This window comes from Burkholderia sp. AcTa6-5, assembly GCF_017815075.1.
Lineage (GTDB): Bacteria > Pseudomonadota > Gammaproteobacteria > Burkholderiales > Burkholderiaceae > Burkholderia > Burkholderia sola.
In genome coordinates, this window is sequence record NZ_JAGIQE010000033.1 from 1 (window position 1) to 56,181 (window position 56,181).

A 56,181-nucleotide genomic window follows, 5' to 3' on the forward strand; every position below is an offset into this window, starting at 1 on the left:
TGTCGGACCATGCAACAAGCGCACGCCGGGCCGGTCTGCAAGCGCGCAGAATAGCGACGTCGCGTCGGAAAAACCGATGATCGTCTTCGGCGTCGCGATCTCGTCGGGCAGGTGCTCGAGCAGATGCGCGCAACCGAATCCCCCTCGCGCGAACCAGATGATATCGATTGATGCATACCAAGCGTTGGCGTCGCCCAGCACGGACGCAATGATCCGGCTTGATCAATACTCTGCATCCCTCAAAGAATGACCCGCGTGAGTAGAGCCAGCACACCCAATCCCGTTATGACACTGAGCAAGGCGTTGCGCCAGCGGAGGTAGCTGAGGGCTACGGCTGCAAGCGCAATGACTTCTGCGCCGAGCGGTGCCGTCGAATGGCTTCCCGCGAGGGAATGCGTGACGAGAATTATCATCACGCACAGCGGAAGCTCTCGATTCAGCGTTGTCATCCATGAGCTGCGAAGCACTGAACGGTGCAACAAGAGCGGCAGCGCCCGCAGTGCGATGGTCAGCACGCTCATGATGCCAACCGCCATCCAGTTTTCACTCGTTCCAATCATTATTTCAGCCCCCGGTTGCCGTCCATCGCCAGCGGGAATGCAATCGCTCGCATCAACAACAGGACCAAGCCGATTCCCAATGAAACAATCAATGCGTAGTTCGGGAACATCGCCTTCGCGACAAAGTACGCTCCAACACCGATGGCTGCCGGTACCCAGCTGCGTCGAGCCAGGTACTGCTCGATGGCGAGAATGGCGAAGAGCGCCGGCAGCGCAAAATCCAGGTTGGGAATCCACCGTGAAACGTGATTGCCGAGTAGCACACCCAGCACCGTGCCGCCGATCCAGTAGCCATGATTGACCAAACTAATCGCCGTCGACAAGGACCGTCGTTCCGCCTCGGGTACGGTCGACAGCACGGAATAATTTTCATCGGTGAGCGCCGCGATGACATAGAACCGACCGGCAAGCGACTTCGGGAGATGATCCAGCAGTGGAATGGCGTAGAGTATGTGCCTCAAATTGATCAGCAGCGTGCTAAGGGCAACCGTGCTCAATCCGCTTGCGGCGGTAAGCATCGGAACCGCAGCGAATTGCAGCGCGCCGGCGAAGATGAACACGCTCATTGCAATCACGAGCACGGGCGCAAGTCCCGCTTGACACGCAAGTACGCCGAACGCAAAACCGGTTGGAATGTAGCCCATCCCGACCGGCGTCGTGAGGCGCACGATCAATTTTCGCCTGCTTGTCATCGTGTCATTGTCCAATCTCGACGGATGACGCATCGTGCACCAGCGCATCCGATGTCTTGTAAAGCGAAAACGATTTGATCAACGGACGAATCGTTTCCTCTGGGCCAAAGAGGCCGACACACACAATGCGGTTCTCCCCCGGTGAGGCCGTCCATGTCGCCGATTGCTGCTCGGACGCGCTCGCGCCAAGCATCGAGTCAATAAAGGCATTGTGTGCGACATCCGCTTGCCTCAGCTGCACCACCAGCTTTTCCAGCTGGCTCGAGCGCTTCGAGCGAAGCACTATGACGGGAAACTCGCTAATACGACTTTCTACGCCAAATGCCGGGCTTGGATAAGGCAGCAGATTCCAGAATGCAGCACCATTCGCTCCCGTCAGACCAAGCACGGTATGAGCGACGGCATTGAGTATGGTGGGCGCCGGAAACTCCGTATTGACGACCAGCACCGTTTTGCTGGAGTTATCGAGATACTTTATTTTAGCTCTCCTGAGTTAATCGCAGCGTTCTCCGCGTTATCAAGTCCGCGCACATTCGGGATCGAATACGTACAGGTAATGCTTTCGAGCCACGAAAACTGATGTTCGATCATCCCGTGCATGCCCCATAGTTCGCGCAGCGCAAAGCCGGCTCTATCTCCGCTGTCGATCGCCGCCTGTCGCAGGTACAGACTATATGACCAGTCTCGCGAGTTCTGGCCCGCCATATGTGCCAGATGATGCCAATCATGTGCGGGGAGATCCGCGACCAAGCAAGCGACCCGCACCGGCAGATGAAACACTAGCATCCTTGCCACCCATCCGGCCACGCGAAGGACGTGAACGAACCGACTGTAATTGCTCCCGGATGCGAGTAACGGAAACCGCTCTCCACAAAATCGACCCCAGCACCGGCTTGCGTATTCATGCCAGTCAGCGACCGACTCTCCCGCGATGTTCCAAGCGTGTTCAGTCAGGAACTGCAGCAGGGCGCTGACATGATAGATGAAAAACATGGGTACGAGCACAGCGATGATATAGGCTTTCCATCCCGCCAATACGATCAGCGCGGCATGGCCTGCCAGCATTGCCAATGCTACAAGCGTCTCAGCCAGCCTGTTGCGCAGAAACACCGATTCGAGGCGTGCACGCGCAAACATGATGTGGAACACCGGGCTCGCGACCGTCATCCAGAGATTTACCCAAAGCTCGCCTCTTTCCCGCCCGGGGATGAAGCCGAGCTTTGCCAGAAAGGCGGCATCGGCATCGCGTTCGGTCGTAAAAATATCCGAATTGTGATGTTCGAGGTGCTCCCTACGATACTCCACCCCGTTCTGTACGAAGATCAATGACGGTATCACCCGTGCATAGAGCTTGTTCAGCGACGGGCGCTCGAACAGCCGATTATGGATCGCGTGATGTAGATGGGTGACTTGCATCTTCCGGAGCAATCCAACCAGAACAAGCCAAAACACGACGATAATGGCCCATGCTCCCAAGGTGTCACGATGGGCAAGCTCGACGAGGGCCCCCAAAATGGCCATGCTCGATGCGAAAGTCACGACGACGTCCAGAGTCCGAGGGACACCAAACGGCCGCTCGGCCGCATCGAGGGGTTTGCCCGTCATCCAGGTCAGGACAGGTTGCGCGATACCCGGCAAACCGCGCATCGACTCTCTCGTACCACTTTCAAACATGCTATTCACTCTAGGATCAGCCTAATGAAACCGGTACACGCCGATGACTTCGTGCACAGGTGGCGCCGAGACGTTTTAGGGCTTCTCTGCGCGAAAACGCAGACGCGTGTAATCGATCGTCCAACGCCCGTCGTTGCCCAGCAAACGCGGCGCCAGTTGGCGGGTCACGTCGTCAAGCATGAGCTCGCGCTCGTCTTCAGCCAATACGGTGAGATATGGACTACCGAATGTTTTGATCCAGTCGCGCACCGGGTAGTTGATCACCACCGGCCGATCAAACAGTTCGATATGCGAGACGACGAGCCCGCCCGCTTCGAGCACCTCCCGGTACTCCTGTTCTTCGGGTAGATACCAAGGATCGATCTCTTCCGAATCATAGCCTCGCGCCGTCAACGCTTCATGCACGGCCTGTCGGATGTAGTACGCGTTCCTCGCGCCAGCAAATTCGCCGACGAAACGCCCTCCGGGTACCAGCGCTCTCGCCACGCCGCGCACGACGGCATCGGCACGACGCATCCAGTGCATCGCGGCATTGCTGAATGCGCCATCGAATTGCTCGATAAAGTCCAGTTCTTCGCCGTTACCGATGTATACGTCAAGACCGCGCGCCTTCGCGGCCGCTACCAGTTCCGGGCTGTAGTCGACCCCCGTCAGCCGTGCGCCCGTCGCGGCAATCTTTTCGGTCAGATATCCGTCTCCACAGCCGATATCGAGAATGCGTTCGCCCGGAAGCGGATTCAACAAGTCGATCGCCCGGCCAGCGAGATCGCCGACGAAGCGAGCGTTGTTTTCATAGAGCTGCGGACTCCACTTCTGGCGTTGCGACGTGCCGCGTTCAAAAATCTTCCCAGTCATGATTGAACCTCGAGTCGTGTATGAATATCGGTCATCGTCTTTGCTGTCGCGCCGTCGACGTATGTTCTATTGAGCATGGTGTGATCCGTGTGCGTGGGCCCGGAGTCCGAGTCCGGGTGATAGATCACGATACGCATGCTCTCGTCCTGGCTCTGGAAGCTGTGCGCGACGCCGGGCGGGATCACAAAAGCCGTACCTGCACGAAACTCCATCAACCCGTGATGGGTGTCACAGCGCCCGTCGCCGGACAAAATGAGGCCCACCCGTATGGTCGGATGGGTGTGCATCGTTTGCGACGTATTGCGCGGCAAATGCAGAAAATTGAGGCAGGGCTCGCCGCGCACCGGCGGAGCGAGCAGCACACTGCTTGTACATCCGTCGATATATCTCAGCCGGCCGAGCGCTTCAACGGGACCACCTACCAGCGTTGAACCTTCATAGCCGAGGCTCGTGACAAGGATTGCCTGGGCGTTGCCTGCCAGCGACACACCGCCGGGAAAACAGCCAAACTGGCCGCTTCGCAGTTGATAGATATTGCCCTTGTGTGACACATCGAGCTCACCAGACTGGACAATGACAAAGTGTGTGGAATCCGAGTCGAATTGCTGCATGCCGCCGGGCGATACGGCAACCTTCGTCGGCGTTTCCAACTGGGAGTAATCCAGCATGGCGGCCCTGTCCACCGGAAACACCAACATCTTGTCATTCACGGGAAAGTGTGTGCCAGTGTCCATGATATCGCCCTCAGGTTCGTGTTGATTCCAACAACGGCTTTCAACCAGTCGCCAATGCTTGCGCCTCGATATTGCTTTGCCAACATCAACACTGATCTGTATTGATGACGGAGAAAAACATTAATCGATACAGGAATGCACTTCCTAGTCAAAAACTGCTACTGCCGTTGTTTATTGTCACCATCGATGATCCGCTCCGCACGGTTGCGTGCCGTACCGCATCATGCTCGCGCAGCGTCATCTTCTGGAACTTGCCGGTCGGGGTCTTGGGAATCTCGTCGATGAACTCGATCGCATCCGGCAGCCACCAACGGGTAAAGCGTACGGCGAGGTGATCGAACAGCACCTGCTCAGTCGCGCTTGCGCCGTCCCGCAAGGTGACGTATGCGACCGGCCGCTCCTGCCATTTCGGATGCGCGCGTGCGACGACCGCAGCCTCCTTCACCGCCGGGTGTCCCATCAACGCGTTTTCGAGTTCGATCGAGCTGATCCATTCTCCGCCGGACTTGATGAGATCCTTCATGCGATCGACGATCTGAACATAGCCTTCGTTGTCGATATGAGCCGCATCGCCAGTGCAAAGCCAGCCATCCTCGGTCCACGATTCGCTCGCCGGCAGATCGTGATAGCGCGCGGCCACCCACGGGCCCCGAACCTGCAACTCGCCGACTGTGCTGCCGTCCCAGGCGGCCTCGCCATCGGCCGTCATGATGCGCGCATCAACAAATGGCAGCGGCATCCCCTGCTTGAGCCGACGCGAGAACACCTGCTCGCTCGCGCCTTCGGAAAGACGCGGCTTGAGTGTGCCGAACGCCCCCACCGGGGAGATCTCGGTCATCCCCCACGCATGTGTCGCCGCGATATTCAAACGATCGAGCGCCGCCAACATCGCCGCCGGACACGCGGCCCCCGCCACGACGAGACGCAGGTCCGGCGCAAGGCGCGCCCGCGCGCGATCGTCGCCTTGCAGCCGCTCGATCAATCCATGCCATAGCGACGGCACGCCAGCCGACAGCGTGACCTGCTCGGCGGCCAGCAATTCGAAAAGGCTCTCGGCATCGAGCCGAGGCCCGGGCAACACCAGCCTGGCTCCCGTCAGGAGCGCGGCAAACGGCAGGCACCAGCCGTTGACGTGAAACATCGGAACGACGGGCGCAAGCGTCTGCCGCATCGACAGGTTGAACACGTCTGGCAATGCGATGCAAAACGCATGCAGCACCAGCGCCCGATGGCTGTACACGACACCTTTCGGCTGCCCGGACGTACCGGACGTATAGCAAATGCTCACCGGCCGATTCTCGTCGGCGGTCACGCCGCGAAATTCCGGCCGGCCGGCCTCGATCAGTGCTTCATAGTCCAGCCACGCACCGGGCCGCTCATCCGTCGGCACGCGTGTGCCGAACGGCACGACGATCACTTGCTCGAAATGCGTCCGCGCACGAATGGATTCGTAAACCGGTAGCAGGATCTCGTCGACGATCAAAAGGCGCGCGCCGCCATGATTCGCGACAAACACAAGGTTGTCGACCGGCATGCGCGGGTTGAGCGTGTGTGTGACGCCGCCCGCGGCCGGAATCGCGAAATAGGATTCAAGATGCGCATAGTGATTCCACATCAGGGTCGCGACGCGATCGCCGACCCGCAATCCGCGACCGCACAGCATCGACGCGAGCCGCCCGACGCGCTCGGCAAACACGCCCACGGTATATCGGTGCCATCCGCGGTCAGGCATGCGCGACACGATCTCCACATTCGTGTGCACGCGGCGCGCATGCTCGAGGATACCGCCGATCGTCAGCGGAACATTCATCATCGTATGCAGCATCATGCTTGCTCCGCGGCGCCCATCGCGCAGTCCGGCACCATGCCGACCGGCGCGAGCCAGTTCGTCGATTCACCGCCGTCGCTAAGCGCGTTCTGCGCGGCGCCGACGATTCCAGTCGCCAGCACATCGTAACGACCATGGCGGCCGACAAGACAGGCCTCGACAAAGACGAGCGACGGCGTGCGACGGACCGCGCGGCACTCGATCACCGGGCGTGGATCGCGCACGGCTTTCATGAACTGGATCGACAAGTGCATCGTTCCGCATGTCCTTCCGCGGAAATGCAGGATGCCCGCGACCGACATCGCACAATCGATCATTCCTGCGATCATCGCGCCGTTCAGCGCCGCGGTGCCGAGCCCGCCATCGTGGGCGCGCGTGCGGCGCACGAGCGCGAGACGCACTGCGTGTTCGTCGTCGAGATCAAGCTCCGCGCCCAGATGCTCAAGGATCGCCATCTTCGACAATCGATCGCGCCATATGCGACGCTCATCGAGCGTCAACGGAATAGCCAGCACGCTACGCGATTCGGCAACAGCGTTCACGCGGGCACCCCTTCGGCAACAGGCGCGACAGCGGCCTGCGTCGCGGCGGAAGTCGAGGTCTGCCGATAGGGCGACCAGATGAACTGACGCCAATAGCTCTCGGCCGCCTCCACCCACGTACGCAACGTATCGACACTGTCGAGCGATCGGGCAAGGCTCACCATAAGCCAGCTATAAACGGCCTGGCTGTCCCGGCAGTCCCCGCAGTGGCCGGACGTGCAGCATCGCTCGAGCGTCTGCAGGTCCGCTTTCCAGGTATTGAAGAACGGCAGCGTCGGATTGCCGTTCTGCATGCGCTCGACATTGTCAGGATGATCCTGGCTGATGCTCGGACAGGTCTCATAGCCGAACTCACCGCACCATGCGCGCCCGGTGACCATCGCCTCGATATGCGCCGGATGGTTGAGAACCGTGTCCGGGTACATGCTTTTCACGCGAAGCATCTCGGCAAGCAAGCGTCGCTCGTTCTCCATGCGTAGCGGGTGACCGGTGTTGTATTTGCTGTAGAAATTGAAGCTCACGAAATTGCCGTTGGCACGGATGCGTTCCACCGTCGGCTCGATGTGCGCGAGGCCGTCCTCGGTCACCGCGAACACGAACGTCGCGCGCGGATCGTCGCGGTAATTCTTCAGCGCCGTATCGAACAGCCCGGCGAACCTCCGTCCGCCTGGCTTGATCGCGCGCAACGCATCGTCGAGCGGTCCGCCGCCGAACAATGAAATGAAAACCGTCACGTTGCGAAACGGATCCGTATTCGGAAACGGCTCCAGACCATTTGTTGAAATCGATACGAAGCGCATCGCGTCAACAAACGCCTCGACGCGTTCAGGGAACAGCGTCGGCTCGCCGCCGATCAGCAACGCGCAATTGATACGCCGCTTGCGTTGATTCTTCGCGAACGCTCGCCACGACTCGATGTCCTTGCTCTCCTTCGACACCTTGTCATGACCGAATTCGAAAAACCAGCAGCCCTCGCACCGAATATTGCAGGCGTTGGTCAGGTGATATTCGCATGCGCGCACGAGCGCCGAGAATCCGCGCACGTCGGCAAACCGGCGCGAAAGGTCTGCATCCGAGCCGAGCAAGGCGGGCAGGCGTTCGGCGATGACGGCCTTGCGCTCTGCGTGAACGCTTCTTGATTCGTTCATGTCAGTGTCAGTTGATCGAGTTCGTGATATCGGCAGGCACCGCCTGCATTTCCGGCACGACCAGCCCGAGCGACTGAAGCCGCGGCACCGTCTTGCGAACGAAGCTTTTCCGCAATTCTCCGTTCATCGTCTTGCGCAGCCCCCACTTCACATAGAGCCGCGAGCGGCGCGATTCATCACGGCCGAACAGCGCCAGCACGTGCGGCCACAGGCGATCGACAGCGGCCTGCGCTTCGTTGCGCCCCGCATCGGTCGCACATGCGTCGCGCACGATGCGGTAGCCGTGCGCGACATGGACGTGTTCGTCCTTGATGATCTGCTTGACGAAGATCTCGCTGAACGGCTGATAGCTGCAATCCTGGAACTCGAGCAGGTGTTCGAGCACGACGGCCTCGCCCAGAAACGAGAAAATGCCGCGCTCCATCCAGGTCCTGACACCGCGCACCAGCTCGTTCGCATAGTACGGACGCGCCTGGAAATGCTGTTCGAGCATGCCGTTCGTATCGACACCGATATCGCTCAGTACGGCAGCGCTGAGCTGATAGTGCTGAACCTCCTCCGAGGCGCGCTCACAGCAGACGAACTTCTCGAATGCGTTCGGCGCGAGGTTGTAGAAAACTTGCGTGTAGTCGTCGGCCCCTGTCAGTTCACCTTCCGTATGAACCAGCATCAAGTGCGTTGCCAGTTGCCGATACTCGTCCGGCATATTGCGAAAATCTTCAGGAGTCTTAACCTCATGCTTGCCGAGCACTGATTTGATCGTTTGCGCTGTATCCATGGATGATAGGTATCGACGTTGGAACGAGGAACGGGAGCATCAACCGACAAACGTTTGAATCGTGTGCCGGACCGAATCATCGTACTCGTCGCCTATACGGCTACCACGGCGAAAATTGCACAGCTGGTTGATTCCTGCGTTAGATTTTTCCAATCGCGATTCGCATTACCCGACGCTGACGATGCTGCGTGCGGATGCGGCGTGACGTGCGCGATAGACACTCGGCTGAATGCCCTGCAGGCGCCTGAACTGTTTCGAGAACTGGACCGGATCGCCAAAGCCGCTGGCAAATGCAATGTCCTGAATCGACATGTCGTCCCGGCTCAAGCACGTGCACGCGAACTCGACGCGCTTTTTCAGCACGTACTGATAGGGCGATATGCCTGTCGCTTCCTTGAACTTGCGGCAGAAATAGTATTCGCTGAGCCCCAGTTGCGCAGACAGTTCGGCCAGGCCTATCGGTTTCGACAAATTGGCGTCGATATAGGCGTCGAGCCGCTTCAGTTTGGTCTGCCCGAGCGCCGACGACGCTTGCCTCGTCACAGTCTCGGGCCGGCGAAAACGGCTGACGACGTGAGCCGCGATCATGCGGGCGTAGATATCGGCAAACAGACTGCCGTGCGGATTGCCATCGATGATCTCGGCTTGGAGCATCTCCGATGCTTCGAGGATCAGGCGCTGCTCCGTCTCGGCGAACTGCGGGAAGGCCTCGAAACCCGTCACCCCGAGTTCATAGGCAACGTCCGCGACGAACGCCGGCCGCAACGCCATCAGATTGAGACTGCCCAACGAGCTCGTGTAGCGCACGCGATGTGGGGAGCCGTTCGGAACGTAGACGGTCGAGCCTCGTCGCTGGGTTTCCTGATGCAATTTCCCGCCGATCCATCGCTCGGCTTTCGACAATGGATTGAGCTTCACCATCAGATAGTGATCGTCGATGACGTGTTCGGTGGTCTCGAACGCGTCCGCGCACCGATGCTCGAAGTAAATCGAGTCCCAACCGAGACCGTCGCTCGTCAGCACCGAACCGTCCCCGAGCATCGATCGTCGGCTTTCCGGATTTCTGAAATCGAGGCGTGCGTGCTTCATGGTGCCACTCTCCTTACCGACTGTCCGCATTCGCAATTACCAGGGATTAATCAGCCTGACATAAGCCCGGTTGCATACCCGCCTACTCCGAACGCGTCACGCCGGCACGGGACTGACCAGTGATATTATCAATTCATATATCCATTCCACGATTATTCAATTATTTTTCCCAGACGTGAATGGCGCTAACGGGGGCATGCGATGTTCGATCGAAATCAACTGGAGGCTTTTGCGGCCGTTGTAGAGCATCGGAGCTTCGAGCAGGCGGCCAGTGCGCTTCATCTCACCCGCGGCGCCGTATCGCAGCGCATCAAGGCACTCGAGGAGACCCTGTCCACGGTCCTGCTGATCCGCAACCGTCCGGTCCTGCCGACGCCTGCCGGAGAAGTCATGCTGCGTCACGTGAAGGCGCTGCGCCTGCTCGAGCACGACGTTCACGCGCGGCTGAGCGGGGGGCTTTCGGTGCAGGAGCGCACGCCCGTAACAGTCGGTATCAATGCCGACTCGCTGGCCACCTGGTTCGCCGACTGTGCCAACACGCTTCTCGCCGAACTGCCGATCGCGCTCGAAATCGTCGTGGACGACCAGGATCACACGCGGCCCATGCTGCTGCGCGGGGAAGTCACGGGCTGTGTGTGTACGGAGCCGACCCCGGCGCAGGGCTTCCAGGCAGCTCCGCTCGGCATGATGGAATATCGCTGTGTCGCCACGCGAGCGTTCGCCAGCCGGCATTTCCCGAACGGTTTGACACCACACGAGGTCCCGACTGCGCCGGCGGTGCTGTTCAACCGCAAGGACTCGCTGCACGACGACTTCCTCGGCATGCTGTTCGGCGTGCAGCTGAAGCAGTATGTCCGCCATTACTTTCCGTCGCCCGTCGCATTGCTGGGTGCGATCGCGCAAGGAAGCGGCTACGGTCTCGTCCCGCTCGTCCAGATTCAGTCGCACCCCATCCACGAACAACTAGTAGACCTCGCCCCCCACCGCGGCCTGTCCGTCCCACTCTACTGGCATCACTGGGATCAGGAGCCGATGCTCGCCCGGCAGCTCACGGAGCGTGTCGTCGCCTTCGCGCGCACCGCGCTCGCGAGCACACCGCAGCCGCCCGCTTCGCCGCCCATCGCAAGCGCTGTGCCGCGCGAATCGGCATAGCAGACCGGGCGACAACGAAACCACCTAGGTCGTGCGCGGAACCCTGCACCAGTGCGCGATGAGTACGGCAACCGACGCGAGTACGCCTATCGCGAGAAATGCGAGCTCGACTTGCCCCTCAACGAGGTCCGACCATTTGGTCAGGTAAAGCGCGCCCGAGGTCAGGGAACCGGCGAGCGTCGCACGCTGCGCAACGGCGGCCGGCACGTCGATTCGCAGGAGCAACAGGCCGAACAGAGGCACGATGCTCGCGATGTAAACGATATTGAGGTCGATCATGGTGCTAACGATGCCTTGCCCACGGTCCGCGACGAGCGCACCCAGCGCGACGATGGCAAGGGTCGCCGTCACACCCGCCTGTCGCTCGGGAGCGCGAGTGAATGCCAACGCCGCGCCCGTCATGGCCCGCACGACAGCGGCACCGGAACCGAGCGCCGCCGCCAGCAGCGCGACCAACATCGCCGCGCCGGCTCCATGGCCGGCTTTGCCCGATACGTGCGACAGCACGAAAGGAATCGCCTCCCGTGCGGCAGTCTGATGCGTCAACACGCCCGCATCGCGTGCAGCGATCACGGCCGCCGCCGGTAACGCACCGACGACGATCAAGACGAACGCGGCAAGCGCGCAGCCGGCCACGGCGTCACTGCGCCGTTTCGCGGAGATCACGAACTGCTGGTAGTCGGCGCCCGTGACGACGAGAAAGACGATCGCGATGGCCATCGTCACGAACTCGGGTCCGCTGACGATTTGAACATCGCTGACGAAGCGGGGAACTGCATGCAGATAGACTTCCGTGCCGCCAAGACTGACGACGGCACAAACGAGCACGATGCTGCTCGCGAACAGGCATATCGAAAATACTTTCGAGGCAAGCCCGAGACGCAGATGCGCGGCGATGCCGATCGCCACCATGACGATCGGCATCGCCAGGTGTCGGGGAATACCGGCAAGCGTCAGTGACGTACTGGCACCCCGAATCTGTGCCGCGAGTACGCCCGTCATCCAGATCACCGACAGACCCGCGACGCAACGCTTCACGGCCGGGCCGTACCGGCGCCCGAACAGTTCCCAGATCGGCACACCGAGTTGCCAGACACGACCCGCGACCATGGCGAGCAGAAGCATGCCGATACCCGTTAACCATGGATACAACGCCCCCGCCATGCCGCGCGACATCGCGAGCTCGCCCGAGCCGAACAGGAAGCCGATGCCATAGCTCGCCGACACGAGGAGCGCGGCCACCTCCAGCATCCCGATGCGCTCGTCGCCCATTACGCCGCCTCGACCGACCGGTGACATTTGAGCACGACGGCGTCGCGCCCAAAAAAGTACGCGGTACATGTCATGCCGCGCGCGCGATAGCTAGGCAAGCTCGACAGCACATTCTGCGCGGCGGGTAGCCGATAGTATGGAACCGACGGCAGCAAATGATGCGTCAGGTGAAAGCCGTTGTTGTGCGGATGAATGATCCACCGCCGATACCGCGCAACGGTCGTGTCGCGCGTAAACGAATAGATTCCGCCACGCGCCAGCCCATAGTGATCGCACATTTCGCGCAGCGTCGTGATCGCATGGAAGGTCGTCGCTTTTGCCAGATGCCACAGCACCAGAACGAAGATGGCAAATTCGTGGCCCGCGACAGCCGTCAACAGCGCGCTCAATGCGATCCACCACGCGACGAGTCGCATACGCCGCATCACGCCAACCTGCGGATCGACACAATGCCCCGCCACGGCACCGATCCAGGCATCCCGCGAGAACAGCAAGCCGCGATAGGTTGCCCACCAGCCAGTTCGCGCGGATCGGGGCGCAATGTAGTCCGGATCGTTTTCCTGCGAACCGAGCATCGCGTGATGACGCGCATGGGTTGCACGATAGCGCTCGAGGTCCATCAGAAGCGCGGGTGCAATGAACAGCTTTGCGAAGGTGTCGCCAAGCCTACGGTCGCGGTACAGATTCCGATGTCCAGCTTCATGCAGCAAGTTGCCGAGCGCGCGCTGCCGATTACCGATGACGAACAGTGCAGCTATCGCCGCGATCGTGCCGTAACGATACCCGCACGCGGCAGCGACGACGATCACCGCCCAGTCGAATGCGACATCGAGCACCGGGCGCACCGGATCGATATTCCGCAGCCCGCCCCCGCGACGGCTCGTGCCGTCCAGCTCTCGGTGGACAATGGATGCATCGGTTGCTACGGCATCCGCGTTATTCATTATGGAGTTCATAGGACCACCGCAGATCAGAAACCGAATCGCAAGTCGAATTGTGTCTCGGTCGCCTGGGCAACGACGAGACACTCGATTTTATGGACTGCTTTTCGAACGCCGATACGATTTAGAATTTTTCGTCGGGCGATAGCCGCTCTAACGGAGGCTGCGATCCCGAGGCGGGCGCCGCTGCTACACGGGTCTCACGCGCTCGTTTCGCGTCTCCATGGCCTGAATGTCAGCCACAGCAGCAAGCCCGGGCATTGGAGCGCGAGATTGATGCCGAATGCCCACTGGTAGGCAACCGCAGGATACGCACCCGCTTGCCGCAGCCAATGGGCAATAATCGCTCCGAGGCCGGCCTGTACCGCGAAGGCGAGCAGGAACACGACCAGGTTGAACGACGTGCTCACGCGGCCCGTCAGGTGCGGCGGCACACTTTGAGCGATGATCGCGTAGTTCATCGTGGTCGCGGTGCCGAAGAACGTGAACGCGCAGGCGACGAGCAGCGGCGCGGCACCGCCGCCAAATATCATCAGTGCCTGTGATGCAATGAACAGGACGATGCCGCCGCCGCATATCGACAGTGGCCTGACGCCGAAACGTTTCAGATAATCGGTCAGCCACCCGAAGACGAGCGAACCCGCGACCATCATCGCGGTGCCCGCCATCAGTACCGCGGCCGACTCGCGGCCGTCCAGGCGACCGACGTCGGTCAACCACGCGCCCATCCAGAGGCCCTGCATCGCCATATACGTGGCATGCGCCCACACGGAATAGAGCGACAACCTCCAGAACGGCCAACTCCGGAACAACTGTCCGACGTCGCGCCACATGTCGCTCATGCGTACCATGGATGACGTCGACGGACGCTCCGGCACAACGACGAGAATCAGCATGCTCGCGGCGACGGTACCGAATGCCAACACGACGAATGCCGTCCGCCAGTCGACGAAATGCAGCACGGCGTGCATCGGCGTCGTCGACGCCATCGCGCCAAGACCGCCGACGGCGAGCAGCATTGCGGTCGCCAGCGACAGTCGCTCAGGCGGCAGCCATTGCGAGCTTGCCTTGATCGCCGCCATCAGCGAACCAGCCACGCCGAAACCGATCAGCGCCCTGCCCACCGCCAGTTCCATCAGCGAATGCGCGTGTGCGAAAAGCAGCGCGCCGGCTGCCGCGACAAGCAGCAGCGGCGCCTGTCCGCGACGGCATCCATAGCGATCGAGCATTACACCGATCGGCAGTTGCGCGATCGCGAACGCAAGCAGATAGGCACTCGTCAGCCAGCCGAGCGCGCTGGCATCGAAGCCCAGGTCACGAGCGAGAACCGGATAGACGATCGCGTTGACGTTACGGTACAGATACGAGAGAAAATGCGCGAATGCAAACGGCAACAGTACGCCGACGACGATCGAACCGACCGACCTGTCCGGTTTCGACGCAACGCCGGACGACGTTCCCCGCATGTTTCCCATGATGCTGTCTCTCTAGTCAAACTCACAACGACGTCGGTGCATCGGCAAGCGGATGCACATGCTCGCCCGTTTCGCCGAACGTCTCGCCAGCTTCGCGGCCGGTCGTGTCGATGCACGACGTGCGGAATTCGCTGCAATAGCGGCCGCGCTCGTCGGCAAACCAAAGCTCGTCGCCTGCGGGGCGCATCTCCGAAAATGCGAGCAGCTCGCCCTTGCGCGCCCATCGCGCAAGCAGATCGATCGCGAACGGATTGCGAAAATCGACGAAAACGGGCTTCGGCTCGCTCGCGCACTTCATGAACACGTATCTCGGCAGACCGATTGCCCGTGCCCAACCGCGCCACGCCAGGTAGTCGCCGGCCTTCTCGAACGGATTGTCCGATCCGACCGGAAAGCCGCCGTCGATCTCCCAGGTACGGCGCTTGATCAGAACGCGACCGCACGTGATGCGTCGCGATTCGCGTTGCCCGATCGCTTCGCCCGCCAGCGCGAAACCAAGGCGCTGAAGACTGGTCGGCATCACCGTCAGCAAATTCGCCTCGATACCGCTCGCGCGATCGCGGCAAACGAGCACACCGTCGCGCACGGCGACCGACACCGCGCCAGCGCGCACACGCCTGTCGCGGTCGACGCGCGCGCCTCCACCGGGCAACTCGAGCTGGTGCAAGGCAGGCACATCCAGCCAGTCGATGTGCGAACGCTGATAAGTGCGCGGCGAGTCGGCCGTGACCAGCGTCGCCGGCGCGAGAAGCGCCTGGACCTCGTCCCGAACCGCGTCCGCAAACGGGCAGAACGGTTGCGCGACGGGTTGGGATACCGTATGAACACCCGGATGAACTTCGCCGACGACGATCAGGTATTCGCCGCGAGCCACCGCGTCGACACTCGCCGCCGCAATCATGAAGTCGGGCGAATGGACTCGGCTTGTCGAGTTCGCGACAACGCCTGCGCGCGGCTCTGCCGCGTCGAGCACCTTGAACAGCCAGGACCAGTCGGCGTCGCTCAGGCAGATCTCGTCTGCCCCTGCGTGTCTCACGCTTAGTCCGGCCCAGGCGTCGCGCAGAATCGCGCGGATCGATTCGCATACTGCTTCGCCTGCATCGCCCCCCGTCGCCAACGAGATAAACTCGAGGAAATCGACCGGCTCGCCATTCGAAGACAGCGCGTGCCAGTACTTCAGATACCGGTCATGCAGACGAACGGCCAGTGCATCGACAAGCCACGTGTAAAGGCGCAGCGGCGCGTCGAGTTCGCGTTGTACGTCGCGCGCGAGCGTGCCGCCGATTTCGATCTGAAGGTTTCGCGCGCAGTCTTCGTACACAGGAAATCGCCCGACGTACATGCGCCCATGTTCCCGTGAACGATCGACTCCGGCATCGGCCAGTTGCACATCGATCTGCTCGAGTGCGGCCTGACGCGCAGGGAGGTCGGCCGTTTCGAACCGGGTACGCAATACTTCGAGGCGCACACAGACATCGAGCCACTTCTCTTTCGCGGCAGCTGGCGCATCGAGTGCCGCGACAGCTTCGTGAAGGCGCGGAATCGGCGACGTGCAACCGGGTCCGATATCGAATCGCCTGGCGATGACGCGCTTCGTCAACATGGCATCGATGCAAGCGCGCGCTTCGTCGTGCGGGAATCCCGCTTCGGCCAATTGCGCGAGCAGCCGGCGTGCCGAAAGCGGCGCCTGCGCATCGGCGACGGCACCGACCAGTTTCCGGGCCAGCGCGCCCAGCTCGACCGACTTGCTCACCGGCACATGCAACCGGGCACCGCGCAGATCGCATCCCGGATTCAGCAGCAGCGGCAAGCCGTCGGCAAGGTCCGTATCTGCGGCGATCGCTTCCGACAACCGCTCGACGACCCAATGCTCGAACATCGTCTTGCGTGACGCGAGCCATGAACCCGCGGCGCGGTGGACGACAAGATTCGGTGTCGACGTATCCGCGAAACGACCCCATGCAATCGGCCCGAAAAAGCTCGCCGTGTCGTTCTTCGCGCACAACCGCTGAATGTAATTCCATGCCAGCCGAAGGCGCTGCCGCGTGCGACTGTCGATGCAGCTGGCGTCCTGCTCGGCAAGCGCGTCGACGCGCAGCAGTGCTTCCGGATTCGACAGATACAGCGCTTCACGCGCACTGTCGTCCCGAAAGAACTCGACGAGACTCCGTCGAATGTCGGGAAGCGCTCCGGCATACGTTTGGTGAAGACCGAGCGTACATTCGTCACGTCGGGCGATGCACGCGTTGCGGCCGTCCGTCAATGGCCCCGCGGCGACACGCATCGCGGCGGGCAACACTGATATGTCGAACGCCGCCGCCGTCGCGAGCCTCCGCTCGAGACGGTCGACGGATTCCGTCGAAACGGCGCGCGCGAGTGCCATCAGCTCGGCGTCGTATTCCTCGATTTCACGCTCGAGATGTCGGTACGCATCGATCTCGTCATCGAGACCCGCGTCGATAGCAAGCGTGTCGAGCGCATCGAACGGAAACCCGGCCGATCTCATCCAGAAGAACGACGACCATTTCATGACGGTACCGCCCCGGATCCGCGGATTGCGTGACAGGCTTCCAGCATCGCGAGGCATTGCAGGTCCTGCTCCGTAAGAGGCCCCGCTCCGCGCTGCTCAAGCACGCTCGACAGTTCCGCATGCGTGCGTGGCAGCTCGAGCGCATCATAGAGCGTCACCGCGCGGGCAGGCACGCGAGCAAACCGCACCGCGCTACGCGCATCCTTCAGATAAATGAAATAGTGCTCTACGCCAGCGACGAGCGACGTCACGCCGAGCTGCGTCTTGTCGCGCAGCCACGCCGACAGTTGCATCTCGCTGCGGTGATGACACGCTCGACGTGTCCGCTCGATCAGTCCGGCGCGCGCATCGCGGGCGGCATCGGGAACGTCCTGCAACGGCCACCGGCTCTGCTCGATCAGCCACTCCACCGTGCTTTCCTCGAATGCGATCAGCGGTGCGACACGGCGCATCTGATCGCTGCCAAGCGTTTCCCGAAGGAATGCCAGCGCGTCTTTGCAGTACCCGTGAACGTACGGGCCGTAATCCTTCCAGCCGCAACGCTCGAGAAACGCGTTGCCGCACGCATGAACGTCGCACCCGAGTGCGAGCAGCGCGCGCAGCGTGAGGGGCGCCCCGGTTTCCAGTGCGTTCAGGAACGAGTTCGCTAGCCGGAACCGATAGTTCGTCACGAACCAGCGGGTGCGGTCCGCCCGCATCGCGTATGCGAGCGCCGCTTCGCGTGCCTCGCCGTACAGGCCGAATGAATCGTCGAGCGTCGCGGCAGGATCGGCGGAAAACACGGCGTGCTGCAACGCGGGTTCGCGCAGAATCCTGCGCCATACCCGCCATACCACCTGTGCGTCCAGTGCCGTCACGATGCGACCTCCCGAGCGGCCGGCACGCGAACCGGCGACGCGGCCGGGCCATGGCGATTCCAGATAGCCCGCGCACGCTCGAGATCGGCGACGATCATGTCGCGGTCGCTGTTGCCGCCCAGCACGCGCGTATCGGGATGATGCGCCTGCCCCTGATATTCAAGGACGATCGCAGATGGCGACGCGCGCCCGAGGAGCGCCTCGTAAAGCTCCCACACCGGCTCGGGGATCGGAGAGTCGTGCCAGTCATGGTAGAGGCCGCCGTGCCAGCTGCCGCCGGCAAGATGAACGGAAATCACGCGATCGAGCGGAATCGTATTGAGATAGTCGTTCACGTCGAAACCCGGCAGGTTCAGTGAATTCGTATAAATGTTGTGCAAATCGAGATGCAGAAACGTGCCCGCCTCCTCGACGAGCTCGGCAAGAAATTCGGCTTCGCGCATTTCAGAGCCCGGACAGGCGAGATAGTAGGCCGCGTTCTCGTGAGCCAGCGGCATGCCGTACAACGCCTGCAGCTCGGCAGCGCGCGCGGCGCAACGCCGCCGCTCGCGTCTCGAGAACTGCAGCGGGCTGCTCCAGATGTCGAGCCACGAGTCGTCGCCGTAAAAGCAATGATCGGCAACCCACGGGCTGCCGAGCTCGCGGGCGATCGGTACATGGCGCCGCACCGCCGACGTTCGGTCGAGCGGGCCGAAACCGAACTCGCATCCGTAGTTCGAGTGGGCGAGCAACGGCCATCGCGAGGCAAGTCGCTCGAGTGTCTTGCGTGCTCCCGGCCGGATCAGATGCGGGCCGTCGAGCGGCCCCATCACGTTGTCGAGCAGAATTTCGAACAAGTCGACCTGCAACGACTCGAACGGAAACCAGTCGAGAATCTCGGGGTTGTACTGGATGCCCACGCCGATCGGGTCAGGCTTGCTCAACTTCGCCGCGAGAGGAGTCATATTCGTCGATGGCTTGCCGAACGTTACGCGAACACTTTGCTTTCGATCACCTCGATATCGTCGAGATCGAAATCCTCAAGCGCGAATCCCGCGCAGTCAGGCTTCGACGCGTCGTCGAGCCGTTCGTAGCCCGAGCATGTCGTGCGATCGCCGTCGGCCTCGATTTCACTGTCGGCCTTGCTCGCTTGTCCAGTCAGATCGTTCATGAATGTGTCCTTCATCGATTGATTGCATCAATTCACCCTGGCCCCGGGCCAGCGCGCTCCAGGTTCTCTTTCGGGCGCATCGTAGGCGTCCGTTTATTGCCACACTTCCTCGTTGCTCCGTTTGCGGCACGGCCGCCGTGTCAGCCTGCGCGCATCAATCGCACGATGCCGGAAGCGACCCATGCCCACGCCGCGATCCAGCCGGCCGCAGTGCCGAATGCCGTCGCCCAGTACAGTCGCCTGCGCTCTGGCACGGGGGCATCGTCAGGCTCGCGACGCAATAGCCGATCACGGACGTATCGAAATGCTCGCTGCCGCAGTCTCGGCACACCGAACCATTCGGTCAGCGCCAGATAGGTATCGCCGTTGAAGAACGGCAGCAACGTCGGCACAAGTGCCGCCGCCGCACTCACGGACATCACGATGGCTAGCGTATTCCACGGACTTTCGCGTGGCACCGCCGCCCACATCGCGAGGCCGGCCGCGACGAAAAGAAGGCTCGCAAACGGCCCCATCGCGATGGTCACCAGCCGGTCGCGCAACGGCAATGCGGACCAGTCCCGTTGCAACGGGCGCGCCCAGCCCGTTGCCAGGAGCAGATAGACCGCAATACCGAAGTCGGTCACGCGCACACGGTAGAGACGGCATGCGAGCGCATGTCCGAGTTCGTGCACCGCGATCGAAGCGACGACGACGGGGTAGTGCCAAAAAACCCAGTGCCAGTCATGCGAGTAGACATCGACGACATTAACCGCGAACCGCGACGCGTGCCGGATCGGCAACATGCCCGTCACGGCGATAGCGATGCAGCCGATCGCGACGAATCCTCGCGAGCACAGCCACTGCGCGCGGGCGAAGACAGCGTCGAGCAAGCGTTCCGGCGCAAAGCGCATGACCTGGATCGACAATGCCCGCTTCAACGGCCCATAGTCGATACCGGCGGCCGGATCTCTCCGGTTCACGCCCGATTCGCTGGCGCGCACGAGCAATCCCAACCGGTGCAGGCGCTGCTCGAATGCGACGAGTTTCCCGACCGGCAGGCGCCGCCCGTCGCCAGCCAGGATCGCGCAGACGTCTGCGGCCGAGCGTGCGCCGTTGAACAGTCGCGCAACGCACAGTTCATTCGCGCCAAGGTAGTACGACAGATCGGTCACCGGATCGTAGACCGTATAGCGACGGTCCGCGTCGTCGGGCTGCGGCGCATAGACGCGCAAATCGGAGCGAAACGCTGCGTGGCTGCCGACATGCGCCGTCGCGCATGTGCTCGTTTCCTCCCTCATCGCGCGCTCACGGAAAGCAGTGAATCGGCCGCGCCTTGCCGGATGTAACCCTTCAGCGACGTCATCTGCGCGATGGGTGCATGACGCTCCGGCCACCGTTCGTCCAGCAGGGAAAGCAGCGAGTCACCGTCGATGGGCGCCGATGCCCTGCCGAGCACGTGCACGGCACCGGGACGCGTCGGACCGCAGATCGGCTCATCTGTCGACAGAACCGGTACCCAGCCGTGTCGCAGCATCAGCATTTCGATCGAGGCGATGGTCAGATAACGGCGGTGATTGTGGGAGAAGTGTCCCTTGATCACGCCATACCCCAAGGCGCGTCCCTCGATCAAAAGCAGACCGCCCGGAACACACGCCTTCCGGCATGCAGCGAGCACGCTGTTCACGTCGTACACGTGTTCCAGCGAACCGATGATGACGATCAGGTCGAACTGCGCGTCGGGCAGACGCATGTCCTCGGCCGCGACGGTCTCGATGTCGAGCCGTAGCCGCTCTCGACCGAATGCCGAATAGGCCGCGTCCGGATCGTTCCCGGCGACGCGCCAGCCTCGCTTCGCAAATGGAATCATCATCCCCCCCCGCCGAACATCCGACATCGAGCATGCGGCCGCCCGGCGGCAGATGGGCTTCGAGGTTGCGAAACAGGTGCTCACCGCGGCGCATCTGATCCAGCACGAAATCGCGCGCGGGACCGACGTTGCCAAATAGAGCATTCCGGTAGTGCTGCTCGTAGTAGCGCTGATAGAACGATCGATCGAAGCGTGGATTCTGATAGAGAAACCCGCAACGCCGGCACACCACGACGGGCAGCCTGTGGTAGCGACCGTCAACCGTTTCCACTTCGTCGACGACGACATCGCATGCGTCGCCGCCACATATTTCACATGCGACATGGTGCGCACCGATACCGTCGGACATGCCGACGGCGCGCAGATACGCGTCGAGATCCGTATCCAGCAAGTCCATGCCTGATCCTGATTGCCCCATTTTGCAGAACCCCGGCGCCCTATTTGATCGCGAAGAAACCTTCGAAGCACACGTGCTTGAAGATCGACATCACGTCCACGAAACCGGCACGCTTGAGCATGTCGACGTTTCCCTGGGTCGAGAACGGTTCGAGCACGCCCTTGAGGCTTCTCGACTTGCCGATGATTTCGTTGGGCTCGTAGCCGCGCTCGAGCTTGTAATCTATATAAACGCTGCTCGCGATGTCCTGGAAACGGGCATCCGGCGCACGGACTTTCTCGAACATCACGAACGCCCCTCCCCAGTTGAGCGATTCGTAGATGCGGCGTATCAACTCCTGCCGCACGCGGGGCGCAATGAACTGGACCGTATAGTAGGCAACGATGAAATCGCTCGCTTCGTAAGGAAATGAAAGCGCGTTGTCGACGCAATACGTAACGTTTGTCGGCGTCGGCGAAGTCTGCGTCAGGTAGGCATTTGCCTGCTCGATCATGTCCGGTTCGACATCGATCCCGACCCAGCGCACGGATGCACCATGCCGCTGCGCGAGTTGCCGCGTCAACGCGCCGGTCGAGCAGCCGATTTCGTAGCAGAGGGAATCGTTCTTGACAAAGAAATCGCTCAGCGCCAGCACGATGTCATGGCCGCTCGCATAGCCCGGCACCGATTTCGACACGTGCGCCTCGAATTGACGCGCGGTTTCGCCTGCGAAGCTCCAGGCGGCATTTCCCGTGACGATGCCGTCGCCGGCGGAAAGCGCACGATGCCCATCCGCGATAGTGAAGGTCTCTTCGATCATCTGCGAAACTCCATGTGACTCGGCGATGGCACTACGTTATTCGAATGCGCGTTGGCGCACCTAGTCATTAACTGCTGCGACCGCGTTTTCTTGACGCGTACTTGCGTATCCGGCGCGCATCACGCGAATCGGGACAGCGCCCGCGCGAGCTGTGCGACACCCTCTTCGATTCGCGCCGGCGGCACCGTCACGAACGACAGACGCAACGTAGCGACGTCCGGTACACCTGCAAAGAACGGTGCACCCGGCACGAACGCGACTTTCGCGCCGGAGGCCGGCGCAAGCATCGCCTCGAGCAACTCCGTCGTGTCGATGCCATGCCGCGTGCGCGCCCAGAAGAACATCCCGCCTTCCGGGACGTTCCAGTCGAGGTCGGATCGGCAGTGCCGCTCGAGCGCATCAAGCATCACGTTTCGCTGGGTGAGATAGAGCGCGCGAATCCTGTCGACATGGGCTGCAAGAAAACCCGTTTGCACGACGTCATGGATGATCCGCTGCGTGAAGCTCGACGTGTGCAGGTCGCTGGCCTGCTTGGCCTGCACCAGCTTCATCATCAAGGGCCGCGGTGCAATCGCATATCCGACACGCAGCCCGGGCGAAACGATTTTGGAAAACGAGCCGAGATGGACGACGTGTTCCGGTGCGATGGACAGCAGGCTCGGCAACCGCTTGCCGTCGTAGCTGAGCTCGCCGTACGGATCGTCTTCCACCACCACGACGTTTTCCGCCGCCATCGCCCGCATCAGATCGCGCCGCCGCGCTTCAGGCATGCGCCGCCCGGTCGGGTTCTGGAAATTCGGCATCGTATAGAGGAAGCGCGCCCCGGCAATGCCAGACCTTTGCAATGCATCGGTCACGATGCCGTTCGCATCGCACTCGACCGGCACGAACTCGGGTTCGAACAGCGAAAACGCCTGCAACGCGCCGAGATAAGAGGGATTCTCGACCAGCACGCGCTTGCCGGGATCGATCAGGACTTTTGCCAGCAGATCGAGCCCTTGCTGCGAGCCTGTCGTGATCAACACGCAGTCCGGGTGCACGCCGTGGCGTTCGGCGATCCACTCCCGCAGCGGACGATAGCCTTCCGTCGGCGCGTACTGCAAGGCCGCATGAGGCGCCTCGGCAAGAATCCTCGCCGCCGCCTCCTGCATGAGTGTGACTGGAAATGTCTGCGGCGCCGGGATGCCGCCGGCAAAGGAGATGACCGACGGATCTTCCGTCACCTTGAGGATTTCCCGAATGGCTGACGATGTCAGCCGCTTGGCGCGCTCCGAAATATCGAAATCCATGGCTCGATCGAGAATGAAAAAAGCTCAGGCTACGACCGGCGCCATGAGGACAGGTAGTCGAATCCTGTTTTAACAGGACAATATTGCGCCTTCTTGTCGTGCATGCCCGTCCGCGCCGCGCACGTCGGCGGTCATGATCGCCCGCCGGCCCCGGCTCGCGCATCGACATTCGCCCGGTCATGTCAAGAAAGCACGGTCGCGGCAGCTAATGACTAACCGCTTCGCGCGCGCGTCGATTACGGTAACGCCACCGGGGGCGAGAGCGGCTTCCCGACCGGGTGCACCGGCGAATCGGCGCGCCCGCCTGCCGTCGGAACGCGCACACCATCGACCCGTTATCCCAGTCAGGAACATTGATGAAGTTCACCACTCAGTCGGAACGCCGGACGCCCTTCAGCGGTTTGCGCACTTACTACATCGACCTGATCGAGCAATGGCCGGAGGCTTACAAGCGGCTCCTCCATGGGAAGGCGTTCTTCGACGATGTCCTGCTGCGCGGGTCGTATGCGCTGCCGTCCGAACGGATCGGCATTCAGGTCGACCAGGCCCGTCCTGGCAATTTCAACGCGAGATTCGAGGACATGTGCGGGCGCAATCCCTTCTACAGGATCAGTCAGTTCGAGGTGAACAAGCGCGGGGAGGAGTCGGCACAAGCAGCACGCGGTATCGCGTTGACGCTCGCGCACGCCGACGTCGCGTTGACGTCGGCCAACGAGATCGGCATCCCCGATTTCGGTACGTTCGAATTCACGGATGCGGGTCTTGTCTCGAGCTGCGATCAGTTCCCCGAGGCCGTTGGCCATGACGCTCTGCACTTCGTCGGTTGCTTCATCGAGCAGGATTTCGGTGTCCTGACGCGACGCAACGACGACCTGTACTACACGTACATCTGCACCAACTACGAGAAGACCCCCAAGAACGTCGATACCGGCGTCGATGGCTTCGTCGGCGAGAATTTTCTCGAATGGCATCGACGCATATTCAACGCAGAGCCGCTGCACGATTTTCTGTCGGCCGTACATCGAGCATCCGGGAAGAACCTGCTCGACATGCTGATGATCGACCTGCGCCGCCGCCATCTCTATACGGATGGCAAATCCGTGGTGCAGCGCTACGAACGCGATTTCGTCATGCCGCTGAAAGAGCTGAACGGAAACTACGTCGGACACCACCCGCAAGGGATGCGACGCGACACGACCACGGCCGCGGCCACGGTCAGCTGACAGGATCGGGATACGCATGCACACAGTGCTCGACCGAGGCACGGATTCGTCGGTGCTCGGGTTGATGCGAAAAATATCGTCTCATTGGTCCGCTCGCGCCCAGACGCGCAAGTGCGATCTACCGGACGACTTTTCGTTTCTGCCTGAAAGAGACGACTTCGTCCCGAACCTGGTTCCGTTCTGGACGCATCCTGCACTCCAGCCGCTGGTGGAAAACGCCGCGACCCGATCGCGACTTCTGTCGATCGGATGGCTCGTCTACAACCTCAAGACAGTCACGATAGAAAGCCGCATCGTGACGCCCGTTTGCGTGGAACTCTTGGACAACGGCGTCAGCGATTTCGCGAACGACATGAAGCGAATCGTCGCGGAGACACTGACGGACGAATCGTTCCACACGCTGCTCGCGATACATACCTGCCAGATCGCCTGCCGGGAGAGGAACCTGCGCATCGGCTATACCGCATACACGCTCGTCGATCAACTGGATCGGTACCTGGCGACACTCGACGACGAAAACGATCGTTTTCTCGCCAGGCTTGCGACCTGCACCGTCTCGGAGTTGTTCATCGGCGGCTATCTCGCCTGCATCAACGACGCAAGCCGCATGCAGCCACTGTTCGTCGACGCCGTGAATGCGCACCGGATGGACGAGTTGATGCATGGCAGCATCTTCGGCCTCGTCGTCGACTATGTGCACGATCGCATGAGTGCGGCCGACAGACGGCTTTTCGCCGAGGTCTGCGCGCTGGCGATCCGCTGGTTCGAGGATGACGAGCGGGAATGCTGGGGCACGTTGGCCTCGCTGAACGGCGTGCACATTCCTCGGGCCGTGCTGGACGCCCCTCCGGATTCGACGGTGCGGCCGAGCAGGTCCAACTACACCAACCTCCTGAAGCTGCTGAACCGGCTCGAAATGGGCGATGCATTTCAGGAATCGCTGAACCACCACGGAATAGTGCTTTCATGAATGCTCAACGAACGGTCGCTGCGATCCGCCACGTCGCATTCGAAGGGCTCGGCTCGTTCGAATGGGCATTGAAGGCCCGTGGCTACGCGATTCACTATTACGACGCAGCCGCACATCCACTCGACGCCCTGCTCAAGGCTGACCCTGATCTCGTCGTCGTACTGGTTGCCCGTTGGGCGCACATGATGACGCGCGTCTTCCGTTCCTGACGACGGAGCTTCGCATCATCGATGCATCGGTTACGACGCCACCGCCCTGTTCTTGGCATTTGCCTTGGCGCGCAACTGCTGGCGCGAGCGCTCGGAGCGCGCGTCTACGCCGGGCACGCGAAGGAAATTGGCTGGGGCACGCTAGCCTGTCGGCCTCACGAATCCGATCCGGTCGCCAGCGCGCTGGCGCTATGCGAACGAAATGTCTTTCATTGGCATGGCGATACGTTCGATTTGCCGGAAGGTGCGACGCGTCTGGCATCGTCGGCGCTGTATGAGAATCAGTCGTTCTCGTTCGGCTCCACGGCATTGGCGCTTCAGTTTCACCTCGAGTTCTGCCATGCGGACCTCGAGCACTGGCTGATCGGACACTTTCACGAACTGGATTCGTCCGGTACATCCCTGGACGACCTAAGACGGGCAACCGCCGCATACGGCGCGCCTCTGATTCGCGCGGCGCGCTGCCTTGTCGATACCTATTGCGCTGCCTGGGAGCCCGCATCGACCGAAGCGCGCTGAGCCTTTCCCGCGTCCGGCGTCGCGAACCGTCACGCGAACGCCGGACACCACCCTTCCCGTCGCCAGCACCGAATACCATGAACACAAGAGCATCCTTTGCCGACAATACAATCCGGATTCGCGGCAGCGCGCTGACCACTTCCGACGTAGCCGCCGCGGCGCGCCGGAACGACACGCGACTGGAGATCGATCCTGGCTGCCTCGACATGGTGCGAGCGTCCAGGCTGACACTCGAGCAATTGATCGCCGAAGGACGCGTTGTCTACGGTGTGAATACCAGCATGGGCGGCTTCGTCCGCTAGCTATCTCGTCCCGGAACAGTACGCCGCCGAGATGCAGGCGAACCTGATTGCGGCCGTCGCGACCAATGTCGGGCCATGCTTCGACGACGACATGGTGCGCGCAACGATGATCGCCCGCGTCAATTCGCTGGCCCGGGGGGCGTTCCGCCATCACGGAAGGCAATCTTCAGCGATATGTCGATGTGTTCAATGCGGGCATCTGCCCGTGCGTACCCAGCAAGGGCTCGCTCGGAACGAGTGGCGATCTCGGTCCGCTCGCCGCCATTGCGCGCTCGCCTGCGGCGGCAAATGGAAGTCGCGGCTGAACGGCGAGGTCATACCGAGCGCGGAGGCGTTGGAAAAAGCAGGGCTGAAACCGATGGAACTCGGGTTCAAGGAAGGGCTGGCATTGATCAACGGCACGTCGGCAATGACGGGCCTCGCCAATCACCAACATCTGACAAGCTCTCGCAGGCACTAAGCGATCGCCCCGTACTGGCATTCGTCAACCCAACTGTACCGGTACTGTACAGAAAACCGTCGCTACACTGACTCCATCCCAGCCTCGAACACAAATGGAGAATCCGCGATGGAATTCCTCACCCTCAGCGCGCTGCCAGCCGGCATGCTGTTCGCACTCGTCACGTCGATCACACCCGGCCCGAACAACACGATGCTGCTGGCATCCGGCGTCAACTTCGGTTTCCGCCGCACGATGCCGCACCTGTTCGGCATCAGCATCGGCGTCGCGATCCTGATGCTCTGCGTCGGCTTCGGCCTCGGCGAGGCGTTCAAGCGCCTGCCGCTGCTGTACACGATCCTCGAAGCCGCGAGCGTCGCCTATTTGCTGTACCTCGCGTGGCGCATCGGCACGTCGGGCGAAGTGAAGGCGCACGGCGCCAAGCCGCGGCCGATGACGTTCATCGAAGCCGCCGCGTTCCAGTGGGTCAACCCGAAAGCGTGGATGATGGTGCTGACCGCCGCGACGACGGTCCAGCTGTCCGCCGACTACGGGATGAACGCCGCATGGATGTCCGTCGTGTTCATCCTGATCGGCTTCCCGTGCATCTGCCTGTGGGCCGCATTCGGCCTCGGCCTGCGGCGCTTCCTGTCGAATCCCCGCGCGCTGCGCATCTTCAACGTGACGATGGCCGTGCTGCTGATCCTGTCGCTGTACCCGCTCGTCGCCCATCTGCTGCCGCAGTAAGCGCTCACCAGCGCGCCCGTTGAGCTTCGCGTGCGGCAGGCGTACGCTCTCGGTACGGGCGCGTGCGACCGCTTCGGCGGTTGCACCGCTGCTCTGTATGGAGATTGCTGATGAAGCCAATGCTGAGAGCGGGCGAGCACATCGAGGGCATGCACTGGATCGCCGAGTATCACCCGCTCACGCACGACATCCGCGTGCTGCGCGAGAACATCGAAGTCGGCACTTACTGCGCGCCGCCGACGCTGTTCGGCGACGAGGAGGAAATGGGCGCCGCGAACCACGACGATCATCGCAGCCGGGAAGCCGCGTTGCGCGCGTATCTGCGCAACTTCGTCAAGGAACACGACGCGGAGGAGTAACGGTGCGACGGCCGGAATGCCGACGGGCCGCGAAGGCGGCCCGGTCTGCTGTCGTGCGTCGGTCGATTGGCTTGCAACCGACCCGAATCCGTCATGCACTGGGCCGGCGCACCGCACCGGCCCGTACGCCGCTCAATGCCCGAGCGACTCGATCTTGCCTGCCGGCTGCGCGACGCCATGCGGCCGCGCCATCTGCTTGATCAGTAGCGCAGCGCAGGCCAGCACGCCCGCGACGGCGATCGTCGCGAACACGCCCGCGAACGAGAAGTGCCGGCGCGTCAGTTCGGCGACGAGGAACGACCCCGCGATCCCGCCGAAACGACCGACGCCGAGCATCCATGCGACACCCGTGCCGCGCCCTTCGGTCGGATAGAACGCGGCGGCCAGCGCCGGCATCGACGATTGCGCGGTATTCATCAGCACGCCGGCCACGAACACGACCAGCACCAGCAACCCGACGTTGCCGGCCGCCTGCCCGATCGCATATACGCTCACAGCCGTCAGCGCGTAGCACACGGCGATCACGCGGTTCGCGTTGAAGCGGTCCATCAGCACGCCGCACAGCACCGCGCCCACGCCGCCGAGCGGGAACAGCGCGGAGATCAGCGTCGCGCTCTTCGGCGTCAGGCCCGCATCCTTCAGCAGAATCGGCATCCAGTTGATCGACGCGTAGAAGATCACGAGGCCCATGAAGTATGCGAGCCACAGCATCACCGAGCCGACGAGGTACGAGCGCGACAGCACGACGCCGAGGCCCTTGCCGCCGGTCTGCGGCGCGGCTTCGGTCAGCACGAACGAGCCGGCGTTCAGCGCGTCGCGCGAGATCCGTGCGAGCGTGGCGCGGATCTTGTCGATGGACCGGCCGCTCGCGACCATGAAGCGCACCGATTCCGGCATCTTCAGCAGCAACAGCACGCCGAGCAGCAGCGGCGTCACGCCGCCGAGCATCAGCACGCTGCGCCAGCCGAAATGCGGAATCATCCATGCGGCCAGGAAACCGCCGAACGCGGCGCCGAGCGGAAAGCCGCAGAACATCAGGTTGATCACGGTCGCGCGGCGCTTGTCCGGGCAGAACTCGCCCATCATCGTGACCGCGTTCGGCATCGCTGCGCCGAGCCCGACGCCGGTGATGAAGCGCAGGATCGTCAGGTGTCCGATCGTGTTCGAGAACGCGGACATCAGGCATGCGACCCCGAACAGGAACACTGAACCGAGCAGCAGCGAGCGGCGGCCGAGCCGGTCGGACAGCGGGCCCGACACGAGCGCGCCGCACGCCAGGCCGAACAGCGCGGCGCTGAGCACCGGCGCGAGATCGGGCTTCGTGAGGTTCCATTCGCCGAGCAGCGACGGCGCGATGAAGCCGATCGCGGCCGTATCGAAGCCGTCGAGCAGCACGATCACGAAACACATGAGGAATACGAGCCATTGAAAGCCGCCGAACGGCTGCTCGTTGATGAAGGTCTGGACATCGACCACGGGTGTGCGATTCATCGCTTGTCTCCTTGTCGGCCGGCGTGGGCGCGTCAGCGCTCGATCCGGTCGCATCCAACATTGATATAGATGCAACAAGCGCGGCCTCGTGGCCGCGCCTTTCCTTCGTTCACGCACCGATTCGCTGCCGGCGCGTTCTTCATCGACGACGGCCCGCCAACCTCGGCGGGCCAATCGATCAGATTACCGCCAGCACTTAACCGGCCCCATCTTGTTCCTTGAAGATCTTGTCCGCGAGATGGAACGCGGAATTCGCGGCCGGCACGCCGCAATAGATCGCGGTCTGCAGCAGCACTTCCTTGATCTCGTCGCGCGTCACGCCGTTGTTGCGCGCGGCGCGCAGGTGCAGCGCCAGCTCCTCGCCGCGGTTCAGCGCGACCATCATCGCGATGGTCAGCAGGCTGCGCGTATGGCGCGGCAGGCCGTCGCGCGTCCAGATCTCGCCCCACGCATAGCGCGTGATCAGGTTCTGAAATTCCTCCGTCACTTCGGTACGATTCTCGAGCGAACGGTCGACGTGCGCGTCGCCAAGCACCGCGCGACGCACCTTCATCCCTGCTTCATAACGTTCCTGGTCGTCCATCGCCGGTGCCTCACGCAGTCAGGAAATCGAGCAGCGCGCGGTTGAAACCGTCGGTGCACTCGATGTTCGAAATGTGCGCGGCGTCGAATTCGACGTGCAGCGCACCGGGAATCGCGGCGGCGAGCGCGCGGCCCTGATCGGGCGGCGTCGACATGTCCTTCGCACCGGTCACGACGAGCACCGGCAGTGCGATGCCCTTCACTTCCTCGCGCAGGTCGGCCGCGTTCAGCGCGTCGCAGTTCGCCGCGTAGCCGTCCTTGTCGGTATGCACGAAGGTGTCGCGGATCGCGTCGAACAGCCGCGGCTCGCGGTCGACGAATGCGTCGGTGAACCAGCGCGGCAGCACGGCGTCGGCGAGCGCGGCCATCCCTTCTGCGCGCGCCTTCTGCGCACGCGGCGTCCACACTTCCGGCGAGCCGATCTTGGCCGAGGTATTCGACAGCACCGCGCGCACGATGCGCGACGGGTAGCGCGCGGCGAGCGCGGCGCCCGTCAATCCACCCATCGAGATCCCGCAGAAATGCGCGCAGTCGATGCCGACGTGGTCGAGCAGGCCGATCACGTCGCCGGCCAGCTGTTCTATCGTGTACGAACCGGCCGGCGCGTCGGAATGGCCGTGGCCGCGCGTGTCGTAGCGCAGGATATTGAAGTGCTGCGTGAGCGGGCGAATCTGCGGCGCCCACATCTGCAGGTCGGCGCCGAGCGAGTTCGAGAAGACGAGCCACGGCGCGTCGTCGCGTGCGGCACGGTCGATCCGGTAATGCAGTTTCACGCCGTTGACAGTGGCGAAAGGCATCAATGTTCTCCTGGTTGTTTCGCGCCCGCGTGCAGCGCGAGCACGGCGTCGACGTAGGCCTGTGCCTCGCCGACGTAATGGGCGGGATCGAGCAGCCGCGCGAGCGCGTCGCGCGACAGGTGGGCCGACACGGTCGCATCGGCGGCGAGCACGTCGAACAGCGTCGCCCCGGTGCGCACGGCTTCCTTCGACGCATGCTCGACGACGTGGTGCGCATCGAGCCGGCCGATCTTGTCGCCGAGTGCGAGCATCACGGCTTCGCCGAGGATCAGCCCGTGCGTCAGGTCGAGGTTCGCGGCGAGGCGGTCGGTATTGACGTCGAGGCCCGCGACGATCTGCGCGATCTGCGCGAGCGCGCCGCCCGTCAGGCGCGCGAGATCGGGCAGCGCCTCCCATTCGGCCTGCCAGCCGCCGAGGGCGCGCTCGTGCTCCTGCACCATTCCCGCGAACACGGTCGCGACGAGATTCGGTGCGCGTACGGCGGCCGTCAGCACGGCCGCGCAGCCGACCGGGTTGCGCTTGTGCGGCATCGTCGACGAGCCGCCCTTGCCGGCGGCCGCCGGTTCGCCGAGCTCGCCCACCTCGGTCTGCATCTGCAACGACACATCGCGTGCGATCTTGCCGAGCGTACCGATCAGCATCCCGAAGCACGACGCGGCTTCCGCGATGCGGTCACGCTGCGTATGCCACGGCACGGCCGGCAACGCGAGCTTCAGGTCGGCCGCGAGCGCGGCGCTCACGCCAGCCGCATGCTCGCGCAGGCTCGCGAGCGTGCCGGCCGCGCCGCCGAACTGCAGCACCAGCGCGCGCGCGCGCAACTCGACGAAGCGCGCGCGATGGCGCAGCAGCGCATCGAGCCATTGGGCGAATTTGAGGCCGAGCGTGATCGGCAGCGCCTGCTGCAGCCACGTGCGGCCGATCATCGGCGTCGCGCGGTGCGTGCGCGCGAGCGCCGCGAGCGACGCGCAGGCTTCGTCGAGCAGCGGTTCGAGCACGTCGAGCGTGTCGCGCAACTGCAGCACGGTCGCGGTATCGATGATGTCCTGGCTCGTCGCGCCCCAGTGCACGAACTTCGCGGCCTCGGGGTCGTCGGCCTTCACGTGCGCGGTGAGTTGCTTGACGAGCGGAATCGCGAGATTGCCGCCGAGCGCAGCGCCTCGCGCGAGCGCATCGGCGTCGAGCCGGCCGGCGTCGCACGCGCGTTCGATCGGCGCGACCGCGGTGGCGGGAATCACTCGCTGCGCGGCGAGCGCGCGCGCGAGCGCGGCCTCGACGTCGAGCATCCGCTGGATCGTCGCGCGGGGCGACCAGATCCGGTTGAGCGGCTCGGTGCCGCAGATCAGGGAGGTCAGGCGGGCGCTGTCTTCGAGCATGGCATCAGAATGGGGAAACGGCGTGCGCCTATTGTCTACCCAAGCATGCCGGCGTGCGCTCGAATGCGCGCACCGGCACGCTTGCCGTTCAGGCGGCAGCCTTTTGCGTCGCGTCGATCAGCGGCACGCCGGTCAGCTTCTGCAGCTCGTCGAACGACAGGTCGGTGAAGATCTCGCTCACCGCGAGGCCGTCGGCCGTCACGTCGAGCACGGCCAGATCCGTATAGATACGGCTCACGCATTGCACGCCGGTGACCGGATACGAGCACTGCGCGACGATCTTGCTCTCGCCCTGCTTCGTCAGGTGCTCCATCATCACGAACACCTGCTTCGCGCCGATCGCGAGGTCCATCGCGCCGCCGACGGCCGGAATCGCATCGGGCGCACCCGTATGCCAGTTCGCGAGGTCGCCGTTCGCCGATACCTGGAACGCGCCGAGCACGCAGTAGTCGAGGTGGCCGCCGCGCATCATCGCGAACGAATCCGAGTGGTGGAAATACGCGCCGCCGGTGAGCAGCGTCACGTGCTGCTTGCCGGCGTTGATCAGCTCGTCGTCTTCCTCGCCGGGCGCGGGCGCCGGGCCCATGCCGAGCAGGCCGTTCTCGCTGTGCAGGAAGATCTCCTTGCTCGGGTCAAGGTGGTTCGCCACCAGCGTCGGCACGCCGATGCCGAGGTTCACGTACGCGCCTTCGGGGATGTCCTGGGCGACGCGCTTGGCCATTTCATCGCGGGTCAGTCGTTTCATGTCGGTTTTCCTCCAGGCGGTCAGGCGGCTTGCGACGCAGCGTGTTCGGCGGCCAGCTCGGCCGCGTGCGCGGCCTGCGGCACCTCGACGATCCGCTGCACGAAAATGCCCGGCGTCACGATGTGTTCCGGGTTCAGCCCGCCGAGCGGCACGACTTCCGACACCTGGACGATCGCGACCTTCGCCGCGCTGGCCATGATCGGCCCGAAGTTGCGCGCGGTCTTGCGATACACGAGGTTGCCCCAGCGATCGCCCTTGTACGCCTTCACGAGCGCGAAATCGGCGTGGATCGGCGTCTCGAACACGTACGGCTTGCCGTCGATCACGCGCGTTTCCTTGCCTTCCGCAAGCTTGGTGCCGTAGCCCGTCGGCGTGAAGAAGCCGCCGATGCCGGCGCCCGCCGCGCGGATGCGCTCCGCGAGGTTGCCCTGCGGCACGAGCTCCAGCTCGATCTCGCCCGCACGGTACAGCGCGTCGAACACCTGCGAGTCGCTCTGGCGCGGGAACGAGCAGATGATCTTGCGCACCTGCTTCGCCTTCAGCAGCGCCGCGAGACCCGTCTCGCCGTTGCCCGCGTTGTTGTTGACGATCGTCAGGTCGCGCGCGCCCTGCTCGATCAGCGCGTCGATCAGCTCGGACGGCATGCCTGCCGTGCCGAAGCCGCCGATCATGATTGTCGCGCCATCGTGGACGTCGGCAACCGCCGACTGAAGCGATTCGAAAATCTTGTTGACCATGTCTCTTCCTGATGCGAACCCGCGGCTCGTGCGCGGCCTGTCGAGGGGACACGCGCGTGCCGCGTGCCGCGCCGGAGGCCTTCGTCGACCCTCGGCTTTTGTTCGCTATTCGAACCTTGATTCGATTAGCGAACGATGGCCGATCATAGAGTCGCGCACAGCGCGTTGTCAAGGCGGGTTCGCTCGGGGGGCGTTGCGTCGTCGAACGGCAAGCCGACGTAGTTTTCGGCGAGCGACTGCGCGGCGGCCCGCGAACGCGTCACGTATTTCAGCTCGGCAAACTTCAGGCGATTGACGAACGGGGAGTCGTCCGGCGACGCATGCAGCATGTTCGTCATGAAGTAAGAAAAGTGCTCGGCGCGCCACACGCGTTCGAGGCAGGTCGCCGAATAGCGCTCGAGCGGCGTCGCGTCGCCCGTCCGGTAGCGCGCGCCGAGCGCGCGCGACAGCGCGCGGACGTCGGCCACCGCGAGGTTCATCCCCTTCGCGCCGGTCGGCGGCACGATGTGCGCGGCGTCGCCGGCGAGGAACAGGCGGCCGTGCTGCATCGTCTCCGACACGAAGCTGCGCATCGGCGTCACGCTCTTCTGCGTGATCCGGCCCTCGGTCGGCGTCCAGCCGGTGTCGTTCGAGAAACGCGTGTGCAGTTCGTCCCAGATCCGCGCGTCGGACCATTCGGCGAGGTCTTCATCCGGCTTGCACTGCAGGTACAGGCGCGTGACCGTCGGCGAGCGCATCGAGAACAACGCGAAACCGTTGTCGTGATGCGCATACACGAGCTCGTCGAGCGACGGCGCCGCGTCGGCGAGGATGCCGAGCCACGCGAACGGGTAGACGCGCTCGAAGGTGTTCAGCCGCTCGGCGGGAATCGTCTGGCGTGCGATGCCGTGGAAGCCGTCGCAGCCGGCGATGTAATCGCAGTCGATGCGGTCCGCGCGGCCGTCCGCGTGCTTGAACGTGACGACCGGGTGCTCGCTTTCGACGTCGTGCAGCGCGACGTCGCTCACTTCGAAGTGCATCTGATGGCCGTGCTCGACGCCAGCCGCGATCAGGTCGCGCACGACTTCATGCTGGCTGTAGACGGTGATCGCGCGCCCGCCGGTCAGTTCGGACAGGTCGATGCGGTGGCGCTGGCCATCGAACAGCAGTTCGATGCCGTGATGTTCGAGCCCTTCGCGGCGCATCCGGTCGCCGAGGCCGGCTTCGTTCAGCGTGTCGACCGTGCCCTGCTCCAGCACACCGGCGCGGATGCGGTTCTCGCAGTATTCGCGCGAGCGCGCTTCGACGAGGATGGAATCGACGCCTTGCAGGCGCAGCAGGTGGGAAAGCAGAAGGCCGGACGGACCGGCGCCGATGATCGCGACTTGGGTGCGCATTGTTCGTCTCCAGAACTTTGGTTCGAATAATGGAACACATTTGAGCGCTTTCCCGACTATGCGGCAACGCGATTCAGGAGATATGTTGTATACGTTTTGAAGATACCGGCCCCGGCGATGGACCCGCTCGACCTGAACCTGATTCCCTACCTCGTCGCACTCGACGACACGCGCAACGTCAGCCGCGCGGGCGACCTGCTCGGCGTGAGCCAGCCGCGCGTGAGCACGGCGCTCGGCCGGCTGCGCGAATACTTTGGCGATCCGCTGTTCGTGCGCACGTCGCGCGGGATGGAGCCGACGCCGCGCGCGCTCGCGCTGCTGCCGGCCGCCCGCGACGCGCTCGCGCAGATCGAGCGCGGCCTCGTCGCGCCGCACGACTTCGACCCGGCCGCGAGCACGCATACGTTCTCGATCGCGCTGTCCGACGTCGGCGAGATCGTGTTCCTGCCGAAGCTGCTGCAGGCGTTCGCGACGCTTGCGCCGCACGCGAACCTGCGTTCGGTCTCGCTCGCGCACGACGAAGTCGGACGCGGCCTCGAAGCCGGGTCGATCGATCTCGCGGTCGGCTACTTCCCCGATCTCGACGGCAACAACTTCTTCCAGCAGCGGCTGTTCACGCACCGGTTCGTCTGCCTGATGCGGCGCGGCCATCCGCTCGAGCAGACGCCGCCGTTCACGGTCGAGCAGTTCCTCACGTGCGGCCACGCCGTCGTGCGCGCCGAAGGCCGCAGCCAGGAGGTGCTCGAGAAATATCTGGCGAAGCAGCGCATGCAGCGCCGCGCGGTGCTCGAAACGCCGCACTTCATGAGCCTGCCGTTCATCCTGAGCCGCACCGACCTGATCGCGACGGTGCCGCATGCGATCGGCTATGCGTACGCGGCCGAGCACGCGTTCATCGTGCCCGTCGAGCCGCCGCTCGCGCTGCCGCGCTTCGACCTGAAACAGCACTGGCATCGCAAGTACCACAACGATCCGCGCACCGCATGGCTGCGCGGCGTCGTCGCGTCGCTGTTCAACGACGAGCAGGACGAATGGCCGAAGTAAAGAAGTGACGAAGCGGGCGTGGCGGCCCGCACGCACGACCGGCGAAAGCATGAAACAATGGCCGGATATCGGCCGCCGCAGGCGGCCTTCGATGGAGCCACTACATGGGTAAGGGAAAGAAAACCACACAGCCCGAGCCGGTCGCCTCGCGGCCGAGCCGTGAAGAAGCAGAAGACGCCGTCCGCGTGCTGTTGCGCTGGGCCGGCGACGATCCCGCACGCGAAGGCTTGCTCGACACGCCCGCACGCGTCGTGCGCGCCTATGAGCAGTTCTTCGCCGGCTATGCGCTGGAGCCGCGCGACATCCTCGCGCGCACGTTCAGCGAGGTCGACGGCTACGACGAAATGATCGTGCTGAAGGACATCCGCTTCGAGAGCTACTGCGAGCACCACATGGTGCCGATCATCGGCCGCGCGCACGTCGCGTATCTGCCGAACCATCGCGTCGTCGGCATTTCGAAGCTCGCGCGCCTCGTCGACGCATTCGCGAAGCGCCTGCAGATCCAGGAAAAGATGACCGTGCAGATCGCCGACACGCTGTTCGACGTGCTGCAGCCGAAGGGCGTCGGCGTGATCCTCGAAGCCGCGCACCAGTGCATCTCGACGCGCGGCGTGCACAAGCCGGGCGTCGAGATGGTCACGTCGCGCATGCTCGGTACGTTCCGCACCGATCCGTCGACGCGTCGCGAATTCCTGTCGATCGTCGCGAATCCTTCCTCGGTCAACCTGACGAATACCTGATGGAGCAGACGAAGCAAACGGCGCACGCGCCGGTCGTGCTCGTGACCGGCGCCGCGCGCCGGGCCGGGCGCGCGTTCGCCGAGTATTTCGCCGCGCACGGCTATCGCACCGCGGTGCACTACGACCGTTCGGCCGATGCCGCGCAGGCCGCTGCTCGAACGATCGCCGAACGCGGGCACGATTCGGTCGCGCTGCAGGCCGACCTGTCCGATGCCGCGCAGATCACCGCGCTGATCGACCAGGTGTATGCGCGCTTCGGGCGCCTCGACGTGCTGGTCAACAACGCGTCGGTGTTCTGGCAGGACCATTTCCCGAGCTTCGATCTCGCGGCGTTCGACCACGCGTGGGCCGTCAACTGCCGCGCGCCGATCCTGCTCACGCGCGCGTTCTACGAGCGGGCCCGCGCGGCCGGCACGCAGGGCGTCGTCGTGAACGTGGTCGACCAGAAGATCAAGGAAAACTTTCACCGCGACCATTTCAGCTACACGGTCGCGAAGGCCGCGCTCGGCAACCTCACGCAGATGCTCGCGCTGTCGTCCGCGCCGGTGTTGCGCGTGAATGCGGTGTTCCCGGGGCTGATGCTGCCGAGCGACGACCAGACGCAGGCCGACTTCGAACACGCGAGCCGCGCATCGACGCCGCTCGCGCGCATCGCGGGCCCCGACGACGTCGCGAGCGCGATCCTGCTGCTGACGGGCAATGCATACAACGGCGTGGATTTCGTCGTCGATGCGGGCCAGAACCTGATCCGCGTCGATCAGGACGTGCTGTACAAGCACCGCTCGCCGGACGGCAAGCACTGACGCTTCGATGAACGAAGGCGGCTGCGCGCCGCCTTCGTGCGACGGGTCGAACAAGCTTCGCGCCGCTCACGCCCGATAACGCCCGACGGCGGGCCGGCCGCCGATCCATTACGCGTCATGCGCCGCGTTGTGCAGAACCACCCCCGCGCATTCGCCCGCCGCCACGTTACGGCTTCTCCGCGCTCCCGCCCTCGCGAACCTTGCCCTGCGCGACGCTCGTGCCGGGCGGCACGCTGTGCGTGAGCCACACGTTGCCGCCGATCACCGAGCCGCGCCCGATCGTCACGCGGCCGAGAATCGTCGCGCCCGCGTAGATCACCACGTCATCCTCGACGATCGGGTGCCGCGCATTGCCCTTCACCAGCGCGCCTTCGCCATCCGCCGGGAAACTCTTCGCGCCGAGCGTGACGGCCTGGTACACGCGCACGCGTTCGCCGATGATCGCGGTTTCGCCGATCACGACACCGGTGCCGTGGTCGATGAAGAAGCTCGGGCCGATCTGCGCGCCCGGATGAATGTCGATGCCGGTGGCCGAGTGCGCGATTTCATTGATGAACCGCGCGAGCAACGGCACGCCAAGCTGGTGCAGCGCGTGCGCGAGCCGATGGTGCATCATCGCGAACACGCCGGGGTAGCACAGCAGGATCTCGGTGATGTGCTGCGCGGCCGGATCGCCCGCGTACGCGGCCTGGATGTCGCTGACGAGCAGCGCGCGGATCGCCGGCAACTGCCGGCCGAACTCGCGCGCGATCTCGAACGCGCGTTCGTCGAGCTCGGCGAACGGCGTATCGACATGCTCGGGCAGGAACGGCAGCGCACGGCGAATCTGCTCGGACAACACGCGCAGCGTGCTTTCGAGCGTGTGGCCGACGTAGTAGTCGACGCTTTCGTCGGTCAGGTCGGGCGCGCCGTAGTGCGTCGGAAACATCGACGCGCGCAGGCCGGTCACAATCTTGCAGATTGCATCGCGCGACGGCAGCTCGCGGATGCCGCGCGGATGGCGCGTGCGATGGAGTTCCTCGCGCGACTCGCGCAAGCCGGCGACGATTTCTTCGAGGCCCCACTGACGGGCGGGTGATGTCGACATAGGCCAATGCAGACAGCCGAGCGCGGTTGCGCGGCCGCTAATAAAGTGACGGGTTCCGCAAGATTACCGCGTTTTTTGTCCGGGAGCGGCGCCCCCGGGGATCGGCCGGACGGCCGACGCTGCTCGCGGGCGACGGCGTCACATCGCGATGCTGCTCGCGTCGATCCAGCGCACGGCCCAGTCGCGCGCGTGCGCGATCGCGTCGCCTTCGTCGTTGAACTGGAGCTCGATCGGAAAAAACCGGTTCGCCACGAGTTCCCCGTCGCTCGATCGGGAGATCACGACGTAGGGCTTGAACGAACCGTCACTGGCGCGTGCGGGCGCGCAATTCAACAGATAACCGCGATGCGTGAAGGCAGTAGTCGCTTGCATGAGTCCGCCACCTCTAGTCCCTTGCTTTGTTGTTCGCTACCCGTCTTTAAGGGTGCTGCGGCGCCCCGGCGCGGGCAGAGGCGGCGAGACTACATCCCCTGTCGCCGCTTCGCAGGAAAAGAATCATACTCTGTAGAAAACGCGTCTTCTAGCTGAAATAAATCATGACAAATCAGTGCGCGTCGCGCGACCGCGGCGATCGCCCGCGCGCCTTTTCCCGTCGTGCCCGGAACGGGATTTGCTTCGATCCGGAGTGTGTCGCCGCCAGGAGAGCCGCGATGGAATCGTCCGCTCAAACACGGGGTGCGCATCCGCGCAGCATCGAACTCGACAACGACGACACGCACGACAGCACGGTCGACACCGACGGCAAGCACCGCGAAGCGTCGCGGCTCGCCGGCGTCGGGCCGATCTCGCCCGACCAGATCACGCGCAGCAACGCGTCGCTCGTCAATGCGATGCCGGAAGCCGGCGACGGTTTGGCCGGATTCGACAGCCGCCCCGACGGCAACCATCCGGCGTTCGCGCTGCGCGCCGGCTACGTGGTGATCGAGAAAGGCTTCGACGCGCCGTCTGCAGGCGACACGCCGTTCGGTCCCGTTCACCGGATGTACGGCAGCGCGTACGGGCCCGGCCACGGCCGCCGGCCGGAGCGCGTTATCGAGTTGACCGTTGTGCCAGGATAGCCGGCGCGGCGTTTGAATCGATCGTTCGATTGGGAATCGCGATCGGTCGATGACGGTGATCGATGGCGGCGCATTCGCGCGCGCGACCGGACCGCGGGCCGGGACTCGTTCGCACGATGCAGCAGTGAACGATTCCGCGTATTGGCATCGGGATTCACAATCATGCATGCCGTGCATCGTGTCGACGCGCATGCGTTGACCGAAGTCATCGCGTCACGGCGCGATTGCGATTCAATGGCGAGACGTACGGCGCATCGGCATGGTTGCCGGGCCGGGTCGATGCGCGCGCATGCGTTTTCGCCGACGACGCAGCCGAACCATACGACACCCATCGCGCGATGCAGCACGCGTTGCGCGCATGGCCACGCAGGGCCGGCACAGACAGCGACAGCGCGGTCGCACGGCCCGGCAGGCGCCTCGCTGCACGATCGCGACCGTTGGTTTACCCTGCCTCGCAGCGTTGCGTATTGCCCACCCCGATCGGCCATCCGGCCGACTTCGTTTCAACCCGCCACTCGGAGACACTATGTACAAGCGAATTCTGGTTGCCGTCGACGGCAGCGACACGTCCCGCCATGCGTTCGATGCCGCGCTGGCGCTCGCGAAATCGCACGGCGCGCAGCTGCAGCCGTTCTACGTCGTCGAGAACGCCGCGATCTACTACAACGTGCCCGGCTACGATCCGTCCGTGCTGCGCGATCAGCTCGTCGCGCAGGGCAACGCGCTCGCGCAGGATTTCGCGAAGCTGATGCAGGCCGCCGGCGTGAAAGGCGAAACGCGGCTGAACGAAGCGACGTCGCTCAACGACGTGTCGTCGCTGATCCTCGACGGCGCGAAAGCGTTCGGCGCCGATCTGCTCGTGCTCGGCACGCACGGCCGCCGCGGCTTCCGCCGCCTCGTGCTCGGCAGCATCGCCGAACAATGCGTGCGCCACGCGACGCTGCCAGTGCTGCTGATCCCGGCGGCCGCCAGCGCGGACGAGCCGGCTGCCTGAGCGGCGTTCGGCATGCGCGGCCGGTCGCGACGTTTTGTCACCCGACAGCGGCAACTTGCGGTGGGACAATGATTTCGTCGATCCAATGCCGGAGTAAACGATCATGCTGACGCCCGTCGCCACCCGCCCCGCCGCCGCGCCCCATACCGGTAGCTGGGCTCCCCGCCAGGCCGCACACTGCTCGTCGTGCGCGATGCGGCACCTGTGCATGCCGCAGGGCCTGGCGCCCGAAGCGCTCAGCCGCCTCGAGTCGGTCATCTGCGCGGCGCGCCCGGTCAAGCGCGGCGAAGCGCTGTTCCGCGAAGGCGATGCATTCGACAACCTGTACGCGGTGCGCTCGGGTTCGCTGAAAACCGTCGCGACGCGCCATGACGGCCGCGAACAGGTCACGGGCCTGCATCTCGCCGGCGAAGCGCTCGGCCTCGACGGCATCTGCGACGATACGCACCCGCGCACCGCGGTCGCGCTGGAAGACAGCTCGGTCTGCGTGATCCCGTACAGCGCGCTCAAGGCGCTGTGCTCGGAAGCCGGCTCGATGCAATTGCGCATGCACAAGCTGATGAGCGAACAGATCGTGCGCGAAACGTCGCAAACGATGCTGCTCGGTTCGCTGAATGCCGAAGAGCGCGTCGCCGCTTTCCTGCTCGACGTGTCGTCGCGCTACCTGAAGCGCGGCTACTCTCCGTCGGAATTCAACCTGCGGATGACGCGCGAGGACATCGGCAGCTATCTCGGCATGACGCTCGAAACGGTCAGCCGCACGCTGTCGAAATTCCAGAAGCGCGGCCTGATCGAAATGCAGGGCCGCCACGTGCAGATCGTCGACTTCGACGGCCTGCAACACGTCTGACGCCGCACGGCGCGCATCTCGCGCGCGCCGCCTGCATCATGTCGCGGGTCAATCGAGAAACAGCGCGGCGCGCGCCTTCAGCGCCGCGCTGAAATCGTCGAGCCAGCCGATCGACAGACGCCAGCTCTGCCAGTACAGATCGATGTCGATGGTGCGCCCGCGCGACATGTCGATCAATTCACCCGCCGCCAGTTGGCGGTCGACCATCCGGTCCGGGCACATCCCCCATCCCAATCCCGTTTCGCATGCGCGCAGATAGCCCGCGACGTGCGGTATCCAGTGCTGCGGCGGATCGAGATCCGCGCGCGTCACGCGCCGGATGAAACGCGCCTGCAACCCGTCCTTCGGATTGAACATCACGCACGGCGCGCGGCGCAGCGCATCGCGCGTGATCCCCGCGTCGAAATAGCGCGCGTAAAACGCCGGCGAGCACACTGCACGATAACGGATCCGCCCGAGCCGCTCCGACCGGCACCCCTGGATCGGCTCGGCCTGCGCGGTCACCGCGCCCTGCACGCTGCCGTCGCGGATGCGCGACGCCGTGTAATCCTGATCGTCGATCACGAGATCGAGCAGCGTCTCGCGCTCGGTGCAGAACGGGCCGACCGCGTCGATGAACCACGTCGCGACGCTGTCGTCGTTGACGGCCACGCGCAACGTCGGCCACGCGCTCGCGATCTGGCCCGGCAATGCGGGCATCCGGCCGCCCAGTTCGGCTTCCAGCAGTTGCACGCGTTCAGTATGCCGGCACAGCAGCGCGCCCGACGTGGTCGCGACACACGGCTGCCCGCGCTTGACGAGCACGCTGCCGACCCGCTCCTCCAGCAGCTTCACGCGCTGCGACACGGCCGACGGCGTGACGTTCAGCTCCTTGGCCGCCCGCTCGAACGAGCCGTGCCGGATCACGGCCGCGAGGGCATCGAGCAACGCGTAGTCGAGCATTAGATTTCCTTAATCCGCATTAGGTGATTTAGCTTCTCTTATTCCCGTGCTGACCGCAGACTAGCGCTACCCGATTGATTCGTCTACTGCTTCCACGGCTGTCCCCTCATGAACTGGCTCGCTTTTTCCCACGGCGTCGCACTATGCGCGTCGCTCATCGTCACCATCGGCGCGCAGAACGCATTCGTGCTGCGCCAGGGCATCATGCGCTCGCACGTCGGCAAGATCGTGCTGCTGTGCGCGGTGTCCGACATGATCCTGATCGGCGCGGGCGTCGGCGGCGCTTCGGCGCTCGTCGAGCGCTATCCGACCTTCGTCCATGCGGTGCTGTACGTCGGCCTCGCGTATCTCGCGTGGTTCGGCATCAACGCGCTGCGCCGTGCGTTCAAGCCGGGCCACGACACGCTCGACGTGCGCGGCAACGCGGTCGCGCCGCCGCCGCAGGGCGCGCTCGCGATCGTGCTGATGACGCTCGCGTTCACGTGGCTCAACCCGCATGTGTATCTCGACACGTTCCTGCTGATCGGCACGGCCGGCGCGCGCGAGCCGGAAGGCGCGCGGCTCGCGTTCGCGATCGGCGCAATGACGGTCAGCGTCGTGTGGTTCCTCGGGCTCGGCTATGGCGCGCGATTGCTGGCGCCGTGGTTCCGCAAGGCGGTCGCGTGGCGCGTGCTGGATGGCGCGATCGGCAGCATGGTGCTGTTTCTCGCGGCGGTGCAGTTGCGCTGACCGAACCTTCTGCAAACGGGCGGCGGCCTGCCGCCCGGCTTTCCCTCCGCGTTGGCCCCACGCCAGCGCAAGCTGCGTGATTCCCGTCGCGCACGTCGCCGCAAAATTCGCTCCCGATCCAACGCAACCGCACGGAATACGCATGCAGCGGACGCGGCCTCCGCCATCTGCCGCAAGCCGTCCACCATCGCGGCGTTACTGCGCCTGCACGAATCGAAACGATCGGCGAGAATGTCCGGTGTCCCGCGACCACGGCGGAACCGCACCGCGCATCCTGCCGTCCCGCCGGGATCGTCTCGACCCATCCCGCAGTTCAATCCCGTTACCTGCCGTTATCGGAGAGGAACATGGCACATCGCACCCTCGGTACATCCAGCATCCAGGTTTCGCCGCTCGCGTTCGGCGGCAACGTCTTCGGCTGGACCGTCGACGAGAACGCATCGTTCGCATTGCTCGACGCACTCGCCGACACCGGCATCAACTTCATCGACACGGCCGACGTCTATTCGGCCTGGGCGCCCGGCAACCAAGGCGGCGAATCGGAAACGATCATCGGCAAGTGGCTGAAGCGCTCCGGCAAGCGCGAGCAGGTCGTGATCGCGACCAAGGTCGGCATGCTCGGCACGCGCGCGGGGCTGTCGAAAGACAACATCCTGAAGGCCGCCGACGATTCGCTGCGCCGCCTGCAGACCGACTACATCGACCTGTATTTCTCGCACCGCGATCTGGCCGACACGGCCCCGCTCGAAGAAACGCTCGGTGCGTATCAAACGCTGATCGACGCGGGCAAGGTGCGCATCCTCGGCGCGTCGAACTACAGCGGCGCGCGCCTGCGCGAAGCCGCCGCGATCAGCGCGCGCGACGGGCTGCCCGCGTACCAGGTCATCCAGCCCGAATACAACCTGCTCAACCGCGCCGACTACGAACGCGATCTCGAGCCGGTCGTGCGCGACCTGAAGCTCGGCGTCGTCAACTACTACGCGCTCGCGAGCGGGTTCCTGTCGGGCAAGTACCGCAGCGAGGCCGACCTGAAGAAGAGCGTGCGCGGCGATCGCGTCGCCGGCTATCTGAACGAACGCGGCCTGCGCATCCTCGCCGCGCTCGACGCCGTATCGGCGAAGCACGGCACGCAGCCGGCCGCGATCGCGCTCGCATGGCAGATCGCGCGGCCGACGATCACCGCGCCGATCGCGAGCGCGACGTCGCTCGAGCAGCTCGCGCTGCTCGGCGAAGCGATCCGCGTCACGCTCGATCGGGACGACATCCGCCGGATCGACGAAGCCAGCGCGCCTTGAAGCCGCCGGCGGCAGGCCGACGGAATCGCACGGGCAGGCGGTTCCGCGGCTTGCCTGCGAGTCATGCAGGACGGATGGATACAATGGCGAGCATCCGATGGCCGCGGGGCTCGACCGGGCTTCTTCGCGCCGACTCAAAACCACACATAAAAACCGCCGATGAACCACCTTGCCCGCCGTTCCCGTTACGTCCGTCATGGCCGTCCGCTCGTCGCAACGATCGCCGCGCTGCTCGCCTGCGCACCGGCCGTATCCTTCGCGGGCTGGTACGAAGTCGCGAACTACACCGGCACGATCGGCAACGCGCCGGTGCACGTGTCCGTGCAGACCTACGACGCGATCAACCACAACGACGCGGGCCGCTGGCGCGTCGACGGCAGCTACTACTACGACGCGCATCGCAAACCGATCCCGTTGCGCGGCCACCGCGAGCCCGACGGCCGCCTGACGCTGTGCGAAGCGTCATCGCCCGCATCGAATGCCGACTCGCCGGTCGTGCCGGCCGCGGCGCCGTCACGGCCGAAGCCCTGCCCGATCGCGCTCGTCGTCGTCGGGAAAACGGCAACCGGCACGTGGGACGACGGCCGCAAGACGCTGCCGATCACGCTGAACGAAGTCGGCCGGCTGAACGACACCGATACGCAGCACCTGCAACTCGACGGCAGCGTCGATATCCCGATGTGGTATCGCACGAAGACGCACATGCTGGTCGGCGTCTACGCGCTGTCCGACAAGTGCGGCATCGCGATGCAGTCGCTGCGGGCCGTGAACATCGCGACGGGCCGCGTCGATCGCACGATCGCGCTCGACTGCGATGCGGGCATGGTGATGACGTCGATCTACGCGAATGTCGCCGACACGCGGCGGGCCGGCCACGTGAGCGTCGAATTCCGTGGCGGCAAGATGGGCTATCAGGAGGACGTGTCGCTCGGGCTGCCGTCGTCTTCATCGAAGTCGAAGTAGGCCGGTCACGCTTACCCCAAAGCCGCATACGTGTCTTGACTCGCCCAGCCGCTTTCGTTGACCCGGACGGACATCGACCGCGCAATCGCCCGCCGCGCCCCGCTGCAAGCGCGTCACGCGCGTGCCCCGGGTCTTTCACGGATTGACCGCGGCGTTCGGCGTGCCCGAGACTGCCCCGCTCGGGCCGTCATCGGGAGAACGTCATGCCGGACACCAGCACGGAGATCGCCACGATCTCGACGCGCGCCGTACGCGGCGCCGAGCGCGTCGACTTCTGGGTCGACCATGTCGCGCGCACGCTCGTGCGGATCGAATGCAGCGGAAGGTCGTCCGAAGGGATCGATGCGTCGCTGCGCAAACGCGATCTCGGGTTGTTCCGAGCGTGCGACATCGTCGCGAACCGGCACGCGGTCGTGCGCACGCCGCACAACATCCACGCGGACCAGCGCGACGCCGTGTTCATCTGCGTGATGCACGAGGGGCACGGCTATACGTTCCAGGACGTCGACTGCATGCAGCACGCGCCCGGCGACCTCGTGCTGTACGACACGTCGATGCCGTACGGTCACGGCTTTCCCGCCGACATGGCGATGACCGTGCTCGACGTGCCGCGCGACGTATTCGAGGCGCGCGTCGGCCCGTGGCGCTACCGCAGCCTCGTCAAGATCGACCGCGGCGACGGCGTCGCGTCGTGGGCCGTGCGGCAGGTGGTTGCGCTGCTCGCCGCGCCGCCCGAGCCGACGCCCGATGCGCGCGAACGGCGCGCCGCCGCGATCCTCGACCTCGTGCAATCGATGCTGCGGCTGCACGACGGTGACGCGTCACCGACGAAGTCGACGGTCCACACGCTGTCGCGCGCGAAGGCGTTCATCGACAGCCATCTCGCCGACGACGACCTCGACAGCCGATTGGTCAGCCGTGCGATCAACCTGTCGCCGCGCCAGCTCGCGCGCATCTTCGAGATCGAGGGGATGCCGCTCACGCGCTACATTCTCGCGCGGCGGCTCGAACGCTGCCGCGCCGATCTGCGCGACCGATCGCTGAAGCACCTGACGGTCAGCGAGATCGCGTTCCGCTGGGGCTTCAACAACAGCGCGCACTTCAGCCGCAGCTATCGCGCGCGGTTCGGCGAGACGCCGAGCGACACGCGCGCGCCGGCCGGAGCGTGCTAGGGCGTGTTCACGCCCTAGGCCGATACTCGCCGCTGCCACCGCCACTCCCTGCGATGTCCCGGCGAGGCAAGCACGGCGTCCGCCTCGGTCAAATAGGGCCCCAACCTGCTCGCTAAGCTGGCTTCGTGCGCGGCGGCATCCGTTCCGCCGCCCGACAGCCAGGAGAAGAAGCGGGATGGAGACGTACGACCACATCGTCGTCGGCGGCGGGTCGGCCGGCTGCGCGGTTGCGCACCGGCTGGTGAAGGCCGGCCGGCGCGTGCTGCTGCTCGAGGACGGCCCGAAGGACGACAGCCTGTTCATCCGGATTCCGGCGACGTTCATCCGCGTGCTCGGCACGCAGCGCACGGTCACGTTCGAGAGCGAGCCGCAGCCGGGCGCGGCGGGACGCAAGACCTACGTGCCGCAAGGCCGCACGCTCGGCGGCGGCAGCTCGGTCAACGCGATGCTGTACGTGCGCGGCACGCGCGACGACTACGACGACTGGGCCGCGCTCGGCTGCACCGGCTGGGGTTGGGACGACGTGCTGCCCGTGTTCAAGCGCGCCGAATCGCATCTGCGGCTCTCGGAGCCGTACCACGGCACCGACGGGCCGTTGAAGGTCGGCGACACGCGCTTCCGGCATCCGCTGAGCCTCGCGTTCGTGAAGGCCGCGCAGGAAGCCGGCATCGCGTACAACGACGATTTCAACGGCGCCGCGCAGCATGGCGTCGGCTTCTATCACACGACGATCTTCGACGGGCAGCGCGGCAGCACCGCGGCCACCTATCTGGCCGACGTGATCGCCGATCCGAACCTGCGCGTGCTGACCGGCTGCCGCGTGACGCGCATCCGGTTCGACGGCCGCCGCGCGACCGGCGTCGAATGGCGCACCGCGAGCGGCGCGACGGGGTCGGCCGCCGCGCGCGCCGACGTCGTGCTCGCGGCCGGCGCACTGAGCACGCCGAAGCTGCTGATGCTGTCGGGCATCGGGCCCGGCGCGCATCTGCACGCACATGACATCGACGTGCTGCACGACAGCCCGGAAGTCGGCGCGAACTACCAGGACCATCTTGAAGTGTCGATCTACGGCCGCAGCGATGCGCCCGTCAGCCTGCTGGGCGAGGATCGCGGGTGGAAGGCCCTGCGGCACGGGCTGCAATGGATGCTGTGCCGCTCGGGCCTGCTGACGTCGAACGTCGTCGAATCGGGCGCATTCGTCGACACGACAGGCAGCGGCCGCCCGGACATCCAGTTCCACGTGCTGCCGACGCTGGTCGGCGACGTCGATCGCGAACCGCTGCCCGGCCACGGCCTGTCGATCAATCCGTGCCTGCTCCGGCCGCGTTCGCGCGGCCGCGTGCAACTGCGCGGCAACGATCCGGCCGCGCCGATCCGCTTCGACAGCGGCGCGCTGTCCGATCCGGACGACGTCGACGGCCTCGTGCGCGGCGTCGCGCTCGCGCGGCGAATCCTGCGCGCACCGTCGCTCGCGCGCATCGTCCGCGAAGCCGAGCCGCTGACCGATGCCACGCTCGCCGACTACGTGCGGCGTCGCGCGAAAACCGTCTATCACCCGGCCGGCACGTGCCGCATGGGCAGCGACGCGCACGCGGTCGTCACGCCGCGTCTCGCGGTGCAGGGCGTCGACGGATTGCGGATCTGCGATGCGTCGGTGATGCCGCGCATCGTGTCCGGCAACACGAACGCGCCGACGATCATGATCGCGGAGCGCTGTGCGGCGTTCATGCTGGCGGAGTGACGCGATGCGCGCTACATCGCCCCGAAAACGAAAGCGGCGCGTCATGCACGCGCCGCCGACGCCGAACCACCGGAAAACCGGCGTTAACTGCCTGCGTCACGCGCCGCATCGCGCAGCGCCATCGGCGACGCGCCATAGCGCTCGCGGATCGCGCGGCTGAAGTGTGCCTGGCTCGAAAATCCCCAGCGAAACGCGATCTCGCCGATGCTCGTCTTGCGCAGCCGTGCGTCGGTCAGCTCGCGGTGCGCGTGCGACAGCCGTTCCGACCAGATGTGCTGCGTGATCGATTCGCCTTCCGCCGCGAACAGGCGGCCCAGATGCCGCAGCGACAGCCCGACCGCATCGGCGACGGCTTGCGGCGCGAGCTCCGGCTCGCCGAGATGCGTCGCGATGTACTGCTTCGCGGTCAGCCGGTACGACAGCGACGCGCGCGATGTGCCCGCGCCGTTCACTTCCGTGTCGACGAGTTCCGCGATCAGCGTGCGCGTGTGCTCGGCGAACCGCGCGGCGTCGCGCTCGACCGGCGCCTTCATGAACCGCTCGACGCTCGCGCGCAACGTCGCGCCGAGCATCGCGCCCGCGCCCGGCTTCGGCGCGATCCGCAGCGGCAGCGCGGCCAGCGCCGCATCGAGGCGATCGTCGAACGTGGTGATCGGGATATCGATCAGCAGCTGCCGCATCGGCGTCAGGAATCCGAACAGATAGGGCACGCGCGTGTCGTAGACGACCACATCGCCGGCTTCCGCGAGCAGACACCGGTCGTGCTGGATGAAATAGGCGCGCCCGCTCACGATCTGGCACGCGAACAGCGACTCCTTCGGCAACTGGCGCACCAGCGCGGGGCTGCGTTCGATCACGTGGTCCTGCCCGCTGATGTCGGCGATGCCGAGGCCCGGCAGCGCGATGTCGGTCTTCTCGGCTTCGAGCCCGGCCGGCGACAGCGACGAGCAGCGCAGGCCGACCAGCGTCGCCGCGTTGAATGCATCCCAGTATGCCATCCTGTCGCGCGCCGGCACGTCGGCCGTCGAGCCTCGCGTGCATGAAAGAACGGTCGAATTCGTCACATCGCCTCCTGCGGGCGCCTGTCGTGCGGAGCGGCACGGATTGGGGGATGGTTCGTCTGGATTTTTGGTGCGCTGCAATGTCCGGCGCGGTCAAGCAATTCGTCCAGCCCAGTCAAGAGCGGCGCACACCGGCTGGCTAAAGTCGAGCCCACGACAACCCATACAAGGAGACAACCGTGGTCGACAAAGCCGTATCCGAATTCTGGCAAAACATCCCGGCGATTGCCAATCCGTTCAAGCCCGATGCGCTGCCCGAGGCCTACATCCCGAACGCGGCCACCGACGACGAGCGCTATTACGTTCCGTTCACCGAAACGGTTTCGTCGCGGCCGCTGTGGATCTCGCCGTCGCAGAACAAATGGTGCGACATCCTGATGGCGAAGGAAGCGGGGCTCGTGAACCGGCACTATCACCCGCACGAGGTGTTCGCGTACACGCTGTCCGGGAAATGGGGCTACCTGGAGCACGAATGGACCGCGACGCGCGGCGATTTCGTGTACGAGACGCCGGGCGAAGGCCACACGCTCGTCGCGTTCGATCACCCCGAGCCGATGCGCGCGTTCTTCATCGTCACGGGCCCGCTGATCTGGCTCGACGACGAAGGCAATCCCGACGGCTACTTCGACGTGCATTCGTACATCGCGATGTGCAAGGCGCATTACGAGAAGGTCGGCCTCGGCGCGCAAGCGATCGAGAAGCTGTTCCGCTGACGCGCGGCGAGGCTCACGATGACGTCCCCTTCCTCTTGCAGGCCCGCCTGGACGTACGAGAACCGGCTGCTGCTGATCCTGTTCATGACGTTCGGCTTCGTGTTCTTCGACCGCCTCGCGCTGTCGTTTTTGTTCCCGTTCATGTCGGCCGAGTTGCACCTGACGAACACGCAGCTCGGCATGGTGTCGTCCGCGCTCGCGCTCACGTGGGCGCTGTCGGGCGCCGCCACCGGCGCGTGGTCCGACGCGCGCGGCACCCGCAAGCCGCTGCTGGTCGCGGCCGTGCTCGGCTTTTCCGTGTGCTCGGCGCTGTCGGGCCTCGTCGGCGGCTTCGCGAGCCTGATCGCATTTCGCGCGCTGATGGGCATCGCCGAAGGCCCCGTGCTGCCGCTGTCGCAATCGCTGATGGTCGAGAGTTCGACGCCGAGCCGCCGCGGGCTGAACATGGGCCTGCTGCAAGGCTCGGCCGCCGGCCTGCTCGGCGCGATGATCGGCCCGCCGGTCGTGATCGGCATCGCCACCGCGTACGGCTGGCGCGAGGCGTTCTACGTGTCATGCATCCCGGGCTTCCTGATCGCGTTCTGCATCTGGCGCTGGGTGCGCGAAGTACCGCCCGGCGGCGTGCGCCACACGCAGGCGGATACCACTGCAATACCGGCCGCAAGCGGCGCGGCGGTCAGCCGCTGGGCGCTGCTGAAGGAGCGCAACATCCTGCTGTGCGTGCTGATCAGCTGCTTCTTCCTCACGTGGTTCGTCGTGATCATCTCGTTCGCGCCGGTGTTCCTCGTCGAAAGCCGCCACCTGTCGCCGTCCGCCATGGGCGCCGTGATGACCTGCCTCGGCGCCGCGTGGGTGTTCTGGGGCTTCGCGGTGCCGGCGATCTCCGACCGGATCGGCCGCAAGCCGACGATGATCGTGTTCGCGCTGGTCGCGGCCGCGTGCCCGGTCGTGCTGATCCACGTCGGCTCGGTGTGGGCGCTCGGCGCACTCGTGTTCGCCACGTACACGGGGCTCGGCTGCTTCACGCTGTTCATGGCGACGATTCCGGCCGAAACGGTGCCGCCGCGCGCGATCGCGAGCGCGCTCGGGCTGATCATGGGCGCCGGCGAGCTGATCGGCGGCTTCGTCGCGCCGACCGTCGCCGGCTTCGCGGCGGACCGATACGGCCTGCAGTTCGCGATGTGGACGTCGGCTGCCGGCGCGATCCTCGCGTGCGTGCTGTCGTTCGGCCTCGTCGAAACCGCACCGGCCGTGCTGCGCAAGCGCGCGCTCGCAGGCGCTGCCGCAGGCCGTCTCGACACGCAGAACCTCGGAGGACGCTAACATGCGCGCACTTCAATGGCATGGCCCGCGCGACGTCCGTCTCGTGGAAATCGACACGCCGCGCGTCGGCCCCGGCGACGTGCGCATCGCGGTCGCGTATTGCGGCATCTGCGGCAGCGACCTGCACGAATACGCGGACGGCCCGCACGCGATTCCGGTCGATGCGCCGCATCCGCTGTCGCGCCGCACCGCGCCGCTGACGCTCGGCCACGAGTTCTGTGGAACCGTCGTCGAAGTCGGCGAACGCGTGACGACGCTGCGCGCGGGCGACCGCGTCGCGGTCGAGCCCGAGTATCGCTGCAGCCAGTGCGCGTACTGCCGCTCCGGGTCGTACAACCTGTGCGTGTCGATGGGCTTCGCCGGGCTGATGGGCGACGGCGGGATGGCCGACTTCGCGGTCGTGCCGGCCTACATGCTGCATCGCCTGCCGGACGGCGTGAGCCTCGAACAGGCCGCGGTGATGGAGCCGGCCGCCGTGGCGCTGCACGCGCTGCGGCGCGGCGAACTGCGGCTCGGCGACACCTGCGCGGTGTTCGGGCTCGGGCCGATCGGCCTGCTGCTGATCATGCTCGCGAAGCTGCAGGGCGCGGCGACGATCGTCGCCGTCGACGTGTCGCCCGAACGGCTCGCGGCCGCCACGCGCTTCGGCGCGACCCATGCGTTCGACGCGCGCGAGCTCGAAGCGTCTGCGTTGCAGGACGCGATTCGCGCGGCCACGGGCGGCCTCGGCGTCGATACGAGCTTCGAAGCGGCCGGCTTGCAGGCCACGTTCGAATCGGCGATGCGGGCATTGCGCAAGGGCGGTCGCGTCGTGATGGTCGGCCTGATGCCGCATGCCGGTTTCGACTCGTTTCGCGCGGTCAACGACGAGCTGACCTTCACCGCGAGCGTCGGCTACCGGCATGCGTACGAAGACCTGCTGCGCATCGTCGCGTCGGGCGCGCTCGATCTCGCGTCGATCGTCACGCGCACGGTCGCGCTCGAAGATGCCGTCGCCGACGGCTTCGACGCGCTGCTCGCCGACCGCACGCAGATCAAGATCCTCGTTTCACCCGCGCAGCGGCCGGCCCGCCGCGCCACCACCATCGGGAGTGTCGAGCATGAGTCGTCTGTGGACGTTTGAAGGGCAGTCCGTCGTCGTGACGGGCGGCACGTCGGGCATCGGCGCGCGCACCGCGCTGCGGTTCGCGCAGGCCGGCGCATCGGTCGTCGCATTCGGGCTCGACGCAACCGGCCCGCATGCGCCCGTGCATGCCGGCATCCGTTGCGTGGAACTCGACGTGGCCGACGGCGATGCACTGACGCGCACGATCGCCGCGCTGCCGCGGCTCGACGTGCTCGTCAACGGCGTCGGCATCAGCCGCCACGCAGACGAATACCGGATGGATCAGTTCGAGCACGTGCTGAACGTGAACCTGACGTCGGTGATGCGGGCATCCGACGCCGCGCGGCCCGCGCTGGCGGCGCACGGCGGCAGCATCGTCAATATCGCGTCGATGTACACGTACTTCGGCAGCAAGGACCGGCCCGCGTACAGCGCGAGCAAGGGCGGCATCGCGCAGCTCACGCGTTCGCTCGCGCAAGCGTGGGCCGATCATGCGATCCGCGTGAACGCGGTCGCACCGGGCTGGATCGACACGCCTCTCAGCAGCGGGCTGATGGCCGACACGCTGGCGTCGCGTCGCATCCTCGAGCGCACGCCGCTCGGGCGCTGGGGCACGGCCGACGAAGTCGCGGAAGTGATCCTGTTCCTGTGCTCGTCCGGCGCGTCGTTCGTCACCGGCGCGGTCGTGCCGGTGGACGGCGGGTATTCGACGGTCTAGCGCATGGCGCGCGGCGCATCGGAGGATCGACGAGGCCTGCTGATGCCCGTTGCGCGCCACGGCTTGCTTTGACTGTCGCTGAACCGGGTTCGCCCGGTTCATGTTTCTTCATATCAATCAGTAGTCCGACTAAAAATATTCCGGCTCGATCGGATCATGTGAGGAGCACTTTGGAGATGACGAAAAAGACCTTTCTGGCGGTCGCGGCCTGCACGCTTCCGGCGGCGGCGTTCGCCCAGAGCAGCGTGACGATGTTCGGGCTGATGGATACCGGCATCAGCTACGTCAGCAACCAAGGCGGCCACGGCGCCGCGAAATTCGACGACAACATCTTCTTTCCGAACCTGCTCGGCTTCGAGGGCAAGGAGGATCTCGGCGCGGGCACGCGGGCGATCTTTCGGCTCGTCAACCAGTATTCGCTCGGCAACGGCGCGATCATCGGCGGCGGGCTGTTCGCGCGCACGGCCTATGTCGGGTTGCAGAACGACCGGTACGGCACGCTGACGCTCGGCAACCAGTACGAGTTCATGGTCGATGCGCTGGCCGCCAGCGGCAACGAGATCGCGCAGGATCTCGTCGGCCTGTACGGCTTTCGCAACGGGCCGTTCGACCGGCTCGCGCTGCCGAACAATCCGACCGGCGCATTCGACTGGGACCGCGTCGCGGGCAGCAATCGCGTCGCGAATTCGGTCAAGTACACGAGCCCGTCGCTGTCGGGCCTGAGCTTCGGCGCGCTGTACGGCTTCGGCAACGTCGCGGGGTCGATCGGCGCGAACAACACGGTCAGCGTCGGCGCAAGCTACGACCACGGCCCGTTCGGCGCGGGCGCCGCCTATACGAACCAGAAATACGGCGCGGCCGACGGGCTGCCGCCCACCAGCGTGCGCAACTGGGGCGCGGGCGTGCACTACACGGTCGGCACGGTCACCGGGAAGGCGCTCTTCACGACCGTGCACAACGCGCGGAATGGCGCGCTCGCGTGGTCGGCGGAAGCCGGTGCCGCGTGGCGGCCGTCGCCGGCATGGGTGATCGGCGCGAGCTACACGTACATGAAAGGCAACGACACGCTCGAAAACGCGCACGCGCACCAGTTGCTCGCCGCCGTCCAGTACTGGCTGTCGAAGCGCACGATGGTGTATGTGGCCGGTGTGCATCAACGCGCGAGCCACGGCAGCAACGCGCAGATCAACGGCGTGATGGATGCGAACGGCGCGTCGAGCGGCGCGTTGCAGTCGATCGCGCGCATCGGCTTCAGTACGCGGTTCTGATGCGGCGCGGGTTGTCGGCGTTGGGCAGCCCGCGCCGTTCGCCGACCACACGATTCCGCAGTCAAGGTCACAGAAACAGCAGCGCCGGATTCAGCGCCGTTTCGTCGCACGGCTGCGCACGCCAACCCAGCGCCACCGGAACCGAATAAAGCCGTCGCGCGCCGAAACGCGGCCAGAAATGGCACAGCCCCGGCGCGATTACCTGCACCACGGACAAGCCGATGTCGGGCCGCGTCTTGTCGACGACGAGCACGTCCATCCCGGCCGCCGCGATGCGTCCGACGCACTGCGCGATCGCCGCCGGCAACGACGCGGCATCGATCGACTGCCACGTCGAATGCGTCGTCGCGGGCGTGCTCGCCGCCGGATACAGAAATCCGGTCGACGAAAGCTTGTCGCGATCCCATGGATGCGGCGCATCCGCCGCGATGTCGAGCAACTGGTTGACCTCGGTCAGCGCCCGCTGCACCGCGATCCGGCCGTCCGGATGGCAACCGAAGCCAATCGAGAAACGCCCGTCCTGCAGATTTTCCGCGAGCGCGACCACGGTCGGCACCGCGAGATCGGTCGTGATGTCGAGCGCCCACACCCGCCATCCGAACGTCGCGTATTCGTGCACGAGCGCGTCGAAATACGGATCGTCGAAACTCGCGAGATCGATGCCGGGGCGTTCGATCCGGTTGTACCACCAGATCGCGACCGCATCGCGCTCGATCAATTCGAGCATGCCCTGCAGAATCGCTTCGTCGAGGCTCGACCCGGCCGCGCAGCCGTTCGGGTTGTGCACGCAGGCGGCCGGTACCCGCGCACTGTCGGGCGTTTCCGCGTAGCAGTAGCTCAGCGGCACGAGACGGCGCCGGCCGGTCACGAGCGACCACGCAGGCGTCCAGTCGATCGCGTCGCACGACGTGAAGCGCGGCGGCACCTGCTTGCGGACATCGCGTGTCAACGCGTTGATCGCGTCGCGCGTGTCGAATTGCCGTTCGCTGAATTGCTGAAGATCGTTCACATGGATCGGCTCGGCGTCGCAAGCCGGATCGGCGCGCAGGCTGTCGATGCTGCCGGTCACCGTCGCCTCGTCGCCCTGGTACACGC

The 56,181-nt window shown here is 64.7% G+C and carries 61 protein-coding genes (1 of these 61 only partly in view); 26 read left to right on the forward strand and 35 right to left on the reverse strand.

Annotated features, from left to right (window positions below):
• From J8I33_RS30355 to J8I33_RS30410, 12 genes are all read right to left on the reverse strand, one after another.
• A partial coding sequence (locus tag J8I33_RS30355; protein ID WP_348636035.1) for an LD-carboxypeptidase occupies positions 1-201 on the reverse strand: 201 nt, incomplete at its 3' end.
• 38 nt (positions 202-239) lie between these two features.
• Positions 240-560, reverse strand: a complete 321-nt coding sequence (locus J8I33_RS30360) for an AzlD domain-containing protein (protein ID WP_280884352.1) — start codon at positions 558-560, stop codon at positions 240-242.
• Positions 560-1,228 (reverse strand): AzlC family ABC transporter permease, encoded by a 669-nt coding sequence (locus J8I33_RS30365; RefSeq protein ID WP_348636038.1) that lies wholly within the window; start codon positions 1,226-1,228, stop codon positions 560-562. The genes J8I33_RS30360 and J8I33_RS30365 overlap by 1 nt, the downstream gene beginning before the upstream one ends.
• Before the next feature lie 28 nt (positions 1,229-1,256).
• A complete protein-coding gene (locus J8I33_RS30370) occupies positions 1,257-1,700 on the reverse strand; it encodes a DUF2000 family protein (RefSeq protein ID WP_348636036.1) in 444 nt (147 codons plus the stop codon).
• Positions 1,701-1,726: 26 nt separating this feature from the next.
• Positions 1,727-2,899, reverse strand: a complete 1,173-nt coding sequence (locus tag J8I33_RS30375; protein ID WP_209939677.1) for a fatty acid desaturase — start codon at positions 2,897-2,899, stop codon at positions 1,727-1,729.
• Positions 2,900-3,001: 102 nt separating this feature from the next.
• Entirely contained in the window at positions 3,002-3,781 is a 780-nt protein-coding gene (locus J8I33_RS30380) for a class I SAM-dependent methyltransferase (protein WP_209925930.1), read from the reverse strand.
• Positions 3,778-4,515: a cupin domain-containing protein gene (locus J8I33_RS30385; protein ID WP_209925932.1), complete on the reverse strand. Its 738-nt coding sequence runs from the start codon at positions 4,513-4,515 to the stop codon at positions 3,778-3,780. The genes J8I33_RS30380 and J8I33_RS30385 overlap by 4 nt, the downstream gene beginning before the upstream one ends.
• Positions 4,516-4,663: 148 nt before the next feature.
• On the reverse strand, positions 4,664-6,343 hold the full coding sequence (locus J8I33_RS30390; protein ID WP_245170268.1) for a long-chain fatty acid--CoA ligase: 1,680 nt from the start codon (positions 6,341-6,343) through the stop codon (positions 4,664-4,666).
• Entirely contained in the window at positions 6,340-6,885 is a 546-nt protein-coding gene (locus tag J8I33_RS30395) for a PaaI family thioesterase (protein WP_348522266.1), read from the reverse strand. The genes J8I33_RS30390 and J8I33_RS30395 overlap by 4 nt, the downstream gene beginning before the upstream one ends.
• Positions 6,882-8,033, reverse strand: coding sequence for a radical SAM protein (locus J8I33_RS30400; RefSeq protein ID WP_209939678.1), 1,152 nt, complete (start codon positions 8,031-8,033; stop codon positions 6,882-6,884). The genes J8I33_RS30395 and J8I33_RS30400 overlap by 4 nt, the downstream gene beginning before the upstream one ends.
• A gap of 7 nt (positions 8,034-8,040) precedes the next feature.
• The gene (locus J8I33_RS30405) at positions 8,041-8,784 is read right to left on the reverse strand and encodes a Phenylacetic acid catabolic protein (protein WP_348636037.1); all 744 of its coding nucleotides are present in this window, start codon (positions 8,782-8,784) and stop codon (positions 8,041-8,043) included.
• 192 nt (positions 8,785-8,976) lie between these two features.
• On the reverse strand, positions 8,977-9,900 hold the full coding sequence (locus J8I33_RS30410) for an AraC family transcriptional regulator (protein ID WP_209925937.1): 924 nt from the start codon (positions 9,898-9,900) through the stop codon (positions 8,977-8,979).
• A 201-nt stretch (positions 9,901-10,101) separates the two neighbouring features.
• On the opposite strand from J8I33_RS30410, the gene argP reads away from it, so the two are divergent.
• Positions 10,102-11,052 (forward strand): HTH-type transcriptional regulator ArgP, encoded by a 951-nt coding sequence (gene argP, locus J8I33_RS30415; RefSeq protein ID WP_209939679.1) that lies wholly within the window; start codon positions 10,102-10,104, stop codon positions 11,050-11,052.
• 24 nt (positions 11,053-11,076) lie between these two features.
• Here argP and J8I33_RS30420 read toward each other — a convergent pair whose 3' ends face one another.
• The 9 genes from J8I33_RS30420 to J8I33_RS30460 all read right to left on the reverse strand — a co-directional run bounded on the left by J8I33_RS30420 (position 11,077) and on the right by J8I33_RS30460 (position 21,129).
• Positions 11,077-12,324 carry a hypothetical protein gene (locus tag J8I33_RS30420; protein ID WP_209925939.1) on the reverse strand — a complete coding sequence of 416 codons (1,248 nt, stop codon included), beginning with the start codon at positions 12,322-12,324 and terminating at the stop codon, positions 11,077-11,079.
• Complete coding sequence (locus J8I33_RS30425) at positions 12,324-13,268, reverse strand: fatty acid desaturase family protein (protein ID WP_209925940.1); 945 nt, start codon at positions 13,266-13,268, stop codon at positions 12,324-12,326. Before J8I33_RS30425 ends, J8I33_RS30420 begins: the two co-directional genes overlap by 1 nt.
• A gap of 197 nt (positions 13,269-13,465) precedes the next feature.
• The gene (locus J8I33_RS30430) at positions 13,466-14,659 is read right to left on the reverse strand and encodes an MFS transporter (RefSeq protein ID WP_245172586.1); all 1,194 of its coding nucleotides are present in this window, start codon (positions 14,657-14,659) and stop codon (positions 13,466-13,468) included.
• 103 nt (positions 14,660-14,762) lie between these two features.
• Positions 14,763-17,270, reverse strand: a complete 2,508-nt coding sequence (locus tag J8I33_RS30435) for a lantibiotic dehydratase (RefSeq protein WP_209939680.1) — start codon at positions 17,268-17,270, stop codon at positions 14,763-14,765.
• Positions 17,267-17,968, reverse strand: a complete 702-nt coding sequence (locus tag J8I33_RS30440; protein WP_209939681.1) for a hypothetical protein — start codon at positions 17,966-17,968, stop codon at positions 17,267-17,269. Before J8I33_RS30440 ends, J8I33_RS30435 begins: the two co-directional genes overlap by 4 nt.
• A 155-nt stretch (positions 17,969-18,123) precedes the next feature.
• The gene (locus J8I33_RS30445) at positions 18,124-19,050 is read right to left on the reverse strand and encodes a DUF692 family multinuclear iron-containing protein (protein WP_209925946.1); all 927 of its coding nucleotides are present in this window, start codon (positions 19,048-19,050) and stop codon (positions 18,124-18,126) included.
• Positions 19,051-19,094: 44 nt separating this feature from the next.
• On the reverse strand, positions 19,095-19,277 hold the full coding sequence (locus J8I33_RS30450; protein WP_209925948.1) for a TglA family RiPP precursor: 183 nt from the start codon (positions 19,275-19,277) through the stop codon (positions 19,095-19,097).
• A gap of 140 nt (positions 19,278-19,417) precedes the next feature.
• On the reverse strand, positions 19,418-20,557 hold the full coding sequence (locus J8I33_RS30455; protein WP_209925952.1) for a M50 family metallopeptidase: 1,140 nt from the start codon (positions 20,555-20,557) through the stop codon (positions 19,418-19,420).
• Positions 20,554-21,129, reverse strand: a complete 576-nt coding sequence (locus J8I33_RS30460; protein ID WP_209939682.1) for a class I SAM-dependent methyltransferase — start codon at positions 21,127-21,129, stop codon at positions 20,554-20,556. Before J8I33_RS30460 ends, J8I33_RS30455 begins: the two co-directional genes overlap by 4 nt.
• A 148-nt stretch (positions 21,130-21,277) precedes the next feature.
• Between J8I33_RS30460 and J8I33_RS30465 the strand changes: the two genes are divergently transcribed.
• Entirely contained in the window at positions 21,278-21,529 is a 252-nt protein-coding gene (locus J8I33_RS30465; RefSeq protein ID WP_209939683.1) for a hypothetical protein, read from the forward strand.
• Between the two features lie 34 nt (positions 21,530-21,563).
• On the opposite strand, the gene J8I33_RS30470 is transcribed toward J8I33_RS30465, so the two are convergent.
• Together J8I33_RS30470 and J8I33_RS30475 are read right to left on the reverse strand one after the other, a co-directional pair.
• Complete coding sequence (locus J8I33_RS30470; RefSeq protein ID WP_209925954.1) at positions 21,564-22,322, reverse strand: methyltransferase domain-containing protein; 759 nt, start codon at positions 22,320-22,322, stop codon at positions 21,564-21,566.
• Between the two features lie 119 nt (positions 22,323-22,441).
• The gene (locus J8I33_RS30475; protein WP_209925957.1) at positions 22,442-23,611 is read right to left on the reverse strand and encodes a PLP-dependent aminotransferase family protein; all 1,170 of its coding nucleotides are present in this window, start codon (positions 23,609-23,611) and stop codon (positions 22,442-22,444) included.
• Between the two features lie 356 nt (positions 23,612-23,967).
• On the opposite strand from J8I33_RS30475, the gene J8I33_RS30480 reads away from it, so the two are divergent.
• From J8I33_RS30480 to J8I33_RS30515, 8 genes are all read left to right on the forward strand, one after another.
• Entirely contained in the window at positions 23,968-24,834 is an 867-nt protein-coding gene (locus J8I33_RS30480) for a hypothetical protein (protein WP_209939684.1), read from the forward strand.
• 16 nt (positions 24,835-24,850) lie between these two features.
• Positions 24,851-25,804: a diiron oxygenase gene (locus tag J8I33_RS30485; RefSeq protein WP_209925961.1), complete on the forward strand. Its 954-nt coding sequence runs from the start codon at positions 24,851-24,853 to the stop codon at positions 25,802-25,804.
• Complete coding sequence (locus J8I33_RS30490; RefSeq protein WP_209925963.1) at positions 25,801-26,013, forward strand: hypothetical protein; 213 nt, start codon at positions 25,801-25,803, stop codon at positions 26,011-26,013. Before J8I33_RS30485 ends, J8I33_RS30490 begins: the two co-directional genes overlap by 4 nt.
• Before the next feature lie 21 nt (positions 26,014-26,034).
• Positions 26,035-26,532 (forward strand): hypothetical protein, encoded by a 498-nt coding sequence (locus J8I33_RS30495; RefSeq protein WP_209925965.1) that lies wholly within the window; start codon positions 26,035-26,037, stop codon positions 26,530-26,532.
• A 77-nt stretch (positions 26,533-26,609) separates the two neighbouring features.
• Positions 26,610-26,834, forward strand: coding sequence for an aromatic amino acid lyase (locus tag J8I33_RS30500; RefSeq protein WP_209925967.1), 225 nt, complete (start codon positions 26,610-26,612; stop codon positions 26,832-26,834).
• A gap of 31 nt (positions 26,835-26,865) precedes the next feature.
• The gene (locus tag J8I33_RS34795; protein ID WP_209925969.1) at positions 26,866-27,294 is read left to right on the forward strand and encodes an aromatic amino acid lyase; all 429 of its coding nucleotides are present in this window, start codon (positions 26,866-26,868) and stop codon (positions 27,292-27,294) included.
• Between the two features lie 108 nt (positions 27,295-27,402).
• Entirely contained in the window at positions 27,403-28,020 is a 618-nt protein-coding gene (locus J8I33_RS30510; protein WP_089493017.1) for a LysE family translocator, read from the forward strand.
• 110 nt (positions 28,021-28,130) lie between these two features.
• A complete protein-coding gene (locus J8I33_RS30515; protein WP_050017178.1) occupies positions 28,131-28,379 on the forward strand; it encodes a hypothetical protein in 249 nt (82 codons plus the stop codon).
• Between the two features lie 132 nt (positions 28,380-28,511).
• On the opposite strand, the gene J8I33_RS30520 is transcribed toward J8I33_RS30515, so the two are convergent.
• The 7 genes from J8I33_RS30520 to pobA all read right to left on the reverse strand — a co-directional run bounded on the left by J8I33_RS30520 (position 28,512) and on the right by pobA (position 35,480).
• Entirely contained in the window at positions 28,512-29,870 is a 1,359-nt protein-coding gene (locus tag J8I33_RS30520) for an MFS transporter (RefSeq protein WP_050017179.1), read from the reverse strand.
• A gap of 196 nt (positions 29,871-30,066) precedes the next feature.
• Positions 30,067-30,453, reverse strand: a complete 387-nt coding sequence (gene pcaC, locus J8I33_RS30525) for a 4-carboxymuconolactone decarboxylase (RefSeq protein ID WP_050017180.1) — start codon at positions 30,451-30,453, stop codon at positions 30,067-30,069.
• A 10-nt stretch (positions 30,454-30,463) separates the two neighbouring features.
• Complete coding sequence (pcaD, locus tag J8I33_RS30530) at positions 30,464-31,249, reverse strand: 3-oxoadipate enol-lactonase (RefSeq protein WP_209939685.1); 786 nt, start codon at positions 31,247-31,249, stop codon at positions 30,464-30,466.
• Positions 31,249-32,622: a 3-carboxy-cis,cis-muconate cycloisomerase gene (locus J8I33_RS30535; protein WP_209939686.1), complete on the reverse strand. Its 1,374-nt coding sequence runs from the start codon at positions 32,620-32,622 to the stop codon at positions 31,249-31,251. Before J8I33_RS30535 ends, pcaD begins: the two co-directional genes overlap by 1 nt.
• An 88-nt stretch (positions 32,623-32,710) precedes the next feature.
• A complete protein-coding gene (locus J8I33_RS30540) occupies positions 32,711-33,367 on the reverse strand; it encodes a CoA transferase subunit B (protein ID WP_006482308.1) in 657 nt (218 codons plus the stop codon).
• Between the two features lie 20 nt (positions 33,368-33,387).
• Positions 33,388-34,104 carry a 3-oxoacid CoA-transferase subunit A gene (locus J8I33_RS30545; protein WP_006480132.1) on the reverse strand — a complete coding sequence of 239 codons (717 nt, stop codon included), beginning with the start codon at positions 34,102-34,104 and terminating at the stop codon, positions 33,388-33,390.
• 143 nt (positions 34,105-34,247) lie between these two features.
• Positions 34,248-35,480, reverse strand: coding sequence for a 4-hydroxybenzoate 3-monooxygenase (gene pobA, locus J8I33_RS30550; protein ID WP_209925975.1), 1,233 nt, complete (start codon positions 35,478-35,480; stop codon positions 34,248-34,250).
• A 117-nt stretch (positions 35,481-35,597) separates the two neighbouring features.
• Here pobA and J8I33_RS30555 point away from each other — a divergent pair, with 117 nt between their 5' ends.
• From J8I33_RS30555 to J8I33_RS30565, 3 genes are all read left to right on the forward strand, one after another.
• Positions 35,598-36,524, forward strand: a complete 927-nt coding sequence (locus tag J8I33_RS30555) for a LysR family transcriptional regulator (protein WP_124557180.1) — start codon at positions 35,598-35,600, stop codon at positions 36,522-36,524.
• Positions 36,525-36,628: 104 nt separating this feature from the next.
• The gene (folE, locus tag J8I33_RS30560; RefSeq protein ID WP_050017185.1) at positions 36,629-37,264 is read left to right on the forward strand and encodes a GTP cyclohydrolase I FolE; all 636 of its coding nucleotides are present in this window, start codon (positions 36,629-36,631) and stop codon (positions 37,262-37,264) included.
• Positions 37,264-38,067, forward strand: coding sequence for an SDR family oxidoreductase (locus J8I33_RS30565; RefSeq protein WP_050017186.1), 804 nt, complete (start codon positions 37,264-37,266; stop codon positions 38,065-38,067). Before folE ends, J8I33_RS30565 begins: the two co-directional genes overlap by 1 nt.
• Positions 38,068-38,233: 166 nt before the next feature.
• Here J8I33_RS30565 and epsC read toward each other — a convergent pair whose 3' ends face one another.
• Both epsC and J8I33_RS30575 read right to left on the reverse strand, forming a co-directional pair.
• Complete coding sequence (epsC, locus tag J8I33_RS30570; RefSeq protein WP_050017187.1) at positions 38,234-39,154, reverse strand: serine O-acetyltransferase EpsC; 921 nt, start codon at positions 39,152-39,154, stop codon at positions 38,234-38,236.
• 138 nt (positions 39,155-39,292) lie between these two features.
• The gene (locus J8I33_RS30575; protein WP_050017188.1) at positions 39,293-39,526 is read right to left on the reverse strand and encodes a hypothetical protein; all 234 of its coding nucleotides are present in this window, start codon (positions 39,524-39,526) and stop codon (positions 39,293-39,295) included.
• A 278-nt stretch (positions 39,527-39,804) separates the two neighbouring features.
• Between J8I33_RS30575 and J8I33_RS30580 the strand changes: the two genes are divergently transcribed.
• From J8I33_RS30580 to fnr, 3 genes are all read left to right on the forward strand, one after another.
• Positions 39,805-40,212: a DUF3005 domain-containing protein gene (locus J8I33_RS30580; protein WP_124595308.1), complete on the forward strand. Its 408-nt coding sequence runs from the start codon at positions 39,805-39,807 to the stop codon at positions 40,210-40,212.
• 526 nt (positions 40,213-40,738) lie between these two features.
• Positions 40,739-41,206, forward strand: a complete 468-nt coding sequence (locus J8I33_RS30585) for a universal stress protein (protein WP_209939687.1) — start codon at positions 40,739-40,741, stop codon at positions 41,204-41,206.
• 103 nt (positions 41,207-41,309) lie between these two features.
• On the forward strand, positions 41,310-42,056 hold the full coding sequence (gene fnr, locus J8I33_RS30590; protein WP_050017192.1) for a fumarate/nitrate reduction transcriptional regulator Fnr: 747 nt from the start codon (positions 41,310-41,312) through the stop codon (positions 42,054-42,056).
• Between the two features lie 48 nt (positions 42,057-42,104).
• Here the strand turns inward: fnr and J8I33_RS30595 are convergent, their stop codons facing one another.
• Positions 42,105-42,998, reverse strand: coding sequence for a LysR family transcriptional regulator ArgP (locus J8I33_RS30595; protein ID WP_006480142.1), 894 nt, complete (start codon positions 42,996-42,998; stop codon positions 42,105-42,107).
• 108 nt (positions 42,999-43,106) lie between these two features.
• On the opposite strand from J8I33_RS30595, the gene J8I33_RS30600 reads away from it, so the two are divergent.
• From J8I33_RS30600 to J8I33_RS30620, 5 genes are all read left to right on the forward strand, one after another.
• Entirely contained in the window at positions 43,107-43,727 is a 621-nt protein-coding gene (locus J8I33_RS30600) for a LysE/ArgO family amino acid transporter (protein ID WP_124631482.1), read from the forward strand.
• Between the two features lie 347 nt (positions 43,728-44,074).
• Positions 44,075-45,022 (forward strand): aldo/keto reductase, encoded by a 948-nt coding sequence (locus J8I33_RS30605; protein ID WP_050017195.1) that lies wholly within the window; start codon positions 44,075-44,077, stop codon positions 45,020-45,022.
• Between the two features lie 159 nt (positions 45,023-45,181).
• Positions 45,182-45,985 (forward strand): hypothetical protein, encoded by an 804-nt coding sequence (locus J8I33_RS30610; protein WP_209939688.1) that lies wholly within the window; start codon positions 45,182-45,184, stop codon positions 45,983-45,985.
• 203 nt (positions 45,986-46,188) lie between these two features.
• Positions 46,189-47,157 carry a helix-turn-helix domain-containing protein gene (locus J8I33_RS30615; RefSeq protein WP_209939689.1) on the forward strand — a complete coding sequence of 323 codons (969 nt, stop codon included), beginning with the start codon at positions 46,189-46,191 and terminating at the stop codon, positions 47,155-47,157.
• A 175-nt stretch (positions 47,158-47,332) separates the two neighbouring features.
• Entirely contained in the window at positions 47,333-48,898 is a 1,566-nt protein-coding gene (locus J8I33_RS30620; RefSeq protein WP_209939690.1) for a GMC family oxidoreductase N-terminal domain-containing protein, read from the forward strand.
• An 83-nt stretch (positions 48,899-48,981) separates the two neighbouring features.
• On the opposite strand, the gene J8I33_RS30625 is transcribed toward J8I33_RS30620, so the two are convergent.
• Complete coding sequence (locus J8I33_RS30625; RefSeq protein ID WP_209939691.1) at positions 48,982-49,962, reverse strand: helix-turn-helix domain-containing protein; 981 nt, start codon at positions 49,960-49,962, stop codon at positions 48,982-48,984.
• 176 nt (positions 49,963-50,138) lie between these two features.
• On the opposite strand from J8I33_RS30625, the gene J8I33_RS30630 reads away from it, so the two are divergent.
• The 5 genes from J8I33_RS30630 to J8I33_RS30650 all read left to right on the forward strand — a co-directional run bounded on the left by J8I33_RS30630 (position 50,139) and on the right by J8I33_RS30650 (position 55,086).
• Positions 50,139-50,672 (forward strand): 2,4'-dihydroxyacetophenone dioxygenase family protein, encoded by a 534-nt coding sequence (locus tag J8I33_RS30630; RefSeq protein WP_050017200.1) that lies wholly within the window; start codon positions 50,139-50,141, stop codon positions 50,670-50,672.
• Between the two features lie 18 nt (positions 50,673-50,690).
• On the forward strand, positions 50,691-51,995 hold the full coding sequence (locus J8I33_RS30635) for an MFS transporter (RefSeq protein ID WP_124595302.1): 1,305 nt from the start codon (positions 50,691-50,693) through the stop codon (positions 51,993-51,995).
• 1 nt (position 51,996) lies between these two features.
• Positions 51,997-53,118, forward strand: a complete 1,122-nt coding sequence (locus J8I33_RS30640; protein WP_209939692.1) for a 2,3-butanediol dehydrogenase — start codon at positions 51,997-51,999, stop codon at positions 53,116-53,118.
• The gene (locus J8I33_RS30645; protein WP_209939693.1) at positions 53,096-53,818 is read left to right on the forward strand and encodes an SDR family oxidoreductase; all 723 of its coding nucleotides are present in this window, start codon (positions 53,096-53,098) and stop codon (positions 53,816-53,818) included. Before J8I33_RS30640 ends, J8I33_RS30645 begins: the two co-directional genes overlap by 23 nt.
• A gap of 176 nt (positions 53,819-53,994) precedes the next feature.
• Positions 53,995-55,086 carry a porin gene (locus tag J8I33_RS30650; protein ID WP_209939694.1) on the forward strand — a complete coding sequence of 364 codons (1,092 nt, stop codon included), beginning with the start codon at positions 53,995-53,997 and terminating at the stop codon, positions 55,084-55,086.
• Between the two features lie 67 nt (positions 55,087-55,153).
• Here the strand turns inward: J8I33_RS30650 and J8I33_RS30655 are convergent, their stop codons facing one another.
• Positions 55,154-56,181: the end of a TOMM precursor leader peptide-binding protein gene (locus J8I33_RS30655; RefSeq protein ID WP_209939695.1), read on the reverse strand. The gene runs 1,228 nt beyond the window's last position; only the last 1,028 of its 2,256 coding nucleotides appear in the window; its start codon lies off the right edge, out of view; its stop codon occupies positions 55,154-55,156.

Bases quoted from the DNA above. Each gene is read 5' to 3' on its own strand.
- J8I33_RS30620 (WP_209939690.1), top strand. From the start codon at position 47,333: ATGGAGACGTACGACCACATCGTCGTCGGCGGCGGGTCGGCCGGCTGC.
- J8I33_RS30390 (WP_245170268.1), bottom strand. From the start codon at position 6,343: ATGATGCTGCATACGATGATGAATGTTCCGCTGACGATCGGCGGTATC.
- pcaD (WP_209939685.1), bottom strand. From the start codon at position 31,249: ATGCCTTTCGCCACTGTCAACGGCGTGAAACTGCATTACCGGATCGAC.
- J8I33_RS30420 (WP_209925939.1), bottom strand. From the start codon at position 12,324: ATGGGCGACGAGCGCATCGGGATGCTGGAGGTGGCCGCGCTCCTCGTG.
- J8I33_RS34795 (WP_209925969.1), top strand. From the start codon at position 26,866: ATGCAGGCGAACCTGATTGCGGCCGTCGCGACCAATGTCGGGCCATGC.
- J8I33_RS30635 (WP_124595302.1), top strand. From the start codon at position 50,691: ATGACGTCCCCTTCCTCTTGCAGGCCCGCCTGGACGTACGAGAACCGG.
- J8I33_RS30460 (WP_209939682.1), bottom strand. From the start codon at position 21,129: ATGATGATTCCATTTGCGAAGCGAGGCTGGCGCGTCGCCGGGAACGAT.
- epsC (WP_050017187.1), bottom strand. From the start codon at position 39,154: ATGTCGACATCACCCGCCCGTCAGTGGGGCCTCGAAGAAATCGTCGCC.
- J8I33_RS30440 (WP_209939681.1), bottom strand. From the start codon at position 17,968: ATGCGGGCGGACCGCACCCGCTGGTTCGTGACGAACTATCGGTTCCGG.
- J8I33_RS30375 (WP_209939677.1), bottom strand. From the start codon at position 2,899: ATGCGCGGTTTGCCGGGTATCGCGCAACCTGTCCTGACCTGGATGACG.
- J8I33_RS30500 (WP_209925967.1), top strand. From the start codon at position 26,610: ATGAACACAAGAGCATCCTTTGCCGACAATACAATCCGGATTCGCGGC.
- J8I33_RS30575 (WP_050017188.1), bottom strand. From the start codon at position 39,526: ATGCAAGCGACTACTGCCTTCACGCATCGCGGTTATCTGTTGAATTGC.
- pcaC (WP_050017180.1), bottom strand. From the start codon at position 30,453: ATGGACGACCAGGAACGTTATGAAGCAGGGATGAAGGTGCGTCGCGCG.
- J8I33_RS30585 (WP_209939687.1), top strand. From the start codon at position 40,739: ATGTACAAGCGAATTCTGGTTGCCGTCGACGGCAGCGACACGTCCCGC.
- argP (WP_209939679.1), top strand. From the start codon at position 10,102: ATGTTCGATCGAAATCAACTGGAGGCTTTTGCGGCCGTTGTAGAGCAT.
- J8I33_RS30480 (WP_209939684.1), top strand. From the start codon at position 23,968: ATGAAGTTCACCACTCAGTCGGAACGCCGGACGCCCTTCAGCGGTTTG.
- J8I33_RS30565 (WP_050017186.1), top strand. From the start codon at position 37,264: ATGGAGCAGACGAAGCAAACGGCGCACGCGCCGGTCGTGCTCGTGACC.
- J8I33_RS30400 (WP_209939678.1), bottom strand. From the start codon at position 8,033: ATGAACGAATCAAGAAGCGTTCACGCAGAGCGCAAGGCCGTCATCGCC.
- J8I33_RS30385 (WP_209925932.1), bottom strand. From the start codon at position 4,515: ATGGACACTGGCACACACTTTCCCGTGAATGACAAGATGTTGGTGTTT.
- J8I33_RS30600 (WP_124631482.1), top strand. From the start codon at position 43,107: ATGAACTGGCTCGCTTTTTCCCACGGCGTCGCACTATGCGCGTCGCTC.
- J8I33_RS30605 (WP_050017195.1), top strand. From the start codon at position 44,075: ATGGCACATCGCACCCTCGGTACATCCAGCATCCAGGTTTCGCCGCTC.
- J8I33_RS30515 (WP_050017178.1), top strand. From the start codon at position 28,131: ATGAAGCCAATGCTGAGAGCGGGCGAGCACATCGAGGGCATGCACTGG.
- J8I33_RS30435 (WP_209939680.1), bottom strand. From the start codon at position 17,270: ATGAAATGGTCGTCGTTCTTCTGGATGAGATCGGCCGGGTTTCCGTTC.
- J8I33_RS30545 (WP_006480132.1), bottom strand. From the start codon at position 34,104: ATGGTCAACAAGATTTTCGAATCGCTTCAGTCGGCGGTTGCCGACGTC.
- fnr (WP_050017192.1), top strand. From the start codon at position 41,310: ATGCTGACGCCCGTCGCCACCCGCCCCGCCGCCGCGCCCCATACCGGT.
- J8I33_RS30455 (WP_209925952.1), bottom strand. From the start codon at position 20,557: ATGAGGGAGGAAACGAGCACATGCGCGACGGCGCATGTCGGCAGCCAC.
- J8I33_RS30450 (WP_209925948.1), bottom strand. From the start codon at position 19,277: ATGAACGATCTGACTGGACAAGCGAGCAAGGCCGACAGTGAAATCGAG.
- J8I33_RS30645 (WP_209939693.1), top strand. From the start codon at position 53,096: ATGAGTCGTCTGTGGACGTTTGAAGGGCAGTCCGTCGTCGTGACGGGC.
- J8I33_RS30555 (WP_124557180.1), top strand. From the start codon at position 35,598: ATGGACCCGCTCGACCTGAACCTGATTCCCTACCTCGTCGCACTCGAC.
- pobA (WP_209925975.1), bottom strand. From the start codon at position 35,480: ATGCGCACCCAAGTCGCGATCATCGGCGCCGGTCCGTCCGGCCTTCTG.
- J8I33_RS30540 (WP_006482308.1), bottom strand. From the start codon at position 33,367: ATGAAACGACTGACCCGCGATGAAATGGCCAAGCGCGTCGCCCAGGAC.
- J8I33_RS30520 (WP_050017179.1), bottom strand. From the start codon at position 29,870: ATGAATCGCACACCCGTGGTCGATGTCCAGACCTTCATCAACGAGCAG.
- J8I33_RS30380 (WP_209925930.1), bottom strand. From the start codon at position 3,781: ATGACTGGGAAGATTTTTGAACGCGGCACGTCGCAACGCCAGAAGTGG.
- J8I33_RS30410 (WP_209925937.1), bottom strand. From the start codon at position 9,900: ATGAAGCACGCACGCCTCGATTTCAGAAATCCGGAAAGCCGACGATCG.
- J8I33_RS30535 (WP_209939686.1), bottom strand. From the start codon at position 32,622: ATGCTCGAAGACAGCGCCCGCCTGACCTCCCTGATCTGCGGCACCGAG.
- J8I33_RS30610 (WP_209939688.1), top strand. From the start codon at position 45,182: ATGAACCACCTTGCCCGCCGTTCCCGTTACGTCCGTCATGGCCGTCCG.
- J8I33_RS30470 (WP_209925954.1), bottom strand. From the start codon at position 22,322: ATGATCGAAGAGACCTTCACTATCGCGGATGGGCATCGTGCGCTTTCC.
- J8I33_RS30360 (WP_280884352.1), bottom strand. From the start codon at position 560: ATGATTGGAACGAGTGAAAACTGGATGGCGGTTGGCATCATGAGCGTG.
- J8I33_RS30595 (WP_006480142.1), bottom strand. From the start codon at position 42,998: ATGCTCGACTACGCGTTGCTCGATGCCCTCGCGGCCGTGATCCGGCAC.
- J8I33_RS30650 (WP_209939694.1), top strand. From the start codon at position 53,995: ATGACGAAAAAGACCTTTCTGGCGGTCGCGGCCTGCACGCTTCCGGCG.
- J8I33_RS30475 (WP_209925957.1), bottom strand. From the start codon at position 23,611: ATGGATTTCGATATTTCGGAGCGCGCCAAGCGGCTGACATCGTCAGCC.
- folE (WP_050017185.1), top strand. From the start codon at position 36,629: ATGGGTAAGGGAAAGAAAACCACACAGCCCGAGCCGGTCGCCTCGCGG.
- J8I33_RS30425 (WP_209925940.1), bottom strand. From the start codon at position 13,268: ATGAATAACGCGGATGCCGTAGCAACCGATGCATCCATTGTCCACCGA.
- J8I33_RS30490 (WP_209925963.1), top strand. From the start codon at position 25,801: ATGAATGCTCAACGAACGGTCGCTGCGATCCGCCACGTCGCATTCGAA.
- J8I33_RS30510 (WP_089493017.1), top strand. From the start codon at position 27,403: ATGGAATTCCTCACCCTCAGCGCGCTGCCAGCCGGCATGCTGTTCGCA.
- J8I33_RS30615 (WP_209939689.1), top strand. From the start codon at position 46,189: ATGCCGGACACCAGCACGGAGATCGCCACGATCTCGACGCGCGCCGTA.
- J8I33_RS30495 (WP_209925965.1), top strand. From the start codon at position 26,035: ATGCATCGGTTACGACGCCACCGCCCTGTTCTTGGCATTTGCCTTGGC.
- J8I33_RS30640 (WP_209939692.1), top strand. From the start codon at position 51,997: ATGCGCGCACTTCAATGGCATGGCCCGCGCGACGTCCGTCTCGTGGAA.
- J8I33_RS30485 (WP_209925961.1), top strand. From the start codon at position 24,851: ATGCACACAGTGCTCGACCGAGGCACGGATTCGTCGGTGCTCGGGTTG.
- J8I33_RS30580 (WP_124595308.1), top strand. From the start codon at position 39,805: ATGGAATCGTCCGCTCAAACACGGGGTGCGCATCCGCGCAGCATCGAA.